We start from the raw sequence: 57,671 nt of genomic DNA on the forward strand, positions 1-57,671 counted from the left end.
GCAGTCTGAACCACACCGCCTTGCCGGAATCGGTGGGGCGGTGGCCGCAGGACGAACTCAGGGCGCGGATCAGCAGCAGGCCGCGGCCGTGCTCCTGCCAGGGGTCGGGCTCCCCGTCGGCGGGCCGGGTCAGATTGCCCGGCGGTGCCGGGTCCGGGTCGTGCACCTCGACCTGGCAGCCGGACGGCAGCAGCTCCAGCACCAGCTCTATCGGGCCGTTCCCCGCGGTGTGCTCCACCGCGTTCGCGACCAGTTCCGCCGTGAGCAGCTCCGCGGTATCGCTGTCGGCGGAATGCTCCAGCTCGGCCAGCGCCGTACGGACCAGTGCGCGGGCGACGGGCACAGCCGCGACGGTGTGCGGCAGTGCGATACGCCAGGAGGCGGAGGCTGCGGGGCGATCTTGCAAGGCGGGTCCGTTCATGAGCAGGCTGTCCTGCTTTCAACCTTATGAATGGTACGGCGCCACCCGGCGAGGGCGTCCGACGGGCACCGTTCGGGACCTTCGGCCCCGACTGCTGGGCGGCTTACCCCGGTGAACGGTCGGCCTCGCGCGGCTGATCCCGCCGTTACGGGGGCGTCGACGATCCGTGACGGATGTGACGGGGTCAGGTCACATCCGAGATCCATTTGCGAGATCCATGTGCGAGCTCCACGTGCGAGGTCACATTCACAGCGGTACCCGAATGGGTTATTGCGCAACCGTGACGACAGTCAAAGTTGGGTGATAACTTCGAAGGGTAGAGCTCGGAGGGTAGAGCTCCGTGAGTCAGTGCCCGCGCCGTCCGCCCGAGGAGGCCGCACGTCATGAGTCCCTTCACCGGCTCCGCCGCCCGCACCTCCGACTGGAAGCATCTGCGGGTCGAGCACGCCGACGGGGTGGCCACCGTCACCCTCGCCCGCCCCGAGAAACTCAACGCGCTCACTTTCGGCGCCTACGCCGACCTGCGCGACCTGCTCGCCGAGCTGTCCCGGGAGAAGGCGGTACGGGCCCTGGTGCTGGCCGGCGAGGGCCGTGGTTTCTGCTCCGGCGGCGACGTCGACGAGATCATCGGCGCCACCCTGTCCATGGACACCGCCCAGCTCCTCGACTTCAACCGGATGACCGGGCAGGTCGTGCGGGCCGTACGGGAGTGCCCGTTCCCGGTGATCGCGGCGGTGCACGGGGTGGCGGCGGGCGCCGGGGCGGTACTGGCGCTCGCGGCCGACTTCCGGATCGCCGACCCCACCGCCCGCTTCGCCTTCCTCTTCACCCGGGTCGGCCTGTCCGGCGGCGACATGGGCGCGGCCTATCTGCTGCCGAGGGTCGTCGGCCTCGGCCACGCGACCCGGCTGCTCATGCTGGGCGAACCGGTACGCGCCCCCGAGGCGGAGCGCATCGGCCTGATCAGCGAGCTGACGGAGGAAGGCCAGGTCGACGAGGCCGCCCAGACCCTGGCCCGCCGCCTGTCCGACGGCCCGGCACTGGCATACGCCCAGACGAAGGCACTGCTCACGGCCGAGCTGGACATGCCGCTGGCGGCGGCGGTGGAGATGGACGCGTCGACGCAGGCCCTGCTGATGAACGGCGAGGACTACGCGGAGTTCCACGCGGCGTTCACGGAGAAGCGCCCTCCCAAGTGGAGGGGGCGATGACTGTGCCAACCAAAGGGACGCGGGGCTGTGTTGAATTTGCGGCTACCGCCGCGTGGGCACGGCCGGCCCCCACCAACCCGCAGCCGCCGAACCGGACGAGCCACCCCCTACGAGTCGCGATCATCGGCGGCGGCCCCGGCGGCCTCTACGCCGCAGCCCTGCTGAAACGCCTCGACCCCGACCGCGAGGTCACCGTCTGGGAACGCAACGCCCCCGACGACACCTTCGGCTTCGGAGTGGTCCTCTCCGACGAAACCCTCGGCGGCATCGAACACGCCGACCCCGTGGTCTACGAGGCCCTCCAGAACCACTTCACCCGCTGGGACGACATCGACATCGTCCACCGAAGCACCCGCCAAACCTCCGGAGGACACGGCTTCGCGGCCCTGGGCAGAAAGCGCCTCCTGGAAATCCTGCACGCCCGCTGCCGCGAGCTCGGCGTAGAGCTCCGCTTCCGCACGGAGGCTCCGTACCCGGCCTTGCTCGCGGAGACGTACGACCTTGTGATCGCCGCCGACGGCGTGCACAGCACCACCCGCGAGGCCTACACCCATGTGTTCCGCCCCCATGTGGCCGAACACCACTGCCGATACATCTGGCTGGCCGCGGACTTCGCCTTCACGTCCTTCCGCTTCGAGATCGCCGAGACCGAGCACGGCGTGATGCAGCTGCACGGCTACCCGTACGCGGACGACGCCTCCACCGTGATCGTGGAGATGCGCGAAGAGGTGTGGGAGCGGGCAGGGTTCGCGGAACTCGACGAGCAGGAGTCCGTCGAGCGATGCGCGAAGATCTTCGCGGAAGCGCTGCGCGGACGGCCGCTGAAGTCCAACAAGTCGGCCTGGACGACCTTCCGCACCGTCGTCAACGAACGCTGGTCGCACGGCAACATCGTCCTGCTCGGCGACGCCGCCCACACCGCCCACTTCTCCATCGGTTCCGGCACCAAGCTCGCCGTCGAGGACGCCCTCGCGCTCGCCGCCTGCCTGGAGGAACAGCCGTCCCTGGAGCGGGCGTTGGCGGCGTACGAGGACGAGCGCAAGCCGGTCGTCGCGTCCACGCAGCGCGCCGCCCGGGCCAGCCTGGAGTGGTTCGAGAACCTCGGCCTCCACCTCGACCAACCGCCCCGCCAGTTCGCCTTCAACCTGCTCACCCGCAGCCGCCGCGTCACCCACGACAACCTGCGCCTGCGCGACGCCGGCTTCACCGAGGCCGTGGAGCGCGACTTCGGCTGCCCGCCCGGCACGCCCCCGATGTTCACCCCGTTCCGGCTGCGCGGCCTGACCCTGCGCAACCGGGTCGTCGTGTCCCCGATGGACATGTACTCGGCCACCGACGGCGTCCCCGGCGACTTCCACCTCGTCCACCTCGGCGCCCGCGCCCTCGGCGGCGCCGGCCTGGTGATGACGGAGATGGTGTGCGTCAGCCCGGAGGGGCGGATCACCCCCGGCTGCACCGGCCTCTACACCGGCAGGCAGGCCGACGCCTGGCGGCGGATCGTCCAGTTCGTGCACACCCAGGCACCCGGCACCGCGATCGGTGTGCAGCTCGGCCACAGCGGCCGCAAGGGCTCGACCAAACTGATGTGGGAGGGCATCGACGAACCGCTGGACGACGGCAACTGGCCGCTCGTCGCCCCGTCCCCGATCCCCTACAAGCCGTACAGCCAGACCCCGCGCGAACTCGGCCGCGCCCAACTCACCGACATCCGCGAGCAGTTCACGGCAGCTGCCTGGCGAGCCGCCCGTGCCGGCTTCGACCTCCTCGAACTGCACTGCGCACACGGCTATCTGCTCTCCGGCTTCCTTTCCCCGCTCACCAACCGGCGCACCGACGCCTATGGCGGCTCCCTGGAGAAACGGCTCCGCTTCCCGCTGGAGGTCTTCGACGCCGTACGAGCCGTATGGCCCGAGGAACGGCCGATGACCGTCCGTATCTCCGCCACCGACTGGGCCGAGGGCGGCACGACCGGCGAGGACGCCGTCGAGATCGCCCGTGCCTTCGCCGCGCACGGCGCCGACGCCATCGACGTGTCGACCGGGCAGGTCGTGGCCGACGAGCAGCCGGAGTTCGGGCGGTCGTACCAGACGCCGTACGCGGACCGGATCCGGCACACCGCCGGTCTCCCGGTGATCGCGGTCGGCGCGATCTCGTCCTGGGACGACGTCAACTCCCTGATCCTGGCGGGCCGCACGGACCTGTGCGCCCTCGCCCGCCCGCACCTCTACGACCCGCACTGGACACTGCACGCGGCGGCCGAGCAGGGCTACGACGGTCCGGGCGTCGCCTGGCCGGCCCCGTACCGGGCGGGCAGCCGCCGCCCGCAGACCGGACGCACGGACGCCCCCAAACCCCGCCTGACGCTCGGCGGTTGAGGTCCACCATCCCGGCGGTCAGCGTCGCGCCGTCCGCCGGGTCGATCAGGTCGGCCGTTGTACAGGTTCCACAGCTCGGGGCGCTGCCGACGCGGGTCCCACTGCGAGAACTCGTCGCGCAGGCTGAACAACCCGCTCCTGCAGCATGACGATGGAGTCCTTGCCGCCGGAGAACAGGATCACCGGCCGCTCGAACTCGCCCGCCACCTCACGGAAGATGTGCACCGCCTCGGACTCCAGCGCGTCCAGGTGCGAGAGGGCGAACTGCTTCACACCAGCCCCCGCTCCGCCAGCACGGCGTAGACGGCGGCGGCCGACTCCTGGGGCGTCTGGAGCTGGGTGCGCACTACGAGCGAGGGATCCACCGGCGGCTCGTACGGGTCGTCCACTCCCGTCAGCCCGGTCAGCCGGCCGGTCGCCTGCCGGGCGTACAGCCCCTTCACGTCCCGCGCGCTGCACACCTCCACCGGGGTGGCCACATGCACCTCGACGTAGGGCGTGGCGCTCGCCTCGTGGCGTTTGCGCACGGCCTCGCGGCTGTCGGCGTGCGGCGCGATGAGCGGGACGACGGACAGCACGCCGTTGCGCGCGAGCACCTCCGAGACCAGGCCGATGCGCTGCACGTTGGTGTTGCGGTCCGCCCGCGAGAAACCCAGGCCCGCGGAGAGGAAACGCCGGATCTCGTCGCCGTCCAGGACCTCCACGCGGTGTCCCTCGGTCTTCAGACGGTCACCGAGCAGACGGGCGATCGTGGTCTTGCCCGCGCTCGGCAACCCCGTCAGCCAGACCGTGGCTCCCTGGGCCCTTGGCGTGGTGGTCATGCGCAACAGTCCTCATCTCTGACCTGTGGACGACCCGACGGACGGTAGGTAAGAAACTTGAGAACGGGCGCAGAGGAACCTGAGGGTTCCGTTAGGGGCGCTTGGTGTGCCTGAGGTCACAGACCGACGTATACGGCTCCCGCGTCCCGCAGGCGCTCGTGCAGTCCCCGGAAGACGGCGGCCGAGCGCGCGCCCGGCCAGTCCCCGGGCAGCAGCCGGGCGGGCAGGCCGGGGTCGGTGTAGGGGAGGTGGCGCCAGGAGTCCAGGGCGAGGAGGTAGTCGCGGTAGGCCTCCTCGGGCGGGGTGTCCTGCCGCCGCTCCCAGTCGTGCAGCACGCGCGCGTGGCGGTCGAGGAACGCCTCGTGCTCCTTGGCGATCGCGGCCAGGTCCCACCAGCGGGCGACGGCCTCGGCGGTCGGCGTGAAGCCGAGGTGCTCGCCGCGGAAGAAGTCGACGTACTCCTCCAGGCGCAGTCGCTGCAGGGTGTGCCGGGCCTCCTCGTAGAGCCGTGCGGGCGCGATCCACACGCCCGGAGCCGCGGTTCCGAAGCCGAGTCCGGCCAGCCGGGAGCGCAGCACATGCCGCTTCTGCCGCTCCGACTCCGGCACCGAGAACACCGCGAGCACCCAGCCCTCGTCGTCGGGCGGCGCGGTGGTGTAGATGCGCCGGTCGCCGTCGTCGAGCAACTGGCGGGCGTCCGGTGAGAGTTCGTATCCGGCCGCGCCCTGTGCCGTGCGGGCCGGCAGCAGCAGCCCGCGCCGCTTCAGCCGCGACACCGACGAGCGTACGGAAGGGGCGTCCACGCCGACCGCGGCCAGCAGTCTGATCAGCTCGGCGACCGGCACCGGGCCGGGCATGTGGCGGCCGTAGGCGCCGTAGAGCGTGACGATGAGAGACCGTGGTGCATGCTGGTCGGACACGTTGATCATCTTAGTTCGTACGGATCACTGCTGGTCACCCCGCGGGTCAACACCGTCGCGCAGCCGGAACCGCTGCAGCTTGCCGGTCGCGGTGCGCGGCAGCGCGTCCAGGAAGACGATCTCGCGAGGACACTTGTACGGCGCCAGCTCGGCCTTGACGAACGCGCGCAGCGCCTCCGCATCCCGTCGCGCACCGTCCCTGAGCACCGCGTATGCCACCACGACCTGCCCCCGCGCCTCGTCGGGCCGCCCCACCACCGCCGTCTCCAGCACGTCCGGGTGGCGCAGCAGGGCCTCCTCGACCTCCGGGCCCGCGATGTTGTAGCCGGCCGAGATGATCATGTCGTCCGCGCGGGCGACATAGCGGAAATAGCCGTCACTCTCCCGGACGTAGGTGTCGCCGGTGATGTTCCAGCCGTGGCGCACGTACTCGTGCTGCCGGGGATCGGTCAGATAGCGGCAGCCGACGGGCCCGCGCACGGCGAGCAGCCCCGGCTCCCCGTCGGGCTTCTCCCGGCCGTCCTCGTCGACCACGCGCGCGTGCCACCCCGGTACCGGCATCCCCGTGGTCCCGGGCCTGATGTGCTCGTCGGCCGCCGAGATGAAGATGTGCAGCAGTTCGGTCGCGCCGATGCCGTTGATGATGCGCAGCCCGGTCCGCTCGTGCCAGGCCTGCCAGGTGGCGGCGGGCAGGTTCTCGCCCGCGGAGACGCAGCGGCGCAGCGAGGAGATGTCGTGCGAGTCGAGTTCGTCGAGCATGGCGCGGTACGCCGTCGGGGCGGTGAACAGCACGGACACCCGGTGCTCGGCGATCGCGGGCAACAGCTGTTTGGGGCCGGCCTGTTCGAGGAGCAGGGCGCTGGCGCCGGCCCGCATCGGGAAGATGACGAGACCGCCGAGGCCGAAGGTGAAGCCGAGTGGGGGACTGCCGGCGAAGACATCACCCACATGGGGGCGCAGCACATGCTCCGAGAAGGTGTCGGCTATCGCGAGCACATCCCGCTGGAAGTGCATACAGCCCTTGGGCCGTCCGGTGGTGCCGGAGGTGAAGGCGATGAGCGCGACGTCGTCGGCCGCGGTGTCGGCGGCGGGGTACGGAGCGTCGGGCGCCGGGCGGCGCAGCAGGTCGTCGGGGGCGTCGCCGCCGTATGTGGTGATGCGCAGGTCGGGTATCTCGGCCTTGGCGAGGTCGTCGACGGCGCGTATGTCGCACAGGGCGTGCCGCACCTCGGCCATCTCGCACATGGTCCGCAGCTCGTGCGGCCGCTGCTGGGCCAGCACGGTGACGGCGACCGCGCCCGCCTTCAGCACCGCCAGCCAGCAGGCGGCGAGCCACGGTGTGGTGGGGCCACGTAGGAGCACCCGGTTGCCCGGGACGACGCCGAGGTGGTCGGTGAGCACATGGGCGAGCCGGTCGACGCGGGCGCGCAGTGTGCCGTACGTCCATGTGTCGCCGGACGGTGTGTAGAACACGGGCCGTTCGTCGTCGGGGCCCTCGAGCAGCTCGGCGGCGGCGTTGAGCCGTTCGGGGTAACGCAGTCCCGGAAGGTCGAAGCGGAGCTCGGGCCACTGGTCGGGCGGTGGCAGGTGCTCGCGGGCGAAGCTGTCGACGTGGGCGGAGCGGTGCAGACCGGCCATGGCGGTTCGCCCCCTTGCCGTGTGGGCTGCCTTGTGGGCGTCGTGGTGGGCTCGCAGGGCGAGCGTATCGTGTTGGTGACGACAGTCAATGGTGCGCGATATCGTCGAGGTGTTCGTCGAGGAAGTCCGTCGCCAGGGCCCGTCGCGGACGGCTCCGCAGGGAGGTCGGCAATGCCCGCATTCTCACTCGATCCGACGCAAACCGCATGGTGTGCCGAGCTGCGTGCCCTGGCCGCCGAACGGCTGCGCCCGCTCGCGGAGAAGGGCGAGCCCGGACACGTCAACCGCGCGCTGGTCGCCGAACTCGGCCAACTTGGCTTGCTGGAGCGGCTGTTCAGCTCCGGCGCGGTCGACCTGTGCCTGATGCGGGAGTCCCTCGCGTACGCCTGCACGGAGGCCGAGACCGCGCTCGCCCTGCAGGGCCTGGGCGCGCATCCCGTCCACGCGTACGGCACCCCGGCCCAGCGGGAGCGCTGGCTGCCCAAGGTGGCCGAGGGGAGCGCGGTGGCCGCCTTCGCGCTGAGCGAGCCGGGGGCAGGGTCGGACGCGGCGGCGCTGGAGCTGCGGGCGGAACGGGACGGCTTGGCGCCGGGTGGTCCGGGTGGAGCGAGCGGTCCGGGCGGACCGCGAGGGCGGGGTGAGGCGGCGGGCGCCTCGCTCACCTCACTCGCCGCCGACCCCGACGGCCCCGCCCGCTGGCGGCTCACCGGCGAGAAGTGCTGGATCTCCAACGCCCCCGAGGCCGACTTCTACACCGTGTTCGCCCGCACCACCCCCGGCGCCGGGGCCCGGGGCGTCACCGCCTTCCTGGTCCCGGCCGACCGTCCCGGCCTCACCGGAGCGGGCCTCGACATGCTCTCCCCGCACCCCATCGGCGCTCTCGCCTTCGACGCCGTCCCCGTCACCGCAGACGACGTGCTCGGCGAGGCCGACCGAGGCTTCCGGGTCGCGATGGGCACCCTCAACCTCTTCCGGCCCAGCGTCGGCGCCTTCGCCGTCGGCATGGCCCAGGCGGCCTTGGACGCGACCCTCGCCCACACGGCCGAACGGGAGGCGTTCGACGGCAAATTGAAGGACCTTCAGACGGTCGCCCACCAGGTCGCAGAGATGGCCCTGCGCACGGAGGCGGCCCGCCTCATGGTGTACGCGGCGGCGACGGCGTACGACGAAGGGGCCGGAGACGTGCCGAAGCGCGCCGCGATGGCGAAACTGCTCGCCACCGAGACCGCGCAGTATGTCGTCGACGCGGCGGTCCAGTTGCACGGTGCGCGTGCCCTGCGCCGTGGCCACCTGCTCGAACACCTCTACCGCGAGGTGCGCGCCCCGCGTATCTACGAGGGGGCCAGCGAGGTCCAACGGGGCATCATCGCCAAGGAGTTGTACGCGAACATGGAGGGCGCCCAGTGAGTACCGAGCGCGTCAACCCGCCCGATCTGTCCCCGCCTACCGGCTTCTCCCACGCGGTCGTCGCCACCGGCTCACGGACCGTCTTCCTGGCCGGCCAGACCGCCCTCGACGCGGACGGCAAGGTCACGGGCGACAGTCTGCCCGAGCAGTTCGAGCGGGCCCTGGCCAATCTGCTGGCCGCGCTCACCGCCGCCGGTGGCACCCCGGCGGATCTCGCCCGGGTCACGGTCTACGCCACCGACGTCGCCGCGTATCGCGCTCAGGCCGCCGAACTCGGTCGTATCTGGCGGCAGTTGGCGGGCCGTGACTATCCGGCGATGGCGGTCGTCGAGGTCGTACGCCTCTGGGACGAGCAGGCGATGGTGGAGCTCGACGGGTTCGCGGTCCTGCCGTAGGCCGCGCTCACGCCGCCGTCGCGAGCCGCTCGGCCGGCACTCGGTGCGGTGCGACGACGCGGCCGTCGGGCAGCAGCTCGCCGCTGTCGTCGAACACGATCGCGCCGGTGCAGAGCAGGTTCCAGCCCTGCTCGGGGTGTGCGGCCACCACATGTGCGGTGAGGCCATCGGTGGACGGGCACGAGGACTGGTGGGAACACATGGCGCACCTCCACATTGGGCGGCCGGGCCGTGTGGGTCGTCCATATGGGTAGACCATGCTCCCGCCGCGTAGTGTCGACTATGCGGCTCCGCCGCTGGGCATCGGAACGGCGGGTCGTGAACCGTGACAACACGCGGACATCACTCTGACCGATCCACGAAGGTCGGGGCGGACTCGCCACCGAGTGGGTGACGATCACGTCCTTGAGCGCACCTGCCGGGTACCAGTGGAGGCCCCACTCCGCCCACCCGGGAGGTCATCCCATGCCCCTGCGCCCCGCGCTCGCCACCGCCGCCTGCGCCGCCCTGCTCCTGCTGGTCGCCGCTCCCTCGGCCCCCGCGGACTCCTCGGCGCCCGCGCCGGAAGAGACCGTGACCGTCGACTCCAAGGGCCTCATGGCCGCGGACGGCACCGTCACCCTGTCCGGCACCTACCGCTGCGTCGACAGTGTGGGACCGGTGTACGTGAGCTCGTCCATCGGCCAGCGGTCCGAGACCGTCCGGTACGCCATCGGCGGCACCGAAGCCGTGTGCGACGGCAAGCTGCACCGCTGGGAGAACGAGAGCAGGCCTTCCCCGACCACCCTCAAGCACGGCAGGGCGGACGTCGAGGCCGCCGTCGTGGAACTCCACCCCGTCGGCATCCTGCCCCTGCCCCGCTTCCACGCGCTGCTGAAGCAGGAGGTCACCCTGAAGAAGGCGTAAGCCGCAGCCCGCTGCGGCACGGCGCGCACCGCGCCCCTTCCGGTCGGGAGGGGCGCGGTGCCATGTGCGGGTCGGACGACGCGGTGTCAGGTGCGGTCGTACGCCCATGCGTTCACGTCGTTTCCGAGGCGGCCACCTCCGCCCGCGCCGCAGTGGGCCACACGCGCGGGAACGGCAGGCCACCGCCGAGCGCGCGGCGGAGACCCTGCGCAGGGCGCGCGGCCGGCGACACCTTGAACTGCTGCCAGTAGCGGCGGTGCGCGCGGCGTGCCCGGTCACTCGTCATGCCGCCGCGTCGCTCGATCGTCCAGCTCATGCGCGTTCCTCCTGTCGTACGGGCGCGGACGGTCGTATGGCTCCGGAAGGCCGCTCCTCGACGCGGCGGTGGGCGAGGGGCGACCGACCGGTCGCCCGGAGCTCGATCCCGGTGGTGCGCGGGCATGCATGACCGGTCGCCCCGCGCCCGATCCCGGCGCCGCCGCGTGTCACGCCGGGTACGCGTGGGTCTGTGTCGCCTTCACCGTCGCCCAGATCGGCGCGCCGGTGTGGAGGCCGAGTTCGGCCGCGGAGGCCGTGGTGAGGTCGGCGGTGAGGGGGAGCGTGCCGGTGAGGGCCACACGGATCTGGTCGCCGTGGGTCTCCAGGCCGGCCACCTCGCACTGCCAGAGGTTGCGGGCGCTGGCGCCGGTGGGGCGGTCGCGGTACAGGGTCACCGCGGCCGGGGGGAAGGTGACGAAGACCGGCCCGGTGAGGTCCTCCGTGGTGGTGATCTCCGGACCGGCGTCCAGTCGCACGGTGTGCCCCCCGGCCTCGCCCTTGTAGAGGTTCAGGCCGACGAGATGGGCGATGTAGTCCGTACGCGGATGACGGGCGATGTCGGCCGGGGTGCCCTCCTGCACCACATGACCGTCCTCGATGACGACCAGGCGGTCGGCCAGGACCATGGCGTCCAGCGGATCGTGCGTGACCAGCACCGCGACCGCCTCGAAGTCGGCCAGGTGGCGCCGGAGCTGGGCGCGGACGTCTAGGCGGGTGCGTGCGTCGAGCGCGGCCAGCGGTTCGTCGAGGAGCAGCAGCCGCGGACGGGTGGCCAGGGCGCGGGCGAGGGCCACGCGCTGGGCCTGGCCGCCGGAGAGCCGGCGGGGCTTGGCGTCGGCGTGCTCGGCGAGGTCCATCCGCTTCAGCCACCCGGCGGCCTGCGCCCGCGCCTCCGCCTTGCCGGCGCCGTGGCAGCGGGGGCCGAAGGCGACGTTGTCGAGGGCGGTGAGGTGGGGGAAGAGCAGGTAGTCCTGGAAGACGACGCCGACCGGGCGCAACTCCGGTGGCGTACGGTCCAACTCGGCGCCGTCCAGCCTCAGATGACCCTCCGTCAGTGGGGTGAGCCCGGCCAGCGCGCGCAGGGCCGTGGTCTTGCCGGCGCCGTTGGGGCCGAGCAGCGCGATGACGTCACCGGGGGCGGCCGTCAGGGACACGTCCAGGCGAAAGCGCCCCCGGTCGACCACGAGCCGGGCGTCCAGCCCCTCCCGGTCGGAACGCGCGGCGGTGTCCGCGGTGGAGCCAGCTCCGGACTCCGTGGTGGAGCCTGCTCCGAATTCCGCGGGGGAGCCTGCTCCGGATTCCGTGGCGGAGCGGGCTCCGGACTCCGCGCCGGTGTCGTGCGCGGTCTTGTCGATGTCGGTCATGAAGCGGTCATCCCACGTCGGTCATGATGCGGTCATCCAGCGGTCGCGCAGCCCCGCCAGGACCGCGATCGAGACGGTCAGCAGGACGAGGCTGAGGGCGATGGCCGCCTCCGGGTCGCTCTGCAGGGCCAGGTAGACGGACAGGGGCATGGTCTGGGTGCGGCCCGGGAAGTTGCCCGCGAAGGTGATCGTCGCGCCGAACTCGCCGAGTGCCCGTGCCCAGGCGAGCACCGCGCCCGCCGCGATGCCCGGCGCGATCAGCGGCAGCGTGACCCGCCGGAACGCCGTGAAGCGGGAGGCGCCCAGTGTGGTCGCGGCCTCCTCGTAGCGCGGGTCGGCGGCCCGCAGGGTGCCCTCGACGCTGATGACGAGGAACGGCATGGCGACGAACGCCTCCGCGACCACGACCCCGGCGGTGGTGAAGGGCAGGGTGATCCCGAACCACGCGTCCAGCCACTTCCCGACGACCCCGTTGCGGCCGAGCGCCATCAGCAGCGCCACGCCCCCGACCACCGGGGGCAGTACCAGCGGCAGCGTGACCAGGGCCCGAACCAGCCCGCGCCCGGGGAACTCGACACGGGCCAGCAGCCAGGCCAGGGGCACGCCGATCACCAGGCTCACCGCGGTGGCCGCCGTCGCGCACAGCAGGGACAGCTGCAGGGCCTGCCACACCTCGGGGCTGGTCAGCTGGTCCGGCAGGCTGTGCCAGGGGGTGCGGACCAGCAGGGCGATCAGCGGCACGACCAGGAACGCCAGGCCCAGCAGGGCGGGCAGCAGCAGAGGCAGGGGCGCGCCATTGAAGGCCTTGAAGGCCTTGAAGCCCGTCCGGCCACGCCGGCGCCGCGGTCCGCCCTTCAGGGCGTCGGCCGCGGCATCGGGCTTGTCGAGCGGGGTCACGGCTTGAGGAACCCGGCCTCGGTCAGGACCTGCTGACCCTCCGCGGACCGTACGAGCGCGATGAACGCCTTGGCGGCATCGGCGTTGGTCGCGTCCTTGAGCAGGGTGATCGGGTAGTCGTTGATGGCGTCGGCGGACTCGGGGAACTCCACGCCCGCCACCTTGTCACCCGCTGCCTGCACATCGGTCTTGTAGACGACCGCGGCGTCCGCCTCCTTCAGTTCGACCTTGGTCAGGGCGGCCTTGACGTCCTGCTCGTACGACACCGGCGTGAGCTTCAGCCTGCTCGCGTCGAGGGCCTTCTGGGCGGCGGCGCCGCACGGCACCTCCTTGTCGCACAGCACGACCTTCAGATCGGAGTTCGTGAGGTCCTTCAGGGAGTCGACCTTGTCGGGGTTGCCCGGCAGGGTGGCGATCTCCAGCTGGTTGCGGACGAAGGTGGCGGGCGTGGAGGCGTCCCCGGCGTCCGTGACGATCTTCATCGTCTTGGGGCTGGCCGAGGCGAACACGTCCGCCGGGGCCCCGCCGGTGATGCTCGCGGCCAGCGAGTCGCTGCCGCCGAAGCTGAAGGTCACCTTCGTGCCCGGGTGCTCCTGCTCGAACTGCTTGCCCAGCTTCTCGAAGCTCTCCTTCAGCGACGCGGCGGCGAAGACGGTCACCGTGCCGGACAGTTCGGGGGAGGCGGACGCCGAAGGGGAGGAGTCCGACCCCGCGGCGTCCGAGTCGGCGGAGGAGCAGGCGCTCAGGGCCAGCAGCGCGGCGGCGCTCGCGCCGGTCACCGGCAGCATCCGGCGGGTGCGGCGGGTCCGGCGGGTCCGGCGCACGGTACGGGTCATCACGGATCTGCTCCTTCTCAAGGACTCTTCCAGGGTCTTGCGGCGACGGTCGGCGCCGCGGCTACGGCCTCTCGACGACGACGTTCGTCGACTTGATCACCGCGATCGCCGGCACACCGGGCTCCAGCTCCAGGTCCTCGACCGACTCCCGGCTCACCAGGGACACCACCCGGTACGGCCCGGCCTGGATCTCCACCTGGGCCGAGACATCGCCGAGCCGCACCTCGGTGACGATGCCGGAGAGCCGGTTGCGCGCCGAGGAGCCGGGGTTCTCCCGCTCCGTGCGATGCGACTGCCGGGCGAAGGCCGCCAGGGCGGCTCCGGGGATGAGGCGGTGCCCTGACTCGTCGCGGTCGGCGTGCAGTCTGCCGCCGTCGACCAGGCGCCGCACGGTGTCCGCGCTGACGCCCAGTAAGGCGGCCGCCTCACCGATCCGGTAGGTGTGCATACGCCGAGCATACTGCCGCAGATGCAAGCTGTAAGTCCCTTGTCGCATCGCATGAGCCGGGCCCTGGCTTTGGGAGGTTGGTATATGCGTTTGTACAGAAGGTCCGCCCGGGTGCGGTCACCCGGGAGGTGGTAGCCCGTGAGTCAGTCCCTCGCGGCCGCCGGTACGGCCGCCGTTCCGATGGCGGAAGTCGTTCTCGCCGGTGATCTGGCCCGGCCGGCCATCACGCGCTGCTGTCCTGGGCGGAGATCGGCCAGGACTTCGGCCCACGCCCCCGTCCTCCTCGCCGCCGGCGTCGACGAGACCCCGCTCGACCGGGCCGGACCGCACCTCGTCCTGCCGCAGGACCGCTGCGGGGCCCGCTGCATCAGCGGGATCACCGCGATCCGGGTGGACGGCGGCTACCCCGCGCCGACGTGACCCACCCCGTCGGAATCCCGGTTGCCGGGAAACGATCCGGCGACCTACCGTCGGGCCCATGGCTGACGACGAACCCACGCGCGCGGCGCGGTTGTTGGACGCTCAGGGCAAAGCCGAGCGGCTCTTCGCGGAGATCGAGGAGCGCGGGCTCGTCGCGCCGGGGGAGGGGGAGCGGGCGGTCAGCGACCGGGTGCGGGATCTCGCGAACGAACTGTTCGGCACGACTCGGCACTGGCACAAGCGGATCGTGCGCTCGGGACCGAACACTTTGCTGCCGTACCGGGAGAACCCGCCGGACCGGGTGATCGGCGCGGACGACCTCGTGTTCGCCGACTTCGGGCCGATCTTCGAGGAGTACGAGGCCGACTTCGGGCGCACCTTCGTGCTGGGCGACGACCCGGTCAAACGGCGCCTCGCGGACGATCTGCCGAAGGTCTTCGCCGCCGGGAAGCGGTTCTTCGAGAGCGACCCCGACATCACCGGCAAGGGGCTGTACGCCGAGGTCGAGCGGCTGGCCGCCGAGGCCGGGTGGGAGCTGGGCGGCTGGCATGCCGGGCACCTGGTCGGGGAGTTCCCGCACGAGTGGATCGACGGCGCCGACGTGGAGTCGTACATCGCGCCCGGCAACGACACCCCGCTGCGGCGCACCGACAAGGCCGGGCGCCGCTGCCACTGGATCCTGGAGATCCATCTCGTCGACCGGGAGCGGGAGTTCGGCGGGTTCTACGAGGAGCTGCTCACCCTCGGCTGAGCGGATCCGCTTGCCTTCGGCCGGACCGGCACACCGGCCTTCGGCTGATCCGGCACGCCCGCCTCGTGCAGCGCGAGCCACACGCGGTCGCGGGTCGGCGCGAGTTCGGTGAGGCGGACGCCGGTCGCGTCGCGCAGGGCGGTGGCGAAGGCGGGGGCGACCGGGGTGAAGGGGCTCACGCTCATCGACTTGGCGCCCAGTGGGCCGATCGTGTCCGCCGTCTCCATGAAGTGCACCTCGAAGTGCACCTCGGTGCGCGGGATGTCGGCGTACTGGGGGAGCCGGTAGCGCCGGAACGCCGCCGTGGCCACCGCGCCGCGCTCGTCGATTCCCGGGCGGCTGGTCGAGGCGGCGCCGACGGTGGACGCGGTCGTCGACAATCCTCCCCGGCACCGCGGCGACCGAGCACCTCCTCGACAGGGGCTTCTTCGACGCCCTGAGGCCCATCGCGACCCTCGTCAACGTCGGCCGGGGAACCGCGGTCGACGAACCCGCCCTCGTCGACGTCCTCGACCTTCGGCGGCAGGGACCCGGCGAAGACCGCCGCGATCACCTAGTGTCGGCGCACCCGGCCGAGCCGCACCGAAGGACCCCGCATGACCAGCGCCCCCACCCCCTCGTCACCCGAGCGCACGAACTCGCCACCGAGGTGCTCGCACCGCGTGCGGAGCAGGTCGATCAGGAGGGGATGCCCGCGAGCCACATCGAGGCCGTCAAACGGTCCGGCCTGCTCGGGATCGGCGCCCCCGTGGCGTACGGCGGTTCGGCGGCGCCTGCGGATGTCGTCCGGGAGACCGCCGAGATCCTCGCGGGCGCGTGCTGCTCGACCTGGTTCGTGCAGACCCAGCACCACACACCGGTCAAGACCCTGGCCGCGAGCGAACTCCCCGTCAGGGAACGGCTGCTCGGCCCCCTCGCCGCCGGCGCACTGCTCTCCGGGATCGCCTTCTCCCACCTGCGCGCCCACCCCCGGGTCCTGGTGAGGGTCACCCGGGAGCGGGGCGGCCGGCGCTTCGACGGCACGGTCCCCTGGTACACGGGGTGGGGCCTCAACGACGTCATGCTGCTCGCCGGCGTCACCGAGGCCGGCGAGGCCCTCTTCGCCTTCACCGAGGCACGCGAACAGCCGGGCCTGAGGCCCTCACCCGAGATGCGGCTCGCCGCGCTCACCGCGTCCCGGACGGTGTCCCTGACACTGGACGGCCTGTGGCTGCCCGAGGAGTCCGTGGTGCTGCGCACGTCCTACGAGAAGTGGGCCACCACCGACCGCCCCCGGAACACCAACGCCTCCCCGGCCGTCTTCGGCGTCGCCCGAGCGGCGCTGGACCTGCTGGACGCGGCCGGCGACCCCGCGGCCGAGGAGGCGTCGCAGGCGCTGCGGGACCGCCTCGACGGCATCCGGCGCCAGGCCTACGCCCTCGCCGACCACCCCGTGCCGCACGAGCACATCGAGGAGCGGCTGGCGCTCAAGACACGGGCGTACGACGTCATGCGGGCGGCCACGACCGCGGCCGTGGTGTCCGGCGGCGGCCGCTCCATGGACCTGCGCGGGCGCGCCCAACGCCTCGCGCGGGAAGGGCTGTTCCTGCTGGTGCAGGGCCAGACGACGGACGTACGCACCGCTCATCTCGCCGCACTGGCCTCGGCGTAGCCGGGCGAACGGGCCGTGTGCTTCCCTCACTTCCGCGGCGTCGGCACCCGTTCGGGTGGCGATCAGGGGCGCGCGGGCGGCGACCAGGGGCGCACCGACGCGGTAACGGGCATCGATTCGCCCTCGTGAAGCAGGTGTCCGGACTGGCAAAGTGGATGGGTACGGCACACTGCGGCGGGGGAGACATGGCAGACATGACGGCGACCATCTCCGTGAAGGTCGAGGGGCCGGTCGGGCTGGACGACCCGCAGGAACTCCTCGAAGAGCTCGGGCAGGCGACCGGGCTGGCCTGGCGGCTGGAGCCCGCCGGGCGGGACGGCACCCTCGACGGGGGCCTCGCCGTGACGATGCTGCAGGCCGTGCTCGGCGGCGCGGTCGGGGCCGCGGTGCAGGCCGCCACGCAGCTGGCGGTCGACAACTGGCGGCGCCGCAGGCTCGACCCGCCGCCCGTCATCGTCGTCGTACGGCCCCCGGAGCCGCCGCAGGACCCACCGCCGCCGGCGCGCCCCGCCGGCCCCGACACCCCCGAGGGGAGCTGACGGGCATGGCATCACGGGCGGTGGTGGTGGGGGTCGGGACCTACGCCGACGACTCCGGCATACACGGATACCCGACGATCGAGGCCAGCGCCCGCGCGTACGGCGAGGCGCTGGACCGGGACCCGCGGTGGGGCACGGCGGCCCGGTCCCCGGTGCTGGACCGGGACGAGGTGCGCACCGCCGACGGCGTGATGCGGGCCCTGCACGAGGCGGCCGCGGCCGGGGAAGGGCCGGAGGACACCCTGCTCGTGGTGTACGTCGGGCACGGCGCGTACTGGCAGGACGTGCCCGGCGGCCAGGTCCACTTCGCGCTCGGCTCCTCCCGGGTCAACGAGCCCTGGACCTGGCTGTCCGCCTGGTACGTGTACCGGGCGATCAGGAAGAGCAAGGCCGGCCTCAAAGTGCTGATCGCGGACTGCTGTTACTCCAGCATGCTGCCGCACCTGGGCCCCGAGTCCGCCCTGCCGGGCATTCTCGGCACCCGCTACCAGGGCACCTGTGTGCTCACCGCGGTCGGCGGCAACGTCCACAACGCGTGGGCGGGCGCCTGCCCGAACCTCCCGGCTCCCCTCGACGGTTGCACGACCTTCAGCGGCCATCTGCTGAACGTGCTGGCCCAGGGCATGCCCGAGCACCCCGACGACCTCACGCTCGGCGCGCTGCGCGCCGGCATCGACGAGAGCATGCAGGAGTGCGGTGTCCACCACACCCCCCGGATGCTGCTGAACGACGCCTCGGAGGCGGCCCCGCTGTTCACCAACCACGCCAAGGGCCGCCGGCCCCGGACCCGCGCGCCGGTCACGGTGGACGAGTGGGTGCGCGAACTTCTCCTCAACGGCGAGCGAAACCTGCCCGAGCTGATGCGCGTCCCGGACCTCGCGGGCCGCGTGGTGGTGCGGCTGAAGGCAGGCGACGAGCAGAGCCGCGAGCTGGCCCGGCGGGTCGACGGAAGGGCCGGCGAACTGCTGCCCGACCCGGTCGACTTCGTCAGGTACTGGGGTGAGATCGAACCCGCGATGCTGGGCGGCGGATGACCGGCACCGGGGACGGCGACGAGGCCCGCCGCACGGACCATCTGTTCCAGCCGGACCTGAGCGAGTCGCTCAACGAGGCGTACGCCTGGGTGAGCCGGATCGAGGTCCCGCAGTTCGTGGGAATCCTGAGCAGGATGCGGCAGGAGCAGCGCGGGGCGATGGCCATGCGCGCCCTGCACGCCTTCGCGCTGCGCCGCCCCGTCGACGAACTGGTCGAGCTCGCCCACCACTTCGACCGGCGGGACGCGGTCATGCTGATGGCCACGGCCGCCCTGTCCCGGCCCGTCGGGGAGGCGGCCGAGCTCGCCGTGATGCAGCAGGAGGCGGAGTCCGGGAGCGAACGCGCCCCGATCACCGCGAGCATCGTGCACGACGTGGCCTGCCAGCGGACGGCGTTCGACGTGGCGGTGTTCGTACGTGTCCTGGAGCAGCGGCAGTCGGGGCTCGCGAAGCGCACCGTGAAGGTGTTCGCGGGTGCCGGCTCCGGCCGTACCAACCTCGACAAGGCGCTGCTGCACACCGCGCTGCGCGACGAGGGCTGCCACCGCGAGGCCGACCGGTTGCTCGGGCTGACCCTGCGGACGATCGCCGACGGACCGCCGGGCGCCTCCGGGGCGAGCGAGGACGGCGAGGAGATCGCCGACCTGGCGGGCGCGTTCCAGCACCTCAGCCCGGCCGTACGGGTCCTGGAGCGCTGGGTCGAGGAGCGGCTGAACGCCTCGGACGCGACCGAGGTGGAGCGGACCCGGCGACTGGTGGCGCGGCTGATCGCCCGCCGCGGCACCGGCCACGACGCCCTCGCCGAGCACATCGGCCGCACCACACAGCCCCGGCACCTGGTGAAGCTCTGCGCGATGCTGGCCAAGGACGAGGCGTCCCCCGCCAAGTGCGCCCTGGTGCGGCGTTACGCGGCCGGGCACAAGAACGTGCAGGAACTGGCCGTGCTCGTGGCGTCCTGGCACCGGGAACCGGTCCTGACCCGCAGCACCCGGGACCTGCTGGCCGACATCGTGGCGGGCCCGTCCGACTCCGGCTCCGCACCCCGCACGCTGGAAGAGCTGCGGCAGTTGGACGAGTGGCTGCCCCTGGAGGACGCCGCCCCGGAGTGCTCCCGGCTGCTGCGCCATGCCGCCGCCGTACGGGTCGAGGGCCGCTCCGGCGCCGACCTGGTGGCCCTGCTGAGCCGTGTCGAGCGCAGCCGGGACCGCACCCGGGCCGCGCTCGAGGCGGGGCGGCGGCTGGCCATGGCCGTCATGGACCCGGACGCGGACCGGGACCGGTTCGTGGACTGCCTGCGCGCGCTGCACGACACCCGGCACACGGTCGCCGTGCGCGCCGCCTGCCGTGAACTCTCCGACCCGTCCTCTCCCGGGGCGGTCGACGCCGCGCTGGTCGCCGACGTCGCGGGCCGGCTGCACCGGGCAGGCCTCGACCACGTGGCCTGGACGCTGCTCGAACGGTTCCTGGAGAACGAGCAGTTGGTGACCCGGGCCGATGTCGTGGAGGTCGTCGGTCAGGTGCTGGAGCTGCCGCTGCCGGACGCGGAGCTGCTGCTGCGGGCCACGGTGGGCCGCTGGTCGGACGTGGGACACCGCGACGACACGGTGGCCGCGCTGCGGGCGGCCGGGCGGCTCGAGGCGGCCGAGTGGGTCATCAAGTCCCTGCGGTGACGGACCGCTCCACCTCGAGCTCCTGGCGGGGAGCGGGCAGGGTGGGCGGAACCGCCTTCATGTAACGCCGGCACGACCGGACCAGCAGCGGGAACACCACAGCGGCGGCCAGAACGGTGATCGGCAGCGTCACCCGGGCAAGGCCGTACTCGTGCCCGAGCAGCGTGCACAGCACGAGCACCGCCAGATACGCGAGGAACAGCAGCACCGGCCGGACCGCGGGGTCGTAGGGGTCGGCCAGGCGGGAGACGTGTTCCCGTGCGTCGTAGCGCCGCAACAGGCGCCCCACGACGGGCAGGTCGAGCCCCGCCAGCCACGGCAGCCCGAGCAGCAGCGCCGAGCCGACCGCCACGGCGGCCATGCCCCGCCACACGTCGTCCCACCTCGCCTCGTGGATCACGACGGCGATCGCCACGAACGCGGTGTAGGAGAGGACCAGGTGCACCATTCGCCGCGGCCCCCGGAACCCCGCCGGTCTCAGCGCCACCAGGACGACGCCCGGCATGGCGTACACGACCAGCGCGGGCACGCTGTTGAGGGCGACCAGCTCCTCCCAGCTGCCCCGCGTCAAGGTGAGCATCACCAGCCCTATGGCGAAGTTGACCAGCAGGATCATCCAGTACGCGTCGATCGCGCCGCCCCGGAACCGGAACGAGGCCCGGCGGGCCGTCTGCAGTCCCCGGTGGGTGAGGTGGGCGCGGCTGAGGGCGGCGACCTCACGGGTCAGCGCGTGGGTGAAGACGATGCCGGAACCCATCGGGGACAGCAGCGCGTTCACGCGGATCAGCCAGCCCAGCCCGGTCATCTGCAGCCCGAAGGCGAGTTGGGCGTACGGCGATTCGAGCATGTTCCCGTCGAGCAGCCCGCAGTGCCGGCCGAACACCCACTGCAACGCCGCGTACAGCAGGAACGCGCCGACGAGGGTGCCGTACACCGCCCACCGCAGCCGTGCGGCCTCTCCCACGCCGCGCCGTTTGACGTTGCCGGCGAAGTCGAGCGGGGCCTGGAAGCCGATGTACGCGTAGATGATGCTTCCGCCCAGCACCGTGTACAGGAAGTGCGACGGATTCCCGGCCTGTTCCCGCAGCTTCCCGGCGGTCCCCTCCTGCCCGCTGAGATACCAGACCTCGTCCGGCGCGCACTTGTGCGAGGCGTCCAGCGCGGCGAGCCCCAGAAGGACGACGACGAGCAGCGGGATGACGATCTTCACCACGGTGATGAAGAGGTTCAGCCTGATCAGCCGACGCGGCGGCAGCAGGTTGAGCCCCACGATCAGCGCCATGAAGGCGACAGCGACCAGCAGACCCATGGTGGAGAGGTCGTAGGGCTGGTCCACGTTCCTCGCGAGGTCGCCCGCCTGCCGCAGTTCGTCCGAGTGCTTCAGCAGCGAGGGAAACTCGTACGCCAGCCCGCGGACCATGGCCGCCGCCTCGCTCGCCGGGTTCGCCGCGTACACGATCCACAGCCCGGCGGCCACCACCGAGGCCACGAGCGGCCCGGCCGCCTGCAGCGGGAGAAAGATCAGCCCGCCCGTCTTGGGGACGGCGATCCCGAGCTCCACCATCACGGCGGCGATCAGCAGCATCAACGCCGCGCCGGCCACCCACCCCCACACGGTGTACTTTCCGAGCCCCCAGAAGGCGGGACCGGCGGCCAGCAGCCAGCCGGAACCGAGGACCCCGCCGGCGGCGAGACCCACGAGATCCAGGGTGGACAGCCGCCGCCCCTCGTCCGCGTCCTCCGTCGAGCCCGCCGCTACCGTGCCCCGGCCGCCGCCCAACCACCCCAACTTCTCCCCCTTAACCGGAGTTGCGGAGGAGCTACGCTATCCGCGCCGGAGGGGCCCCGGCGGGCTTTCGGCCGAGGACCACCGTGATCCCTACGGACGGAGCACCACCTTGCCCACCGTGCGGCGCGCGAGCAGGTCCTCGTGGGCGCGCCGGGCCTCGGTCAGCGGATAGTCGCCGCCGACGACCGGCCTGAGCCGGCCGGTGGCCGTCAGACGGAACAGCTCCTTCAGCGGCCCCTCGAGCGCGCCGGGTGCCGCCAGCGTCGGCCGCAGCCAGAAGCCGACGACGGACGCGTTGAGCCGGCCGAGCCGGGCCGGGTCGACGGGCGTGAAGCCGCCGCGCGAGGCGTTGCCGTACGTCACGAGCCGCCCGAAGGAGGCCAGCGAGTCCAGCGCCTGGTCGAAGAGCTTTCCGCCGACCGCGTCCAGGACGACGTCGGCCGGCTCGCGCAGCGGATACTCGGCGATTTCGTCCGCGCCCAGGTCCAGAACCAACCGCTCCTTGGCCGGGGTGGACACCTGCGCGAGCACCCGTCCGGCACCGAACTCCTTGGCCAACTGCACGGCCAGGCTGCCCACTCCGCCCGCCGCGGAGTGCACGACGACGGTCTCGCCGACGCTCATCCGGGCCGCCGACCGCAGCAGGTGCCATGCGGTCAGGCCCTGCATGTTGAGGGCGAGCGCCTGCGCGGCGTCGAGGTCGTCCGGGATCTCCACGAGCCGGGACCCGGCGGCCACGACCTGCTCGGCATAGCCGTTCGAGACCCAGGCCAGAACCCGCCGGCCGTCGGACGTGCGGCCCACGACCTCGCTGCCGGGGATGTGCGGGAGCTGGTCCGCGTCGAGATAGGAACCGTCGGTCCGGTGGGTGTCCGCGAAGTTCACACCGGCGGCCTCGACGGTGATGAGCACCTCCCCCTCGCCGGGGGTGGGAGGGGGCAGCTCCACGGGCGTGAGAACCTCGGGGCCGCCGAAGCGGTCGAAGCGTATGGCGATCATGGTCAACGGTACCTCGCGGGGCCGAGCCCCCGCGGGTGGTTCCCACGCTTGGTGACCCCCGTATTGCGGACGGTCAACTTCCGGTCAATCGCCGGGCAAGTGCTCCTCGCCCGTCTTGCCCTGCGCCGATGCTGTGGCATCTTCTCGTGCCCACAACAAGTCGCGCGATGTCACCCATGGAGCGCCAACATGGCCCAGCAGCACCGTGCTCAGAGCACACGCCAGGAACTGATCCAGTCGGCCGCGGAGGTCTTCCACCGCTGCGGATACGCCGATTCCTCGATCACCACGATCAGTTCGCGGGCGGCGGTGAGCAACGGGGCGCTGCACTTCCACTTCAAGAGCAAGCGCGCCCTGGGCGAGGCGGTCGAGGCCGCCGCCGCGCACAAACTGCTGTGTCTCACGGGCCCCGTCTCGCTGCGCCACCCCGACCCGCTGCGCCACCTCGTCGACACCTCCGAGGCGCTGGCCCGGGAGATCAAGGGCGACGCGGTTCTGCGGGCCGGTTTCAGCCTCTGCGACGACGCGGGCTGGCACGGCGGCGTGGACCTGTGGGAGCAGTGGCACGACTGGGTGCACCTGATGCTGACCGTCGCGCGGGACCGGGGCGGTCTGGCCCCGGACGTCGACCTCGCCGACGCGGGCTCGGCCATCACGGCCGCCGTGGCCGGGTTCGCGGTCCTGTCCCGGAAGCAGTCGCGGGCGTCGTCGCCGCGTTCCGTCTCCGGCTTCTGGCGACTGATGCTGCCCCGGCTCGCGGGCGACGGGATGCGACGGCAGCCCGCCGCGGACCGCACCGCGCCGGTGGTCTGGCCCGCGGAGGGGAGCACGGAACGCTGCTGGGAACTCGAAGGGGCCTGCTGCGTGGCCTGACGACCCGTTTGTGCGCGGCTTGTGCGCCCTTTGAACACCCGCACGCACCATGGGGGCCAGTAGGCCACCACAGGTGGCGCGTTGCCGAGGACGACGAGGACGGGGAGTCGCAGTGGGAAACGAGTGGTTCCGCAGGTTCGGCCACCCCACCGGCCCGGCCCGGTCCGAGAGCCGTGCGCCGAGGCTGTTCTGCTTCCCGCACGCCGGAGGAGCGGCCAGTACGTTCCTGCCGCTGGCCCGGGCCCTGACGCCGGACTTCGACGTCCTGGCCGCGCAGTACCCCGGCCGCCAGGACCGCCGCCGTGAGCAGCCCCTCACCGACATCGTCCGGCTCGCCGAGGCGCTCGCGGACCATGTGCCGGACGGGGACGAGCGGCCCTTCGCCTTCTTCGGACACAGCATGGGAGCGGTCCTCGCCTACGAGGTCACCAGAGTCCTCCAGGAGCGGCGGATGCCCGGCCCCGAGGCACTCGTGCTGTCCGGCCGGCGCGCCCCCACCCCGCGGACGAGCCCCCACGACAGGCTGAGCACGGACGCGGACATCCTGCGCGCGGTCCGCGGACTGGGCGGTACCACCCCGCAGTTGCTCGACGACCCCGAGCTCCGCGACATGGTCATGCCCGCGCTGCGCGCCGACTACCGGGCGATCGGTTCGTACACGTGGCAACCCGGGCCGCCGCTGTCCATACCGCTCACCGTGCTCGTCGGCGACCGGGACCCGGTGGCGAGCGTCGCCGAGGCGCGGGCGTGGGAGAACCTCACCACCGCACCGGCCCGGACGTACGTCTTCGACGGTGGCCACTTCTTCCTGGACGCGAACCTCCCGCGCGTGGCCGAGACGGTCAGCGACGCCCTCGGCCACCTCACGGCCGTTCCCGCGACACGCTGACGCCGTAGCGAGCAGTGCCTTCGCGACGGATCCGGCACTCGGCTCCGCCACACATGGTTCCACCACACACGGCTCCACCACACACGGCTCCGCCACACATGGTTCCGCCACACGTGGTTTCGCCGGCATACCCGTCGTACCTCCGGCCTCCCTCGTCCTCGCCGCACTGGTCGTACCTGCGAAAGGAAACGAGTGACCCACTGGGACGACATGTTCGTCGCCGCCACCGGGCCGGAGTCCGTGAGGGACTCGACGGCCAGGGACGACATCGACCTGGTCGTCCATGCCTGGTGCGGCGGACGGCGCCGGGAGGGCCGTACGGCCGAGCGCCGGGCCCGCGCCACCGCGCTGCAGATCTTCCGGCCGGCCGACAGCGGCCTCGCCGCGCTGCACGTCGCGGCGCGATACCTGTCCGCCTCGGACGAGCTGCGCGCCGCCCTGGTCACCGGGGAACCCGCCGCCGCGCCTGCGCACGCGTTCTCCGGCCTGGCTCCCGAGGGGGGCGCGGCCGGAGCGGTCGTCGCCAGGGGTGAGGGGACGGCCCGCATACTGTCGACCGTGTTCCTCGGGGCGCCGCCCGACGAGGCGCTCTTCCGCGCGGACCTGCCGTGGCGGGAGCCGCCCCCCGCCCGACGCCGCTCAGGACTGCTGTCACGCCCGCGTCGCCGGCGCGGCGCGCCCCCGCCGGACCGCGGAGGCCTACACCTACTCGAAGGGCCGGAGCGCAAGGCCGTGGTCCAGGCGGTGGACGAGGCGGGCGGAACCCTGTCGGACGTCGCGCGGATCGTACGCTCCGCCGACCAACTCGCCGCGCTCGCCGCCCTGTTGCGGGGCGGGCCCGATGATGAGGCTCCCCTGGTGGTGCTGGCCGGAGCCGGCAGCGGGCCGGACTTCGGCTGCGCCGTACTGAAACCGGTGTGACGGGCGGCTGCGGCACCCGGGAAGCCATGGCGACGGGCACGTGACGGGTACGCAAGGACGGGCCGGGTACCGATGGCGGTACCCGGCCCGTCCGGCTCATGTCACGCCGAGCCGGCGCTCACCGGGGCGTCCGGGAAGTAGCCCCTGCTCACGAAGAAGGCGACGTACCGGGCGAACAGCTCCGGCGTCATCTCCGGGCACGCCACCCCCGTACCGTCGAGGGCCTCTTCGGTACCGGTGGTGTCGAAGCGCGGGTAGAACCGCCGGCTGTCGGTCGCCAGTACCTCGAAGGCGTCGAGGAGCGGGTTCATGGCGTTGTCGGTGTCGGAGGCCACCCGCGCGTACCACTCGTCCCAGCCCAGCTCGTCCAGCCCGTAGCCGGCCGAGCGGAAGTGCTCGACGCACGCGGCGAAGTCCAGGCTGCTCGGGTTGGACAGGTGGAACGTCCCGCCCGCCGCCTTCTCCTGCCGGGACATGGTGAGGATCGCCTCACTGACGTAGTCGACGGGAACGGGGTGCACCGCCGCGGACAGGCCCTCGGGGACGGCGCCCGCCTGGAGCAGACCCTTCAGGCTCAGCCACACGAAGTCCTGTGTCTGGCAGGCACCGTTGACCCGGTCCCCGGACACCACGTCGACGCGGTACACGCTGACCGGCAGGCCGCGCTCCCGGGCCAGGCCGATCATCTGCTCGGCCACCCACTTGCTCTGCACGTACCCGGTGGGCAGCTCCCGTGCCGGACCCGTCGGGTCGTCCTCACGCACCGGTACGCCCTCGGTCAGCGCCTTGGGGAAGACGCCCACGGTGGAGACGTGGTGGACGGGGACGGTGCGGTGACGGGCGGCCAGGCGCAGAATCTCCTCGGTGCCGCGGACGTTCGTTGCCTTGAGTTCCGTGTACGGGCGCAGCCAGTGGACGTGGGCACCCGCGTGGTACACCGCGTCGACCGTGCGCGCCAGGTCGTCGAACTCCGCCTCGCCGAGGCCGAGACACGGCTCGGAGAGGTCGCCCACCAGGACGGTGAGACGGGCGAAGTCCACTTCGTCCTGGAGCCCGTACCACTCCAGGTTCGCCCGCAGCCGCTGCCACGCCGCGGCCTCGTCGGCGGCGCGCACCAGGCAGTACACCCGTGCCCGGGTCCCGCGCACGAGGTCGCGCAGCAGGAACGCTCCGAGGAACCCGGTCGCCCCGGTCAGCAGCACCGTGTCGGGGTCTACGGCCACCCGGATGACCTCGGCCGCCGGACGCACGTCCTCGGCCAGCCGGACCTCGGCCTCCAGATCGACGGTCGGCCGGGCCGCGGCACCCTGGGCACCCGGCCCGTGCAACGCCGTCTCCAGCAGGTGGCCGGCGAGCTCACGCGGGCTCGGACGGTCGAAGACCAGCCCGCTCGGCAACGGGCTGCCCACTGCCGCCGAGAGACGGTTGCGCAGCTCCATGGAGGTCAGCGAGTCGAGACCGAGAGCGCTGAACTGCTGCTCGGGGTCGACGGCGCCCCCGGTGGCGTCGGGGTGGCCGAGGACCGCCGCCACCTGGGCCCGTACCAGCGCGAGCACATGCTCGTACCGTGCGGCGTCGTCGAGCCCGGCGATCTGGTCGGCCAGCGCCAGGGCGGCGGTCGCGGAGTTGACCGCCGTGCGCCGCGCGGGCGTCCGGACCAGGCCCGTCATCACCACCGGCGCCTGTGCCGCGTTCTCCCGCAGGGCCTCCCGGTCGACAGGCGTGGCCACGACCGCCGCGTCGCCGAGGGCGAGCGCGGCGTCCAGGAGCGCCGGGCCGGAGCTCTCCTCGATGGGAAGCAGTCCGGAACGGGCGATCCGCTTGAAGTCGGCCTCCTCCATGTGCCCGCTCATCCCGGTGGTCTGCGACCACAAACCCCACGCGACGGATGTGGCGGGCAGGCCCTGGGCGGCCCGGTGCTGGGCGAGGCCGTCCAGGAAGGCGTTGGCGGCCGCGTAGTTGGACTGGCCGGGACCACCGACCACGCCCGCGACGGACGAGAACAGCACGAACGCCGACAGGTCGAGATCACGGGTCAGCTCGTGCAGGTTCCAGGCCCCGTCCACCTTCGGACGCAGCACCGCGTCGAGCCGGTCGGCGGTCAGCGTCGACACCAGGCCGTCGTCCACCACACCCGCGGTGTGCACGACGCCGGTCAGCGGGTGTGCGGCGGGCAGATCCGCGAGGAGCGCCGCGAGCGCGTCCCGGTCGGCCGCGTCACCCGCGACGAACGTGACCTTCGCGCCCAACTCCGTGAGCTTTCGGCCGAGTTCACCGGCACCTGGGGCCTCGGGGCCGCGCCGGCTCAGGAGGACGAAGTGCGCGACACCGTGCTCGGCGGCCAGGTGCTGGGCGAACAGGCCGCCGAGGGCGCCCGTTCCGCCGGTGACGAGGACCGTACCCCGAGGGTTCCACGCGCCCGTCGCGGGCCGCGCGGCGTCGGTGTCGACCGGGTTCAGCCGGGGGACGAACACCCGCCCCTCCCGTAGGGAGGCCTGCGGTTCGGCGGAGGCCAGGACGCGCGACAGCGACTGCCGCCGGTCGGCCACGGCGTCCGCGTCCGCCGCGGCCACGTCGTCCGGGTCCCCGGCGGCGACGTCGACCAGCACCACGCGGCCCGGCGCCTCCGACTGGGCCGAACGCACCAGACCCCACAGCGCGGCCGCCGCCGGGTCCGGGGCCTCGGCCGGCGCGAGCGCCACCGCGCCCCGGGTGAGCACCACCAGGCGGACCCCGGCCAGTTCGTCGTCCGACAGCCATTCCCGCAGCAGCGCCAGCATGCCCCGGGTCATCTCGTGGGCCGTGCCGGCGACATCGCTGCGGTGGGACGCGCCGCACATCACGGCCACCGCGTCCAGGGGCCGCCCCGAACGAACGGCCCGGCGCACCGCCGCCACATCGGCGAGGAGCTCCGCTTCCGGGCCCTCCGGCCACGGACCGCCGACACCGGGCGCCACCTGGCCGAGTACGGCCCAACGCGGGGCGTCCGAAGGCTCCGTGAGCGTGATCGGCCGCCACGCCACGGAGAACAGGGAGCCGAGCCGGGCGGCGCGGGCGCCGGCCGGCCCGCCCGCGGGCGCCGGACCCGCCGCCAGCGAGTCGACCGAGGCGACCGGTTGCCCGGACGCGTCGGCCAGCCACAGCGACAGGCCGCCACCGGCGGACCTGCTCAGCCGCACCCGCAGCGACAGGGCCCCGGTGGCGTACAGCCGCACACCGCGCCACTCGGAGGAACGCCCGGTCGCCAGAGCGCCCGACGCGTCACCGAACCAGGCCGGGTGCAGGGCGGCGTCCAGCAGGGCGGGATGCAGCACGGACCCGGCCGGGACCGTGCCCGCCTCCTCCGGCAGGGTCACCTCCGCGTACAGGTCGTCGCCCCTCCGCCACGCCGCCCGCAGCCCGCGCAGCGCCGACGCGTGTGCCAGACCGGCGGTCTCCAGCGCCGCGTAGCCGTCGGCGACATCGATCGGTTCCGCGTCGGCGGGGGGCCACTGGGCGAGGTCGAAGGGCTCCGCGGGGCCGCCGAAGCTCAGCGTGCCGTGGGCGTGCGCGGTCCACGGGGTACCGGCGTCCGGCCGGGAGTGGATGGTGAAAGTCCGGCGGCCGTCGCCGTCCTCCGCGCCGACGGCGACCTGGAGTTGGAGCGCTCGGCGCTCCGGCACCGGCACCGGCGCGGTGACGGTCAGCTCGTCCAGTACGGTGCAGCCGGCCTCGTCGCCGGCGCGCACGGCGAGTTCGACCAGTGCGGCGGGGGGCAGGATCCGGGAGCCCTCGGCCGTGAGCCCCGACGACCAGGGCAGGTCCGCCGGGGAGAACCGGCCGCTGAAGAGCAGCCCGTCACCGGAGGCCGGTTCGATCGCCGTGCCGAGCAGCGGATGCCCGGTGGCTCCGGGCCCCGCTGCCGCCGCGGCGCTGCCGGAACGCCGGTCGTCGAGCCAGTACCTCCGCTGCTGGAAGGCGTACGTCGGCAGGTCCACCCGGCGGGCGCCCGTGCCCTCGAAGAAGGCCGTCCAGTCCACCGGGGCACCGTGCGCGTGCAGGGTGCCCAAGCCGCCGACCAGTGACTCGGCCTCCGCGTCGAGCCGTCGCAGCAGCGGCACCACGGTGTGGTCACCGCCGATGTCGGCGAGCACGTCGCGGGCGGGGGCGCTCAGCGCGCTGCCCGGCCCCAGCTCGGCGAAGGCCGTGACACCCAGGTCCGCGAGCGAGCCCACGGCGTCGGCGAACCGGACGGCCTCACGGACCTGGTCCGCCCAGTAGTCCGGTGCGCTCAGTTCGGCGGCGGTGACGAGCCGTCCCGTGAGGGTCGAGACGATGGGGATGGCGGGCGCGTGGAAGGTCAGCCGTCGGGCGACGTCCCGGAACGCGTCGAGCATGCCGTCCATGTGGGGGGAGTGGAAGGCGTGGGAGACGGTGAGTCGTTTGGTCTTGCGGCCTTGTTCGCGCAGTCGGGCGGCGACGGTTTCGGCGGCTGTCTCGTCTCCGGAGATGACTATGGAGGTGGGGCTGTTGATCGCGGCGATGGCGAGGAGGCCTTCGTGTTCGGCCACGAGTGGGTGGACTTCGTCCGCGGTGGCCTGTACGGCGATCATGGTGCCTGTGCCGGGCAGTGCCTGCATCAGGGAGGCGCGGGCGGCGACCAGTTTGGCCGCGTCCTCGAGGGGCAGGACGCCGGAGACGTGTGCGGCGCTGAGTTCGCCGATGGAGTGGCCGGCGAGGTAGTCGGGGATCAGGCCCCAGGACTCGGCCAGCTTGAACAGTGCTGTCTCCAGCGCGAACAGGGCCGGCTGGGTGTAGCCGGTCCGGTCGAGCAGCGCGGCCGTCTCGCTGCCCGGCTCCGCGAACACGACCTCCTTCAGCGGCCGCTCCAGTTCCTTGTCCAACTGGGCGCAGACCGCGTCGAAGGCCTCGGCGAAGACCGGGAACGACTCGTACAACTCACGCCCCATGCCCGGCCGTTGGGCACCCTGCCCGGTGAACAGGAAGGCGAGCTTGCCCCGCCTGGCGGCGGCGGTTGCGGTGATGGTGTCGGGGGTGGGGGTGTTGTGGGCGAGGGCGTGGAGGTGGTGGTGGGGGTGGGTGCGGGTGGGGGTGAGGAGGAGGGCGCGGTGGTGGTGGGTGGTGCGGGTGGTGGCGAGGGAGTGGGCGATGTCGAGGGGGGTGAGGTGGGGGTGTGTTTCGAGGTGGGTGAGGAGTCGTTGGGCCTGGGCGGTGAGTGCTTGGGGGGTCTTGGCGGAGAGCAGGTAGGGCAGTACGGGGATGTCGCGGTGTTCGGCGGGCTCGGTCTCCTCCTGCACCTCCGTCGGGTCCTCTGTGGGCGGCTGTTCCAGGATGACGTGCGCGTTGGTTCCGCTCACGCCGAAGGCGGAGACGGCGGCGCGTCGTGGGGTGTCGTTGTCGGGCCACTGCCGGGCCTCGGTGAGCAGGGAGACGTCGCCGGCGTCCCAGTCGACGAACGGGGTGGGTTCGTCGAGGTGGAGGGTCCTGGGCAGGATGCCGTGGTGCATGGCCTGCACCATCTTGATGACGCCGCCCACCCCGGCCGCGGCGACCGTGTGTCCGATGTTGGACTTCAGGGAGCCGAGGTGGAGGGGCCGGTCGCTGGGTCGGTTCTGTCCGTAGGTGGCGATGAGGGCTTGGGCTTCGATGGGGTCGCCGAGGCGGGTTCCGGTGCCGTGGGCTTCGACGGCGTCGATGTCGGTGGGGGAGAGGCCGGCGTTGGTGAGGGCCTGGCGTATGACGCGTTCCTGCGACGGCCCGTTGGGGGCGGTGAGGCCGTTGGAGGCGCCGTCCTGGTTGACGGCCGAGCCGCGGATGACGGCCAGCACCTGGTGACCGTTGCGGCGGGCGTCCGAGAGCCGCTCCACGAGCAGCAGGCCCACGCCCTCCGACCAGGCCGTACCGTCCGCAGCCGCCGCGAAGGACTTGATCCGTCCGTCGGGAGCCAGCCCGCGCTGCTGCGAGAAGTCCACATAGCCGCCGGGATCCCCGTTGACCGTGGCCCCGCCCGCCAGCGCGAGCGCCGACTCACCCGAACGCACCGACTGCACCGCGAGGTGGAGCGCCACCAGCGACGAGGAGCACGCCGTGTCGATCGAGACCGCCGGGCCCTCCAGACCGAGGGTGTACGCGACGCGACCCGATGCCACACTGGCCAACTTGCCCGTCATGAGGTAGCCCTGGAGTTCGCTGGGCGCCTCCAGCCCCAGATAGCTCTCCTCCACCACACCGACGAACACACCGGTACTGCTGCCCTTGAGCGAGTCCGGGGCGATGCCCGCGTGCTCGAACGTCTCCCACGCGGTCTCCAGCAGGACCCGCTGCTGCGGGTCCATGGCCACCGCCTCACGAGGAGAGATCCCGAAGAACTCCGCGTCGAACCGGGTGGCACCGTCCAGGAAGCCGCCCTCACGCGTGTACGACTTGCCCGGCTTCCCGGGCTCCGGGTCGTACAGCTCACCGACGTCCCAGCCACGGTCGGTCGGCCACGGCGAGATCGCGTCCACCTCGTCGGCGACCAGGCGCCACAGGTCGTCGGGCGAGGCCACGCCGCCCGGGTAGCGGCAGGCCATACCCACGATCGCCACCGGCTCGGCGGCGGCCGCCTCCAGCTCGGCGAGCTGTTGGCGCGTCTTCTGCAGATCAGCGGTCACCCATTTGAGGTAGTCGACGAGCTTCTCTTCCTTGCTTGTGTCAGACATGCGACACCCACATCTCCTCGGAACAATTGCTTTGGGGGCTGATCAGCCGGACGTGCGGCCGAGCTGGTTGTCGATGAAGTCGAAGATCTCGTCCGCCGACGCCGACTCGATCCCGTCCACCGCGTCGGCCCGCGCCGGGACTTCCGGGCCGGTCACCCGGGACAACAGGGACTGCAGCCGTGCGGCCAGGGCGGTACGCTCGCCGCCCTCCCTCGGCAGCGCACCGAGCACCGCCTCGAGCCGGTCGAGCTCGGCCAGCGCCGAACCGCCGCCCGCGCCCGCGCCGGTTCCGGTCTCGGCGCCGGTCTCCGGCTCGATCTCCGCCAGCACATACGCGGCGAGCGCCGCGGGCGAGGGAAAGTCGAAGACCAGCGTGGCGGGCAGCCTGAGGCCGACGGCCCGGCCGAGCCTGTTGCGCAGGTCGACCGCCGTGAGCGAGTCGAGCCCGAGCTCCTGGAAGGGACGGTCCTCGGCGACGGCGTCGGCGTCCGAGTGGCCCAGCACCGCCGCGAGCGTGGCGCGCACCAGCTCCGACACGGTGTCGTACCGCCGCTCGGCGGGGATCGCGCCGATCCGGTCCGCCAGCGGCACGGCCGGTTCCGCCCCGGCCCCGGCGTCGGACCGCACCGGTACCGTGACCAGGCCGCGCAGCGGCGCCGGCAGGACATCGCGGGCACGCAGCGCCGCGGTGTCCACCGGCAGCGCCGTCAGCGCGGGCCGCCCCACGGCGAGCGCCGCGTCGAAGAGTGCCGTCCCCTGCTCGTCCCCGACCGGCCGGAAGCCCTCGCGGGCGAAGCGGGCGCGTTCTGCGTCGGTGAACGAAGCACCCATCCCGGAGGCCCGTTCCCACCTGCCCCAGCCGATCGAGAGGGCGGGCAGGCCCTGGTCGGCGCGGTGCCGGGCGAGACCGTCGAGGAACGCGTTCGCGGCGGCGTGGTTGGCCTGGCCCGGGCTGCCCAGTACACCCGTGCTCGACGAGAACATGACGAAGGCGGACAGCGGGAGATCACGGGTCAGCTCGTGCAGATGCCATGCCCCGTCGGCCTTGGGCCGCAGCGCGGTGGCGAGCTGCTGCGGGCTCAGCGTTGCCAGGAGGGCGTTGTCCACCACTCCCGCGGTGTGCACGACGCCGGTCAGCGGGTGCTCCGCCGGGATCCGGCCGAGCAGCGCGGCCAGCTCCTCCCGGTCGCCGACGTCACCGGCGGCGAAGGTCACGCTCGTCGCCCCCAACTCGGCCAGCTCCGCGCGGAGTTCGGCCGCCCCGGGGGCGTCGGCGCCGCTGCGGCTGAGCAGCAGCAGGTGCCGGACGCCGTGGCGGGTCACCAGGTGGCGGGCGAAGAGTCCGCCGAGCGATCCGGTGCCTCCGGTGACGAGCACGGTGCCCTGCGGGTCCCAGGCCGGTGCGGCCTGATCCGTCGGCTCCGTCATCCGTCGCAGACGGGGCACGAAGGCGCGGTCGCCGCGTACGGCCGTCTCCGGCTCACCGGACGCGACGGCCGACGCCAGCACCGCGTACCCCTCGGGGGAGCCGTCGGTCTCCGTGAGGACCACCCGGCCCGGCGCCTCGGCCTGGGCCGACCGCACCAGTCCGCGCAGCGCGGCCGCCACGGGATCCGCCGACTCCCCGGGCGCCACGGCCGCGGTGGAACGCAGGGCGACCACGAGCGGGGTGTCCGCGAGCCGGTCGTCCGCCAGCCAGTCGCGCAGGACGGCCGACACCTGGCGTGTCAGCGCGTACGTCGCGCCGACCGGGTCGTCGGACTCAGGCGTCCCGGCCTCGAACAGCACGGCGGAGATTTCCGCACCGGACGCGACGGCCTCGCCGGCCGCACCCGCGTCGCGCAGCGGTGTGGCACCGGCCGGCTCGGCGGGCGTCCGCCCGGAGCCCAACACGCCCCAGTGGAAGGGGTCGTCGAGGACGGTCGTGCCCAAGGGCACCCAGTCGGTCGTGTACAGGGCCGCGTACGCCGAGTTGCGCGCCCCGCTGAACCGGGACTCGGGAAGCTCCACGAAGGAGACCGACGCGACGGTGGCGACGAGCCTGCCGTCCGCAGCGGTCAGCCGTATCGCGGCCGTGTCCTCGCCCGTCCCGGTCAGTTCGGCGCGTGCCTCGGTGATGCCGGTGGCGTACAGACGCACGCCGCGCCACCGGGTCGGGAAGGCGACGGTGCCCGGCGCGGCGGTCGGCCGGGCGTCCAGCGCCGCGTCCAACAGGGCCGGGTGCAGTGCGAACCGGTCGGCCTCGTCCCGGAGGCCTGCGTCCAGCGACACCTCGAAGGACGCCCCGGCCACCGCGGCCGTGTCGTCCCCGCCACCGGTGCCGAGCACGCCTTCGGCCAGCGACTGCCAGGCCGCGTCCGGGTCGTCCGGGCGCGCGAACACGCGCACCGTACGACGGTCGTCCGCACCGGGCGCCCCCACGGCCACCTGCAGCTGTACGGCGCCTTGGGACGGGATGACCAAGGGGGCCGGGACGGTGAGTTCGTGCAGAACGTCGCAGCCGAGTTCGGCACCCGCGCGCAGCACCGTCTCGACGAGCGCGGCGGCGGGGAGGACGGGCTCGTCCACGACGATGTTCCCGGCCAGCCAGGGGTGACGGCCGGCCGCCACCCGGCCGGTGAACACCGTGCCCTCGCCCCCGGCCAGCGGCACGGCCACCCCGAGGAACGGATGGCTGGTCGACCGCAGGCCCCACTCGGCGGCGTCGGCCCCGGCAGGGCCCGCGTCCAGCCAGTAGCGGCGGCGCTGGAACGCGTACGTGGGAAGCGCGACGTGCCGCGCACCGCTGCCGGCGAAGAACGCCTGCCAGTCGACCCGGACACCCGCGTCGTGCAGGGCCCCGACCGCGCCTACGAGCGTCGTGGGCTGCGGCCTGCCGCGGCGCTGCAACGGCCGCACCGCGACCGCGCTCTCCACGGCCTCCGCGACCAGCGCGCTGAGCACACCGTCCGGGCCGATCTCCACGAAGGCCGCGACGCCCTCCTTGGCGAGGATCTCGGCGGCGTCCGCGAAACGGACCGACCCCCGGACCTGCTCGACCCAGTACTCCGCCGTGATCAGGTCCCCTCCGGTGGCGACACGGCCGGTGAGCGTGGATACGACCGGGATCCGCGGCGCGTGGTACGTCACGGTGTCGGCGACGTCCCGGAACGCGTCGAGCATGCCGTCCATGTGGGGGGAGTGGAAGGCGTGGGAGACGGTGAGCCGTTTGGTCTTGCGGCCTAGTTCGCGCAGTCGGGCGGCGACGGCTTCGGCGGCTGCCTCGTCTCCGGAAATGACGACGGAGGAGGGGCTGTTGACCGCGGCGACGGCGAGGAGGCCTTCGTGTTCGGCCACGAGTGGGTGGACTTCGTCCGCGGTGGCCTGTACGGCGATCATCGCGCCTGTGCCGGGCAGTGCCTGCATCAGGGAGGCGCGGGCGGCGACCAGTTTGGCCGCGTCTTCGAGGGTCAGGACGCCGGAGACGTGTGCGGCGGTGAGTTCGCCGATGGAGTGGCCGGCGAGGTAGTCGGGGCGCAGGCCCCAGGACTCGGCCAGCTTGAACAGTGCTGTCTCCAGCGCGAACAGGGCCGGCTGGGTGTAGCCGGTCCGGTCGAGCAGCGCGGCCGTCTCGCTGCCCGGCTCCGCGAACACGACCTCCTTCAGCGGCAGTTCGAACGCCCCGTCCCACTGGGCGCAGACCGCGTCGAAGGCCTCGGCGAACACCGGGAACGACTCGTAGAGTTCCCGGCCCATGCCGACGTACTGGGCTCCCTGCCCGGTGAACAGGAACGCCGTGCGGCCCGACAGGTCCGCACGTGCCCGCACCGGCTCGACCGCACCGGCCCGTACCGAACGCAGCCCGGCGACGAGCTCGTCCCGATCCGCGCCGGTCACACTCGTGCGGTGGTCGAGCGCGGTGCGCGCGGTGGCCAGGGAGCGGGCCACGTCCAGCGGGGACAACTCCGGTCGGGCTTCGAGGTGTTCGAGCAGTCGGGCCGCCTGCCGGGACAGCGCCTCGGGGGTCTTGGCGGACAGCAGCCACGGCACGGCGGGCAGGGCCTGCGGCTCGGCCGCCCGGTCCTCCTCCGCCTCCTCCGACGACGGCTGCTCCAGGATCAGGTGCGCGTTGGTGCCGCTGATGCCGAAGGACGACACCCCGGCGCGCCGCGGCGCCCCGGACACGGCCCACTCCCGGGCCTCGGTGAGCAGGGAGACGTCACCGGCCTCCCAGTCGACATGGGGGCTGGGAGCCTCGACGTGCAGCGTCCTGGGCAGCACGCCGTGGCGCATGGCCTGCACCATCTTGATGACGCCCGCGACACCGGCGGCCGCCTGGGTGTGTCCGAGGTTGGACTTGAGGGAGCCGAGGTGGAGCGGCCGGTTGTCGGGTCGGTTCTGTCCGTAGGTGGCGATGAGGGCTTGGGCTTCGATGGGGTCGCCGAGGCGGGTTCCGGTGCCGTGGGCTTCGACGGCGTCGATGTCGGTGGGGGAGAGGCCGGCGTTGGTGAGGGCCTGGCGTATGACGCGTTCTTGCGACGGGCCGTTTGGGGCGGTGAGGCCGTTGGAGGCGCCGTCCTGGTTGACGGCCGAGCCGCGGATGACGGCCAGCACCTGGTGGCCGTTGCGGCGGGCGTCCGAGAGCCGCTCCACGAGCAGCAGGCCCACACCCTCCGACCACCCGGTGCCGTCCGCGGTCGCCGAGAACGACCGGCACCGGCCGTCCGCCGACAAGCCGCGCTGCTGCGAGAACTCGACGAACCCCTGCGGGGTCGACATCAGCGTCACACCACCGGCGAGCGCCAGGTCGCACTCGCCCGCGCGCAGCGCGTTCACCGCCTGGTGGATGGCCACCAGCGACGAGGAGCACGCCGTGTCCACGGTGACCGCGGGTCCCTCCAGACCGAGGGTGTACGACACCCGGCCCGAGGCGACACTGCCCGCGTTGCCGCTGAACAGATAGCCCTCCATGTCCTCGGGGACCTGCTTCACCCGCGACGCGTAGTCGTGGTACATCACGCCCGTGTACACGCCGGTACGGCTGCCGCGCAGCGTCGACGCGTCGATGCCGGCGTCCTCCAGCGCCTCCCAGGCGGTCTCCAGCAGGAGCCGCTGCTGCGGGTCGGTGGCGAGCGCCTCGCGCGGCGACATCCCGAAGAACTCGGGGTCGAAGTGGTCACCGTCGTACAGGAATCCGCCGTGGCGGGAGTACGTCCTGCCCGGCGTGCCCGGCTCCGGGTCGTAGAGCTCCTCGATGTTCCAGCCACGGTCGGCCGGCAGCTCCGAGATGGCGTCGACCTCGTCGGCGACCAGCCGCCACAGGTCGTCGGGCGAGGCCACGCCGCCCGGGTAGCGGCAGGCCATGCCCACGATCACGACCGGGTCCTCGGCGGAGGTGCCGGAGGGCACGACCACGTCGGACGCCCGCGACGCGGCGGGGGCGATCAGGGTCGACAGATACGCGGCGATGGCGGCCGGGGTGGGGTGGTCGAAGACCAGGGTGGTGGGCAGGCGCAGTCCGGTGGCCTCGCCGAGCCGGTTGCGCAGCTCGACCGCGAGCAGCGAGTCGAACCCCAGCTCCTTGAAGACACGGTCGGAGTCGACCGCCCCCTGGTCGGCATGGCCGAGCACCCCGGCCACATGTCCGCGCACGAGGTCGGTCAGCACCCGCTCCCGCTCGGTCCCGGAGACCGCGGCCAACTGCTCGACCAGCGAGGCCCCTCCGGCCGTCCCGGCCGCGGCGCGGCGGCGCACCGCCGGCACGAGTGCGCGCAGCATCGGCAGGGGCTCGGCGCCCTTGCGCCGCAGCGCCGCAAGATCCAGCCCGGTCGCCGCGAGGACCGCGTCCGAGGACGCGCCGGCGGCGTCGAACAGTGCCATGCCCTCGTCCGAGGACAGCGGGCGCAGCCCGAAGCGGGCCATCCGCTGCACGTCCACGTCCCCGAGGTGGCTGGTGCTGGCGCTGCTCTCCTCCCACAGGCCCCAGGCGAGGGAGGTGGCGGGCAGGCCGTGGGCGGTGCGGTGGTGGGCCAGGGCGTCCAGGAAGGTGTTGCCGGCCGCGTAGTTGGCCTGTCCTGCCGTACCGAGGAGTCCTGCCATGGACGAGTAGAGGACGAAGGCGGACAGGTCGAGATCGCGGGTGAGTTCGTGGAGGTTCCAGGCGGCGTCGACCTTGGGCCGGAGTACGGCCTCAAGGCGCTCGGTCGTCAGGCCGGTGAGGAGGCCGTCGTCGACGACGCCCGCGGTGTGGACGACCGCCGTGAGCGGGTGCTCGGCCGGGATGGATGCGAGGACGGTGGTGAGTGCGTCGCGGTCGGCGGCGTCGCAGGCGGCGAACGTCGCGGTGACTCCCGACTCGGCGAGTTCGTCGCGTAGTTCGTTCACGCCCGGTGCGTCGGCGCCACGTCGGCTGAGCAGCAGCAGGTGCCGGACACCGTGCCGTTCCGCCAGATGCCGGGCGAGAAGGCGGCCCAGCGCACCGGTGGCTCCGGTGATCAGTACGGTGCCCTCGTCCCAGCGCGGCGCCGTCGCCTCGGCGTCGTCCGCCTCCTGCCGCACCCGGACCAGACGGGGCACGAGCACGGTGTCACCCCGCACAGCGGCCTGCGTCTCGCCGGACGCCACCACTGCGGGCAGCAGGGAGCCCGTGGACGGGCCGCCGTCGAGGTCGACGAGGCCGAAGCGGCCGGGGTTCTCGCTGTCCGCGGAGCGGAGCAGGCCCCACAGGGTGGTGTGGGCGAGGTCGGTGACGTCCTCCTGTCCTGCGGCGACGGCGCCGTGGGTGACGACGACGAGGCGGGACTGGGCGAACCGTTCGTCGGCCAGCCAGGCCTGGGACAGTTCGAGGTGGTGACGGGTGGTCTCGTGGATGCGGGAGGGCAGGTTCCCGTCGGTCTCCCGGGGCGGTTCCGGCACGGTCAGCACGACGTCCGGTACCGCCGCCCCGTCCTCGACCGCCGCCACGAGCGCGGCGAGGTCGGTGAAGGACCGTGCGGCGTCGACCGGCAGGCCGAGGCCGCCGTCACCGCCCAGCAGGGCCCATGTGCCGGTGTCCGCAGGGGAGTTCGGAGTCGCCAGGCCGGTCCACTCCACCCGCAGCAGCCCGTCGCGGTGTGCCTCCGCGGCCGCCCGCAGCGCTTCCTCGGACAGCGGTCGCAGCGCCAGCGACCCGACGGAGGCCACGGGTGCGCCCAAGCCGTCGGCCACCAGGAGCGACGCCGACTCCGGCCCGGTGAGGGAGAGCCGCACCCGCAGGACCGACGCTCCCGCCGCGTACACCGTCGCGTCGGACCAGGCGAAGGGCAGCAGAGGCCGGCGGTCCTCGTCAACCACGCCCGGCAACAGGGTGTGCAGCGCCGCGTCGAGGAGCGCCGGGTGCAGGGTGAAGAGCCCCGCGTCCGACTGGAGTTCCTCCGGAAGCGCGACTTCGGCGAAGATCTCGTGCCCGGCCTCGCCCCGCCATGCCCTGCGCAGGCCACGGAACGCCGGGCCGTACTCGTAACCCTGCTCCCGCACCCGCTCGTACATGCCGTCCAGGTCGGCCTCGACCGCCCCGGCGGGCGGCCAGACGAGCAGACCCGGGGGCACCTCGTCGGGCGTCGTGGCGAGCAGGCCCTCCGCATGCAGCGTCCACGCCGCCGTGTCGTCCTGCGCACCGTCGTGGCGCGAGTAGATCTCCAGCTTGCGGCGGTCGCCGTCGTCGGCCTCCCCGACGACGAGCTGGAGCTGCACGCCGCCCTGCTCGGGCAGCAGCAGCGGTGCGGCCAGGGTGAGGTCCTCGACCCGCTCGCACCCCACGTACTCCCCGGCCCGCAGCGCGAGTTCGACCAGTCCGGTGCCGGGCAGCAGCACGGAGCCGTGGACGGCGTGGTCCGCCAGCCACGGGTGCGAGCGGCGCGAGAGCCTGCCGGTGAACAGGAAGGCGCGGCGGTCCGCGACCGCGACCGCGGCACCGAGGAACGGGTGGCCGTCGGTCGAGCCCAGCCCGAGACCGGCGGCGTCGCTCGGCGCGCCGACCGCCTCCAGCCAATGGCGGGTGCGCTGGAAGGCGTACGTCGGCAGCGGCACCCGGCGCGCCGATGTGCCGGCGAAGACCGCCTGCCAGTCGACGGCCACGCCGCGGCTGTGCGCCTCGCCGAGGGAGAGCAGGAACCGCTCCATGCCGCCCGCGTCGCGCCGCAGCGAGCCGAACGCGGCGGCGTCACGGCCGGCCGCCTCCGCCGTCTCCTGCACCGCGAGCGCGAGCACGGGGTGCGGGCTGGACTCGATGAACGTGCCGAACCCCTGCTCCAGCAGGGCGCGTACGGCGTTCTCCAGTTCCACGGTCTGCCGCAGGTTGCGGTACCAGTAGCCGCCGTCCAGCTCGGTGCCCACGACCCAGTCGCCGGTGACGGTGGAGAAGAACGGGACCGTGGCCGGGCGCGGGCTGACCGGCGCGAGGAGTGTGGCCAGCTCCTCCTCCAGCAGCTCCACGTACTTCGAGTGGGAGGCGTAGTCCACCGTGATGGTCCGGGCCCGTACGCCGTCCGCCTTGCAGGCCTCCACGAGGCTCCGCAGCGGCTCGACCTCACCGGAGACCACCACGGAGGCGGGGCCGTTGACGGCGGCGACCTGGATCCGGTCCCGCCAGGGGGTGATGCGCTCACGCACCTCGTCGGCGGGGAGCGCGACGGACACCATGCCGCCGAGGCCGGCCAGGACCCGGCCGATGGCCTGGCTGCGCAGGGTGACCACGCGGGCGGCGTCATCGAGGGTGAGGATGCCCGCCACGTACGCGGCGGCGATCTCGCCCTGGGAGTGCCCCACCACGGCGGACGGCCGGACCCCGTGGGCCTGCCAGAGTTCCGCGAGCGACACCATCACCGCGAACAGGACGGGCTGGACCACGTCCACGCGGTCGAGGGACGGAGCCCCTTCCGCCTGGCGCAGCACGTCCTCCAAGGACCAGTCCACATAGGCGGAGAACGCCTTCGCGCACTCGGCGATCCGGGCGGCGAACACCGGTGAGTCGGCCATCAGTTCCACGGCCATGCCCGCCCACTGGGACCCCTGCCCCGGAAAGACGAACGCCGTCTTGGAGGGCTCGGCGGCGGTTGCGGTGATGGTGTCGGGGGTGGGGGTGTTGTGGGCGAGGGCGTGGAGGTGGTGGTGGGGGTGGGTGTGGGTGGGGGTGAGGAGGAGGGCGCGGTGGTTGTGGGTGGTGCGGGTGGTGGCGAGGGAGTGGGCGATGTCGAGGGGGGTGAGGTGGGGGTGTGTTTCGAGGTGGGTGAGGAGTCGTTGGGCTTGGGCGGTGAGTGCTTGGGGGGTCTTGGCGGAGAGCAGGTAGGGCAGCACGGGAACACGGCGGCCTTCGACGGCCTCCGCAGCCGCGTCGGTCGCTCCGTCCGCCGCCGTTCCGGCCGGGTCCTCCGCCGGGTCCTCCGCGGTCGGCTGCTCCAGGATGACGTGCGCGTTCGTTCCGCCCATGCCGAAGGCGGAGACGGCGGCGCGTCGCGGCGCCCCGGACACGGCCCACTCCCGGGCCTCGGTGAGCAGGGAGACGTCGCCGGCGTCCCAGTCGACGAACGGGGTGGGTTCGTCGAGGTGGAGGGTCCTGGGCAGCACGCCGTGGTGCATGGCCTGCACCATCTTGATGACGCCGCCGACGCCGGCGGCCGCCTGGGTGTGTCCGATGTTGGACTTCAGCGAGCCGAGGTGGAGGGGCCGGTCGTCGGGTCGGTTCTGACCGTAGGTCGCCAGCACGGCTTGGGCTTCGATGGGGTCGCCGAGGCGGGTTCCGGTGCCGTGGGCTTCGACGGCGTCGATGTCGGTGGGGGAGAGGCCGGCGTTGGTGAGGGCCTGGCGTATGACGCGTTCCTGCGACGGGCCGTTGGGGGCGGTGAGGCCGTTGGAGGCGCCGTCCTGGTTGACGGCCGAGCCGCGGATGACGGCGAGGATGTGGTGGCCGTTGCGGCGGGCGTCCGAGAGGCGCTCCACGAGCAGCAGGCCCACGCCCTCCGACCAGGCCGTACCGTCCGCAGCCGCCGCGAACGGCTTGCACCGTCCGTCGGGAGCCAGCCCGCGCAGCCGGGAGAACTCGACGAATCCGGTGGGAGTCGACATCACGGCCGCCCCGCCGGCGAGCGCCAGGTCGCACTCGCCCGCACGCAGAGCGTTCACCGCCAGGTGGAGCGCCACCAGCGACGAGGAGCACGCCGTGTCGACGGCGACCGCGGGCCCCTCCAGGCCGAAGGTGTAGGCGAGGCGGCCCGAGGCGATGCTCCCCGCGCTGCCGCTGTAGAGGTAGCCCTCGAAACCCTCCGCCGGAAGGTGCGGACGGGAGCCGTAGTCCGTGTACATGAGGCCCGTGAAGACGCCGGTACGGCTGCCCCTGAGCGCCGCCGGGTCGATGCCCGAGCGCTCCAGGACCTCCCACGTCGTCTCCAGGAGCAGTCGCTGCTGCGGGTCGGCGGCGAGCGCCTCACGGGGCGAGAGGCCGAAGAACTCGGGATCGAACTGGTCGGCGTCGTGCAGGAAACCGCCGTGGCGGACGTATGACGTGCCCACCCGCTCCGGGTCCGGGTCGAACAGGTTCTCCAGGTCCCAGCCGCGGTTGGTGGGGAACTCGGAGACGGCGTCGACCTCGTCGGCGACCAGCCGCCACAGATCCTCGGGCGAGGCCACCCCGCCCGGGTAGCGGCAGGCCATGCCCACGATCGCTATGGGCTCCTGCGCCTTCTCCTCCACCTCGCGCAGTTTCCTGCGGGCGTCCCGCGCGTCGGCGATCGCCCGCTTGAGGTAGTCGCGGAGTTCCTTCTCGTCAGCCACCTGTCGTCAGCTCCCCAAGTGTGTTGCGCGGAATTGCGGGTGATGCGTGGTGCACGGGCTCGGGAGCCCGGTCAGTCGAGTTCGTCGACGAGGGCGAACAGGTCCTCGTCCGAGGCGGATTCGAGATCGTCATCACCCAGCTCCTCCCGTGTGGTGCGGTCCGTCTTCTCGATGAGTTGCAGCAGTTGGCGCAGGCGGGTACCGATCCGGTCCTGCGCGATGTCGTCGGACGTCCCGTCGGACGACGCCGACCGGATCAGCCCCTCGATCCGGTCCAGACCGGCGAGGGCTTCCTCGGCCGGACCGTCGTCCGCCACGACGAGTTGGTCGCGCAGATACGCGGCGATGGCGGCCGGGGTGGGGTGGTCGAAGACCAGGGTGGTGGGCAGGCGCAGTCCGGTGGCCTCGCCCAGCCGGTTGCGCAGCTCGACCGCGGTGAGCGAGTCGAAGCCCAGCTCCTGGAAGGCCCGGTCGGCGCCGACGGCACTCTGGTCGGCATGGCCGAGCACGTCGGCCACCCGGGCCCGCACCAGATCGACGAGCAGCCGGACCCGCTCGGCCTCCGCGAGACCGGCGAGGTGTTGCGCCAGCGACGGCCCGGACTGCTCCCCACCGCGTGCGGCGGTGCCGCGCGCCACGGGCCGGCGCACCAGGTCGCGGAACAGGACGGGCGGCTCCTCGCCGCTCGAGCGCAGCGCGTCCAGATCGAGGCCGCTGACGGCCAGTACCGCCCTGTCCGTGTACGGCGCCGCGTCGAACAGGTCCATCGCCTCGTCCGGCGCCAGCGCCTTCAGACCGCTGCGGGCCAGCCGCTTGAGGTCGGCGTCGGACAGGGAGCCACCCATACCGCCGTGCTCACCGCTCCACAGGCCCCAGGCGAGGGAGGTGGCGGGCAGGCCGTGGGCGGTGCGGTGGTGGGCCAGGGCGTCCAGGAAGGTGTTGCCGGCCGCGTAGTTGGCCTGTCCTGCTGTGCCGAGGAGGCCGGCGATGGACGAGTAGAGGACGAAGGCGGACAGGTCGAGATCGCGGGTGAGTTCGTGGAGGTTCCAGGCGGCGTCGACCTTGGGCCGGAGTACGGCCTCAAGGCGCTCGGTCGTCAGGCCGGTGAGGAGGCCGTCGTCGACGATGCCCGCGGTGTGGACGACCGCTGTGAGAGGGTGTTCGGCCGGGATGGATGCGAGGGCGGTGGTGAGTGCGTCGCGGTCGGCGGCGTCGCAGGCTGCGAACGTCGCGGTGACCCCCAACTCCGCCAGTTCGTCGCGTAGTTCGTTCGCGCCGGGTGCGTCGGCGCCGCGGCGGCTGAGCAGCAGCAGGTGTCGGACACCGTGCCGTTCCGCCAGCCGGCGGGCCAGGATCCGGCCCAGCGCACCCGTCGCACCGGTGATCAGTACGGTGCCCTCGTCCCAGCGCGGTGCGCGCTGCCCGGTGTCCGTGGGCCGGGACGACGCCCGGGCGAACCGCGGCACCAGGATCCGGCCCTTGCGCAGGGCAGCCTGCGGCTCGCTCGCCGCGGCCGCGATGACCAGCCCCGTGTCGGACTCGGTGTCCCCGTCGAGGTCGACGAGGCCGAAGCGGCCGGGGTTCTCGCTGTCCGCGGAGCGGAGCAGGCCCCACAGGGTGGTGTGGGCGAGGTCGGTGACGTCCTCGGCACCTGCGGCGACGGCGCCGTGGGTGACGACGACGAGGCGGGACTGGGCGAACCGTTCGTCGGCCAGCCAGGCCTGGGCCAGTTCGAGGTGGTGCCGGGTGGTCTCGTGGATGTGGGCGGGCAGGTCCGCGTCGGTCTCCCGGGGCGGTTCGGGCACGGTCAGCACGACGTCCGGTACCGCCGCCCCGTCCTCGACCGCCGCCACGAGCGCGGCGAGGTCCGCGTAGCGAGGCAGGGCGTCGAGCCCGCCGGCCGGGCCCGCGCCCAGCACCGCGCAGCGTCCGGCGTCCACGCCGCGCACCGTGCCGGCCTCGTTCCACCGCACCTCCAGCAGGCCCTCGCGGTGGGCGTCCGCGGCCGCCCGCAGCGCGTCCTCGGACAGCGGCCGCAGCGCCAGTTCGGCCACCGAGGCGACCGGCGCGCCAAGACCGTCGGCGACCGTCAGCGCGGCGGACTCCGTCCCGTTCAGGGACAGCCGGACCCGCAGCACGGTGGCGCCGGTGGCCCGCACGGTGACGCCGGACCAGGCGAAGGGCAGCACCGCGGGACGGTCGTCGCCGGTCACTCCGGGCAGCAGCGGGTGCAGCGCGGCGTCCAGGAGCGCCGGGTGCAGGACGAACCGTGCGGCGTCCGCGTGCCGGTCCTCCGCGAGCGCCACCTCGGCGAAGAGTTCCGTGTCCGTGTGCCAGACCCGGCGCAGGCCCTGGAAGGCGGGCCCGTACGCGTAACCGTGCTCGGCCAGCCGCTCGTACACGCCGTCCAGGTCGGCCTCCGTAGCCCCGGCGGGCGGCCAGGCGCCCAGGTCGGGCACCGCCTCCTCGGTGGACGCCGGAGCCACCCGGCCGGTCGCGTGCAGCAGCCACGGGGCGAGATCGTCCTCCCCCGCACGGGAGAAGACCTCCAGCGTGCGGCGCCCGGCGTCGTCCGCCTCGCCGAGCACCGCCTGGAGCCGTACGCCGCCCTGCTCGGGCAGCAACAGCGGCGCGGCGAGCGTGAGGTCCTCGACCTCGGCGCAGCCGACCTGTTCCCCGGCGCGCAGCGCGAGGTCCGCGAAGGCGGTGCCCGGCAGCAGGGCCGCACCGTGCACGGCGTGGTCCCACAGCCACGGGTGCGTGTGACGGGACACCCTTCCGGTGAACAGGAAGGCGTCCCGCCCGGCCATCGCCACCGCAGCGCCCAGCAGCGGGTGCCCGGTCGGGCCGAGCCCCAGTCCGGCGGCGTCACCGGGCACCGACGGGGCCTCCAGCCAGTGCCGCGCGTGCTGGAAGGCGTACGTCGGCAGCGCCACCCGGCGGGCGCCGGGGAACAGCGCGGACCAGTCCAGCGCCGCGCCCCGCAGGCCGAGCACCGCCAGCGCGGCGCCGACGGTACGGGACTCGGACCGGCCCGAGCGCAGGACCGGCGCCAGTACGGCCGCCTCCCGCGTGAGGCAGTCCTGGGCGAGGGCCGTGAGCACACCGTCCGGGCCGACCTCCACGAAGTCGGTCACGCCCTCGGCCTCCAGGAAGCGGACCCCGTCGAGGAACCGGACGGCGGCGCGGATGTGCCCCGCCCAGTAGTCCGGTGACCGCAGCTGCTCCTCCGTGGCGAGTGCCCCGGTGACGTTGGAGACGACGGGGATCGTCGGGGAGTGGAAGGTGATGCCCGAGGCGACCGAGGCGAACTCCTCGACCACCTCGTCCATGTGGGGGGAGTGGAAGGCGTGGCTGACGGTCAGCCGCTTCGTCTTGCGGCCACGCTCCCGCCAGACCGCGGCGATCCGCTCCACCGCGCTCTCGTCGCCGGAGACGACGACGGACCGGGGCCCGTTGATCCCGGCGACGGCGACCGCGCCACCGAACTCCTCGAGCGAGGGGAGGATCTCCTCCTCGCTCGCCTGCACCGCGGTCATCGCACCGCCCGTACGGGCGGCCTGCATGAGCCGGCCGCGGGCGGCCACCAGGGCGCAGGCGTCCTCCAGACCGAACACCCCGGCGACATGCGCCGCGGTGACCTCGCCGATGGAGTGCCCCAACAGGTAGTCGGGTGCCGCCCCGTGGTGGGCCAGCAGCCGGAACAGCGCCACCTCGACGGCGAACAGCGCGGCCTGGGTGAAGACGGTACGGTCCAGCAGCTCCGCGTCCCCGGAGTCCGGCGCGGCGAACAGCACGTCCTTGAGCGGCCGGGGCAGCTCGCGGTCGAGGTGCTCGCACACCGCGTCCAGCGCCTCGGCGAACACCGGTCGGGTCTCGTACAGTTCACGGCCCATGCCCAGGCGCTGACTGCCCTGCCCGGTGAACAGGAACGCGGTCCCGCCCCGCCGGGTCCCCGCGGCACGCACCACCGAGGGCGCCGATTCACCGCGTGCGAGCGCCTCCAGGCCGGTGCGCAGCTCCTCCCGGTCGCCGACGACGGCGGCCCGGTGCTCGTGCAGGGAACGCGTGGTCACCAGCGACAGACCCACGTCGGCGGGGCCCAGCCCGGGGTTCTCGACGAGGTGGCGGTGCAGTCGCTCGGCCTGGGCGCGCAGTGCGGTCTCGCCGCGGCCGGAGACGATCAGGGGTACGACCTCGTCGTCCCGCAGGCCGGCCGCGGCGGGTTCCGCGTCGCCGGGAGCCGCGGGTTCCGGGTCGCCCGGCCCGCTGTCCTCCGGTGCCTCCTCCAGGATGACGTGTGCGTTGGTGCCGCTGATGCCGAACGACGACACACCGGCGCGGCGGGGCCGCTCCCCGTCCCGTGTCCACTCCCGCTCCTCGACGAGCAGCGCGACCGCCCCGGACTCCCAGTCCACGTGCGGCGAGGGCTCGTCGACGTGCAGCGTCCTCGGCAGCGTGCCGTGCCGCATGGCCTCGATCATCTTGATGACACCGCCGACACCGGCGGCGGCCTGCGCGTGGCCGATGTTGGACTTCAGCGAGCCCAGGTACAGCGGCCTGTCGCCGGGCCGGTCCTGGCCGTACGTCGCCAGCAGGGCCTGCGCCTCGATCGGGTCACCGAGGGTGGTACCGGTGCCGTGTGCCTCCACGGCGTCCACGTCGGAAGGGGCGAGCCCCGCGTTGGCGAGGGCCTGGCGGATCACCTGCTCCTGGGACGGCCCGTTGGGGGCGGTGAGGCCGTTGGAGGCGCCGTCCTGGTTGACCGCCGAGCCGCGCAGCACCGCGAGCACCTGGTGGCCGTTGCGCCGCGCGTCGGAGAGCCGCTCCACCAGGAGCAGTCCGACGCCCTCCGACCAGCCCGTGCCGGCCGCGCCGGCGGCGAACGAACGGCACCGGCCGTCGGGCGAGAGCCCCCGCTGGCGGGAGAACTCGATGAACGTGTTCGGCCCCGACATGACCGTGACGCCACCGGCCAGGGCCAGGTCGCACTCCCCCTGGCGCAGGGCGTTCGCCGCGAGGTGCAGCGCCACCAGCGACGACGAGCACGCGGTGTCGACGGTGAGCGCCGGCCCCTCCAGGCCGTACGTGTAGGCGAGGCGGCCGGAGACGACGCTGGACAGGTTGCCGGCGAGCAGGAAGCCCTCGAACTCCTCCGGAGTGGCCGCGAGCCGCGATGCGTAGTCGTCGTACATCACGCCCGTGAACACACCGGCGTTGCTGCCGCGCAGCGAGTCCGGGGTGATGCCGGCGCTCTCGAAGGTCTCCCACGCGGTCTCCAGCAGCAGCCGTTGCTGCGGATCGGTCGCCGTCGCCTCACGCGGGGACATGCCGAAGAAGGCGGGGTCGAACCGGTCCGCTTCGTGCAGGAACCCGCCGTGGCGCACGTACGACGTACCGGGAACCTCCGGGTCGGGGTGGTACAGCGCCTCCAGGTCCCAGCCGCGGTTGACGGGGAACTCGCTGATCGCGTCGGTGCCTTCGGCCACGAGCCGCCACAGCTCCTCGGGCGAGCGCACACCGCCGGGGAAGCGGCAGGCCATGCCGATGACGGCGATGGGCTCGTCGGCCGATCGTGCGGCGCGTACCGCGACCGTCGCGGCCGGGCGGGTGCCCGAGATCCGGTCGTACAGGTACGTCGCGAGGGCGGTCGGCGAGGGGTGGTCGAACACCGCGGTGGCGGGCAGCCGCAGGCCGGTCGCGGTGCCCAGCCGGTTGCGCAGCTCCACTCCGGCCAGGGAGTCGAAGCCCGCCTCCTTGAACGCCCGGTCCGGATCGACGGCCTCGCTGTCCGCGTGCCCGAGCACGCCGGCCACCGTCGAGCGGACCAGCGCGAGGACGGCGGTGCGCCGCTCCGTGTCGCCGAGCGCGGCGGTCCGCCGGACCCAGGACGACGCGTCGGCACCCGCGCCGCCGGCCGCCGTCGCGGCGGTACGCGGACGGGGCTTGACCAGGCCGCGCAGCAGCGCCGTCGGCACGGAACCGGTGGCGCGCAGCCGCGCCAGATCGAACGCCGCGGGGACGGCGAGGACGTCCGTGCCCGCGAGGGCGGCGTCGAACAGCTCCAGCCCCTGCTCCGGAGCCAGCGGGGAGATGCCCGCCCGGGTCCAGCGCGCGAGGTCCGCGTCGCCCAGGGTGCCGCCCATGCCGCGCTCCCCGCCCCACAGGCCCCAGGCCATCGAGGTGGCGGGCAGCTCCAGGGCGCGTCGCCGGGCGGCGAGCGCGTCCAGATAGACGTTGGCGGCGGCGTAGTTGGCCTGTCCCGCGGTGCCGGTGACACCGGAGACGGAGGAGAAGAGGACGAACGCGGCGAGGTCCTTGTCCAGCGTCAGCTCGTGCAGGTTCCACGCGGCGTCGACCTTGGGCCGCAGCACCGCGTCGAGCTGCTCCTCGGTGAGCGACTCCACGGTGGCGTCGTCGAGGACGCCCGCGGTGTGCACCACCGCGACCAGCGGATGCCCGGCCGGGACGCAGCCCAGCACGTCGGCGAGCGCCGCGCGGTCGGCCGCGTCCGCGGCCACGACGGTCACCTGGGCGCCCAGCTCGACGAGTTCGGCGCACAGGGCCTCCACACCCGGCGTGTCCGGGCCGCGCCGGCTGGTCAGCAGCAGATGCCGCACCCCGTGCCGGGCCACCAGATGGCGGGCCAGCAGCCCGCCGAGGCCACCGGTGCCGCCGGTGACCAGCACCGTGCCGTCCGGGTCGAGGGCGCGCCGCGGTGCCGCGTCCGTACGCGTCGCCCGCGCCAGCCGCGGCACGTGCAGCGCCCCGTCGCGGACGGCCACCTGCGGCTCCCCGGCGGCGAGGGCGGCGGGCAGCAGCGGCTCGCCCGAGTCGTCGAGGTCGACGAGGACCACCCGGTCGGGGTGCTCGGACTGCAGGGACCGGACCAGGCCCCACACCGGCGCGGCGTCCAGGTCCTCGACCCGCTCGCCGGGGCGTACCGCGACGGCGCCGTGCGTCACGAACACCAGCCGGGTGTCGGCGTACCGGGGGTCCGACAGCCAGCCGCGGGCGATGCGCAGAGCCCGCCGTGCGGCCTCGTGCGCCGCCTCGGCGGTGTGGTCGCCCCCAGTCGCGGGCGCGAACCTGACGACGACGGCGTCGGCGCCCGCGGGGTCGGGCAGTTCGGCACCGGCCGCCTCGACCGGCCTCGGCCCGGCTTCGGCGGGGGTGCCGACGACAGGCCATGCGACGGTGAACAGCGCGTCGCCGAGGGAGCCCCCGGCGGGGACGAGCCGGTCCCTGGGGACGGGCCGCAGCGACAGCCGTTCGACCGCGGCGACGGGCGCCCCCGTGCCGTCGGCGAGCGTCAGCGTGTAACCGTCGGGTCCGGACGGAGCGATGCGGGCCCGCAGCTCGGTCGCGCCCACGGCGTACACGGTCGTCCCGTCCCAGGCGAAGGGCAGGCGGATCTCCCGCGCGTCGCCGGCGCCGCGGGCCGCGTCGAGCACCAGCGGGTGCAGTGCCGCGTCCAGCAGCGCGGGGTGGATCGCGAACCGGCCGGCGAAGTCCCGCTGCTCGTCGGGCAGCCGCAGCTCCGCGTAGATCTCGTCGCCCCGGCGCCACAGACCCCGCAGCCCCTGGAAAGCGGGGCCGTACGCATAGCCCAGTTCGGCCAGCCGCTCGTACACGTCCGTCAGGGGCTCGGCGACGGCGTCCGCCGGCGGCCAGGCGGCCAGACCCTCGGGGTCGGGAGCGGACGCCGGTTCGGCCAGGGTGCCGGACGCGTGCCGGGTCCACGGGGCCGGCTCGTCGTCGCCCTCCGGACGGGAGTGCACGGCGAACGCCCGCAGGCCCGAGGCGTCGGGAGCGCCCAGGGTGACCTGGACGCGGGTGCCCCGGCGCTCGCCCAGGAACAGCGGGGTCTCCAGCGCCAGTTCCTCGACCCGCCCGAACCCCACCTCTTCGCCGGCGGCCACGGCCAGTTCGAGGAAGGCGGTGGCGGGCACCAGGACACTGCCGCCGACGGCGTGGTCGGCCAGCCACGGGTGCCGCCCCGGGGAGAGCACGCCGGTGAGGATCCGCTCGTCCCGGTCGGCGAGTTCGACCGACGTGGCGAGCAACGGGTGCTCGGAGACCGTCAGGCCGAGCCCGCGCCCGTCGGTGCGCTCCTCGGGCACGAACCAGTAGCGCTCGTGCTGGAAGGCGTACGTGGGCAGGGCGGTCCGGGAGGCGTCGGGGAAGAACGACGCGATGTCCGCCGCGGCTCCCGCCACATGGGCCTGGGCGATCCCCGAGGTGAGGACCTCCGCCTCGGGACGCCCGGAACGCAGCAGCGGGACGGCCGTGGCGCGCTCCGTGGTGAAGGAGGCCTGCGCCATGGCGGCGAGCACGGCGTCGGGCCCGACCTCGACGAACGTGGTGACCCCGTCGGCCTCCAGCGTGCGTACCGCGTCGAGGAAGCGCACGGTGCCGCGGATCTGGCCCGCCCAGTAGTCGGGGGAGCGCAGCTCGTCGTCGGAGGCGAGGGCGCCGGTCACGGTCGAGACGATCGGGATCGCGGGCGACCGGAACTCCAGCCCCGCGGCGACCGCGCGGAACTCCTCGAGGACACCGTCCATGTGCGGTGAGTGGAAGGCGTGGCTGACGCGCAGCCGGCGCGTCCTGCGCCCCTGCTCCCGCCAGTGGGCCGCGACCTGCTCCGCGGCCTCCTCGTCGCCGGACACCACGACCGCGGCGGGCCCGTTGACCGCCGCGACGGCGAGGGCGCCGCCGTGCTCGGCCAGCGACCGGGCCACCTCGGCCTCGTCGGCCTGCACCGCGATCATGGCGCCGCCGGGCCGCGCGGACTGCATCAGCCGGCCACGCGCGGCGACGAGCGCGGCGGCGTCCGGAAGGGACAGCACACCGGCCACGTGCGCGGCGGCCAGCTCGCCGACCGAGTGGCCCGCCAACCGGTCGGGGGCGAACCCGTGGTGCTCCAGCAACCGGAACAGCGCCACCTCGACGGCGAACAGCGCCGGCTGCGTGTACGACGTCAGGTGCAGCAGCTCGGCGTCGGCCGAGCCGTCCGCGGCGAACATCACCTTCAGCAGGGGCCGCTCCAGATGCCCGTCCAGGGCGCCGGCCACCTCGTCCAGGGCCCGCGCGAACACCGGGTGGGAGGCGTACAACTCCCTTCCCATGCCGGGGTACTGGGCGCCCTGACCGGTGAACAGGAAGGCCGTCCGGCCGGCTCGCCCGGCGTCGCCCCGCACCACGTTCGGCGCCTGCTCGCCGCGGGCCAGCGCGTCGAGGCCCGCCAGGAACCCGGCGGTGTCCGTGCCCGTCACCGCCGCACGCCGGTCGAAGGCGGTACGGGCGGCCAGTGAGCGGCCGACGTCGGAGACCGGCAGACCCGGGTGGCCGGCGACGTGGTCGCGCAGCCGGGCGGCCTGTGCGCGCAGCGCCGTGTCGTCGTGGGCGGAGATCACCCACGGCACCGCCGTCGTCGGCGCGGCCGTGACGGCGGGCGCCGAAACCTCGGCGTCCGCGGCCTGTTCGAGCACGACGTGCGCGTTGGTACCGCTGATCCCGAACGACGAGACCGCGGCACGGCGAGGCCGGCCGGTACGCGGCCACTCCCGCTCCTCGGCGAGCAGCTTCACCGCCCCGGAGGACCAGTCGACGTGCGGCGTGGGCTCGTCCACGTGCAGCGTCCTGGGCAGGACTCCGTGCCGCATCGCCTGGACCATCTTGACGATGCCGCCGACGCCCGCCGCGGCCTGCGTGTGGCCGATGTTGGACTTGAGCGAGCCGAGGTACAGGGGCTGCGGACCGCCACGGTCCCGCCCGTACGTGGCGAGCAGCGCCTCGGCCTCGATCGGGTCGCCGAGCCGGGTGCCGGTGCCGTGGGCCTCCACCGCGTCGACGGCGTCGGCGCGCAGGCCCGCGTCGTCGAGGGCCTCGCGGATCACCCGCTGCTGGGAGAGACCGCTCGGCGCGGTCAGCCCGTTGGAGGCACCGTCCTGGTTGACGGCGGTGCCGCGGATGACCGCGAGCACCTCGTGACCGTTGCGGCGCGCGTCCGACAGCCGCTCGACGAGCAGCAGGCCGACACCCTCGGCCCACGACGTGCCGTCCGCCGACGCGGCGAAGGACTTGCTCCGGCCGTCCGGGGCCAGCCCGTGCTGCCGGGAGAACTCGACGAACATGCCGGGGGTCGACATCACGGTGACGCCGCCCGCCAGGGCCAGGTTGGTCTCGCCGGAGCGCAGCGACCGTACCGCCATGTGCAGGGCCACCAGGGACGAGGAGCATGCCGTGTCGACGGTCACCGCCGGGCCGATCAGCCCCAGTTGGTAGGCGACCCGGCCGGACATCACGCTCGCGGTGGTGCCGGTCAGGACGTGCCCCTGGACGTTCGCCGGCGCGGAGTGCATGCGCGGGCCGTACTCGAGGGCCGTTCCGCCGACGAACACGCCGGTACGGCTGCCCTGCAAGGAGACCGGGTCGATGCCCGCGCCCTCGACGGCCTCCCAGGCGGTCTCCAGCAGCAGACGCTGCTGCGGGTCCATGGCCAGGGCCTCGCGCGGTGCGATGCCGAAGAACCCCGCGTCGAAGCCGCCGGCGTCGCGCAGGAAACCACCCGCGTCGACCGCGCTCCGGCCCGGCTCGCGCAGCTCGGGGTCGAACAGGTCCTCGGCCCAGCCGCGGTCCTCGGGGAACCCCGAGATCGCGTCGCCCGCCTCGGACACGAGCTTCCACAGGGCCTCGGGGGAGTCGACGCCACCGGGGTAGCGGCAGGCCATGCCCACGATGGCGATCGGCTCCCCGGCCGTCGCCGGTGCCGAACGCTCGTCGCCGGTCTCGCCCGCGCCGGTCAGCTCCGCCAGCAGGTGCCCGGCCAGCGCGGCTGGTGTCGGGTGGGCGAACAGCAGACCGCTGGGCAGCGTCAGACCGGTGGCCGTCGCCAGGGCGTTGCGCAGTTCCACGGCCATCAGCGAGTCGAAGCCGAGGTCCTTGAACGCGGCCCGGAGGTCGACGTCGTCCTCCGGCCCGTACTCCAGGACGGCCGCCGTGTGCGCCGAGACCAGCTCGGTCACCGTGCGCAGCCGCTCGGCCGCCGGCAGGGCGGCGATCCGTTCACCGAGCCCATCGGCTGCGACGGCGGGGTGCCGCGCGGGTGGTTCCGGGGCGGAGGAGGCGGGGGCCGCCGCGCCCGAACGGGCCTGTGGGGCTCGCCGGGTGCCGTCGATCCAGTACGTCTCCCGCTGGAAGGCGTACGTGGGCAGCTCGGTGCGGCGGGCGCCGGTGCCCGCGTACGCCGACGCCCAGTCGACCTCCGTACCGCGTACGAAGACCGAGGCGAGCGCGGTCAGCAGCGACTGCGGCTCGGACCGGCCGCCGCGCAGCGCCGGGACCGCCGCGACCGCCTCCGGGTCGAGCACGGACTCGGCGGCCATGGCCGCGCAGACCCCGTCCGGCCCCAGCTCCAGGAACGTGCCCACGCCCGCGTCCTCGAGAGCGCGCACCGCCTCCATGAACCGGACCGGACGGCGTACCTGGTCCACCCAGTAGTCGGGCGAGCACCACTCATGGCTCTCCGCGACCTGGCCGGTCACGGTGGACACCACCGGGACGCGCGGGACCTCGAACGCGAGCGTCTCCACCACCCGGCGGAAGTCGTCCAGCATCGGTTCCATGAGCGGCGAGTGGAAGGCGTGACTGACCGTCAGCCGCTTGGTGCGCCATCCCCGTTCGGACGCCTGCCCGGCCACCGCCAGGACGGCGTCCTCGGCTCCCGAGACCACGGTCGCCCGCGGACCGTTGACCGCGGCGATCCCGGCACGGTCCTCGTACGGAGCCAGCAGCTCCAGGACTTCGGCCTCCGGGGCCTGGACGGCGACCATCGCGCCGCCTTCCGGGAGCGCCTCCATCAGCCGGCCCCTGGCCGCGACCAGGCGCGCCGCGTCCCGCGCCGACAGCGTCCCGGCCACATGGGCCGCGGCCACCTCGCCGACCGAGTGCCCGGCCACGAAGTCCGGGCGCACGCCCCACGACTCCACCAGCCGGTACAGCGCCACCTCCAGCGCGAACAGCGCGGGCTGGGTCCACCCGGTGCGGTCCAGGCCGTCGCCGGAGCGGATCACCTCGGCCAGGGGGCGCTCCAACAGCGGGTCCAGCAGTTCGCACATGTCGTCGAAGGCGCGCGCGAAGACGGGGAATGCCTCGTACAGTTCCCGGCCCATGCCGGCCCGTTGCGAGCCCTGCCCCGTGAACAGCACGCCGAGCCCGCCCGGCTGGACGGAGCCGGTGACGACACCGGCGGCGGGCATCCCGCCGGCCAGGGCCTGCAGCCCGGCCCGCTGCTCCCCGTCGTCGCCGAGCAGGACGGCCCGGTGCGGGAACAGCGTTCGGGACGACAGCAGGGACCAGCCCACGTCGGCGGAGGTCAGCGAGGCATCGGAGGCGGAGGTCGGCGAGCCCTCGGACAGGAACGTGTGCAGCCGCCCGGCCTGGGCGCGCAGCGCCTGCGGGCCGCGGCCCGAGAGCACCCACGGCAGTACGCCGGCCGCGGCCGACGTGCCCGACGGGGCGGCGGTCGCCTCCCGTCCGCCCGCGGTGCGGGGAGCCTCCGACAGCACGACGTGGCAGTTGGTGCCACCCATGCCGAAGGAGCTCACGCCCGCCACCAGCTCGCGGTCCTCGTGCGGCCACGGCGTCAGCTCCCGCTGGACGGACAGACCCAGCTCGCCCAGCGGAATACGGGGGTTGGGGGTCTCGAAGTTCAGGCTGGCCGGCAGGGCACGGTGACGCAGGCTCAGCAGCACCTTGAGCATGCCGACGATGCCCGCTGCGCCCTCCAGGTGACCGACGTTGGTCTTCGCCGAGCCGACCAGCAACGCGTCCTGCGGGCCGCGCCCGGTGCCGAGCGCCGCTCCGAGCGCCGCGGCCTCGATGGGGTCGCCGACCGGAGTGCCGGTCCCGTGCAGTTCCACGTACTGCGTCGTCGACGGGTCGACCGACGCCTTGCGGTAGGCGGACCGCAGCACCTGTTCCTGCGCGTCCTGGCTGGGGACGGTCAGGCCGGCGGTCGAGCCGTCGTTGTTCACCGCGCTGCCGCGGATCACGCCGTGGACGCGGTCGCCGTCGGCGAGGGCCGCCGCCAGCGGCTTGAGGATCAGCACACCCCCGCCCTCACCCGGCACGAAGCCGTTCGCCCGGGCATCGAACGTGTAGCTGAGGCCGTCGGGCGACAGGCCGCCGAAGCGCTCCTCGGTGACCGCGTTCTCGGCGAGGACGTTCAGGTTCACACCGGCGGCGACGGCCATCGAGGACTCACCCGACCGCAGGCTCTCGCAGGCGAGGTGGACGGCGACGAGGGAGGACGACTGGGCGGAGTCCACGGTCAGGCTCGGCCCGTGCAGGCCCAGGTAGTACGAGACACGGTTGGCGATGACGCCCCGGTTCACCCCGGCCATCGTGTGCTGGGTGATCGCGTCCGTACCGTGCTGGTAGACCAGGTTCGTGTAGTCGTCCCGCAAGGTGCCCACGAAGACCGCCGTACGGCTGCCCCGCAGCGTCGCCGGCACGATCCCCGCGTCCTCCAGCGCCTCCCAGGCGAGCTCCAGCACGAGCCGCTGCTGGGGGTCCATGGAGACCGCCTCGCGGGGCGAGACGCCGAAGAAGGCCGCGTCGAAGTCGCCGACCCCGTCGATGAATCCGCCGCGCGACGGCAATCGGGGCGCGTCGGCCGCGGCCTCTGCCGAGTGCGCGTCCCAGCGGCCGGCCGGCACGTCCGTGACGGCGCTGCGGCCCTCACGGAGCAGTTCCCAGAATTCCTCGGGAGTCGCGGCCATCGGCAGTCGGCACGACATTCCGACGACCGCGACCGCCCCGTCGTTCTCCGCGTAGGAATCCGCCGCCACCGACCGGTGCTCACTCGCCATCTGCTTGTCCGCCCTTTCGTCGCCGCCGGACCCGCGGCGTTGTCCAAGACGTGTGCGCTTGTTCAACACGCGCCTGAAAACGTGGAATTGGTGACCGTGTCAACGAACGTAGCAACAGGCCGAATACCGGCGATCAGTGAGCGGTAACGTGCCGATAACCCAGCACGTGAGGCGGCCTTGTGGACGCTTTGTTACCCACTGATGGAAGGCCCCGGCTACGTTGGTCGCGGATTTGCTCGGCCACCTGCCGAGATGTCCTGGAAAACCACAGCAGGCCTGTGCCGTAGGAGGTTTCAGTCATGGCAGGGAAGACCGATGCCGTCGTGCACGCGGGCGGTGTGGAAGAGCATCTCGCCTTCTACGTCCGCACCTTCAACTCGGGTGACGCCGACGCCATCAACCAGCTCTACACGGAGGAAGCGGTGTCCGTGTGGGAGCCCGGAAAGCCGCTGCAGGGGGAGGAGCGCAGGACGAATCTCGCGGAATTCCTCAAGCTGCACCCCCGATTGAGCGCGAAAATCCGTGAGTCGCACGTCACGGGCGACACCGCTCTGCTGTCCGTCGACTGGAACATGGAGATAGACGGCGAGGAAGGAAAGCGGGAGTCCTTCGGCGGACTCGCGACCGACGTTCTGCGTCGCGGTGCCGACGGTAATTGGCGCTATGCCATCGACGATCCGTACGGTGATCCGCGGAACGATATTGCCGGGTGACTCGGTGGTGAAAGCCGCCGATTCCCCACCCTCGTCAACGCGGTCCTCGTCGGCCCCGCACGCGTCGCCCCCGCCCACGGGCGGGCCGCGGCAGCGACGGGCGGC

General features: G+C 73.3%; 29 protein-coding genes and 3 pseudogenes (1 of these 32 cut by a window edge). 15 read left to right on the plus strand and 17 right to left on the minus strand.

Translation table 11 applies throughout. From position 1 onward, the window contains the following. Positions 1 to 421, minus strand: partial view of an ATP-binding protein gene (locus tag ABD932_RS03495; RefSeq protein ID WP_345008572.1) — the 5' portion only. Its footprint begins 32 nt before the window's first position; 421 of the gene's 453 nt are visible here — the first part of the coding sequence; the start codon lies at positions 419 to 421; the stop codon falls past the left edge of the window. Positions 422 to 804: 383 nt separating this feature from the next. Between ABD932_RS03495 and ABD932_RS03500 the strand changes: the two genes are divergently transcribed. Then, positions 805 to 1,632 (plus strand): enoyl-CoA hydratase family protein, encoded by an 828-nt coding sequence (locus ABD932_RS03500; RefSeq protein ID WP_345008573.1) that lies wholly within the window; start codon positions 805 to 807, stop codon positions 1,630 to 1,632. Beyond that, positions 1,629 to 4,007 (plus strand): bifunctional salicylyl-CoA 5-hydroxylase/oxidoreductase, encoded by a 2,379-nt coding sequence (locus tag ABD932_RS03505; RefSeq protein WP_345008574.1) that lies wholly within the window; start codon positions 1,629 to 1,631, stop codon positions 4,005 to 4,007. Before ABD932_RS03500 ends, ABD932_RS03505 begins: the two co-directional genes overlap by 4 nt. Before the next feature lie 50 nt (positions 4,008 to 4,057). Here the strand turns inward: ABD932_RS03505 and ABD932_RS03510 are convergent. From ABD932_RS03510 to ABD932_RS03525, 4 genes and pseudogenes are all read right to left on the minus strand, one after another. Next, positions 4,058 to 4,280: pseudogene (locus ABD932_RS03510) on the minus strand (hypothetical protein); the annotation flags it as partial. Further along, on the minus strand, positions 4,277 to 4,828 hold the full coding sequence (cysC, locus tag ABD932_RS03515; RefSeq protein WP_345008575.1) for an adenylyl-sulfate kinase: 552 nt from the start codon (positions 4,826 to 4,828) through the stop codon (positions 4,277 to 4,279). The pseudogene ABD932_RS03510 and the gene cysC, both read right to left, overlap by 4 nt. Before the next feature lie 116 nt (positions 4,829 to 4,944). Next, positions 4,945 to 5,757 carry a PaaX family transcriptional regulator gene (locus ABD932_RS03520; protein WP_345008576.1) on the minus strand — a complete coding sequence of 271 codons (813 nt, stop codon included), beginning with the start codon at positions 5,755 to 5,757 and terminating at the stop codon, positions 4,945 to 4,947. Positions 5,758 to 5,772: 15 nt separating this feature from the next. Further along, positions 5,773 to 7,386: an AMP-binding protein gene (locus ABD932_RS03525; RefSeq protein WP_345008577.1), complete on the minus strand. Its 1,614-nt coding sequence runs from the start codon at positions 7,384 to 7,386 to the stop codon at positions 5,773 to 5,775. Between the two features lie 171 nt (positions 7,387 to 7,557). Between ABD932_RS03525 and ABD932_RS03530 the strand changes: the two genes are divergently transcribed. Then, complete coding sequence (locus tag ABD932_RS03530) at positions 7,558 to 8,793, plus strand: acyl-CoA dehydrogenase family protein (protein ID WP_345008578.1); 1,236 nt, start codon at positions 7,558 to 7,560, stop codon at positions 8,791 to 8,793. Continuing rightward, positions 8,790 to 9,188, plus strand: a complete 399-nt coding sequence (locus tag ABD932_RS03535) for a RidA family protein (RefSeq protein WP_345008579.1) — start codon at positions 8,790 to 8,792, stop codon at positions 9,186 to 9,188. The genes ABD932_RS03530 and ABD932_RS03535 overlap by 4 nt, the downstream gene beginning before the upstream one ends. 7 nt (positions 9,189 to 9,195) lie before the next feature. Here the strand turns inward: ABD932_RS03535 and ABD932_RS03540 are convergent, their stop codons facing one another. Then, on the minus strand, positions 9,196 to 9,390 hold the full coding sequence (locus ABD932_RS03540) for a DUF5999 family protein (protein WP_345008580.1): 195 nt from the start codon (positions 9,388 to 9,390) through the stop codon (positions 9,196 to 9,198). A gap of 263 nt (positions 9,391 to 9,653) precedes the next feature. On the opposite strand from ABD932_RS03540, the gene ABD932_RS03545 reads away from it, so the two are divergent. After that, positions 9,654 to 10,094: a DUF6299 family protein gene (locus ABD932_RS03545; RefSeq protein WP_345008581.1), complete on the plus strand. Its 441-nt coding sequence runs from the start codon at positions 9,654 to 9,656 to the stop codon at positions 10,092 to 10,094. 112 nt (positions 10,095 to 10,206) lie between these two features. On the opposite strand, the gene ABD932_RS03550 is transcribed toward ABD932_RS03545, so the two are convergent. The 5 genes from ABD932_RS03550 to ABD932_RS03570 form a co-directional block, all read right to left on the minus strand. After that, complete coding sequence (locus ABD932_RS03550; RefSeq protein ID WP_345008582.1) at positions 10,207 to 10,410, minus strand: hypothetical protein; 204 nt, start codon at positions 10,408 to 10,410, stop codon at positions 10,207 to 10,209. 169 nt (positions 10,411 to 10,579) lie between these two features. Next, positions 10,580 to 11,776 carry an ABC transporter ATP-binding protein gene (locus tag ABD932_RS03555; protein WP_345008583.1) on the minus strand — a complete coding sequence of 399 codons (1,197 nt, stop codon included), beginning with the start codon at positions 11,774 to 11,776 and terminating at the stop codon, positions 10,580 to 10,582. A 21-nt stretch (positions 11,777 to 11,797) separates the two neighbouring features. After that, positions 11,798 to 12,673 carry an ABC transporter permease gene (locus tag ABD932_RS03560; protein ID WP_345008584.1) on the minus strand — a complete coding sequence of 292 codons (876 nt, stop codon included), beginning with the start codon at positions 12,671 to 12,673 and terminating at the stop codon, positions 11,798 to 11,800. Continuing rightward, complete coding sequence (gene modA, locus ABD932_RS03565; RefSeq protein WP_345008585.1) at positions 12,670 to 13,509, minus strand: molybdate ABC transporter substrate-binding protein; 840 nt, start codon at positions 13,507 to 13,509, stop codon at positions 12,670 to 12,672. Before modA ends, ABD932_RS03560 begins: the two co-directional genes overlap by 4 nt. A 61-nt stretch (positions 13,510 to 13,570) precedes the next feature. Next, positions 13,571 to 13,957 carry a TOBE domain-containing protein gene (locus tag ABD932_RS03570; protein WP_345008586.1) on the minus strand — a complete coding sequence of 129 codons (387 nt, stop codon included), beginning with the start codon at positions 13,955 to 13,957 and terminating at the stop codon, positions 13,571 to 13,573. 206 nt (positions 13,958 to 14,163) lie between these two features. Here ABD932_RS03570 and ABD932_RS03575 point away from each other — a divergent pair. Both ABD932_RS03575 and ABD932_RS03580 read left to right on the plus strand, forming a co-directional pair. Further along, a pseudogene (locus ABD932_RS03575) lies at positions 14,164 to 14,377 on the plus strand (hypothetical protein); the annotation flags it as partial. Between the two features lie 58 nt (positions 14,378 to 14,435). Continuing rightward, the gene (locus ABD932_RS03580; RefSeq protein WP_345008588.1) at positions 14,436 to 15,128 is read left to right on the plus strand and encodes a M24 family metallopeptidase; all 693 of its coding nucleotides are present in this window, start codon (positions 14,436 to 14,438) and stop codon (positions 15,126 to 15,128) included. On the opposite strand, the pseudogene ABD932_RS03585 reads toward ABD932_RS03580, so the two are convergent. Next, positions 15,101 to 15,457 (minus strand): annotated as a pseudogene (locus tag ABD932_RS03585) (hypothetical protein); the annotation flags it as partial. The gene ABD932_RS03580 and the pseudogene ABD932_RS03585 overlap by 28 nt on opposite strands. A 227-nt stretch (positions 15,458 to 15,684) precedes the next feature. Between ABD932_RS03585 and ABD932_RS03590 the strand changes: the two are divergent. The 4 genes from ABD932_RS03590 to ABD932_RS03605 all read left to right on the plus strand — a co-directional run bounded on the left by ABD932_RS03590 (position 15,685) and on the right by ABD932_RS03605 (position 20,022). Further along, positions 15,685 to 16,779, plus strand: coding sequence for an acyl-CoA dehydrogenase family protein (locus tag ABD932_RS03590; protein ID WP_345008589.1), 1,095 nt, complete (start codon positions 15,685 to 15,687; stop codon positions 16,777 to 16,779). Positions 16,780 to 16,964: 185 nt separating this feature from the next. Continuing rightward, complete coding sequence (locus ABD932_RS03595) at positions 16,965 to 17,318, plus strand: hypothetical protein (protein WP_250086027.1); 354 nt, start codon at positions 16,965 to 16,967, stop codon at positions 17,316 to 17,318. 5 nt (positions 17,319 to 17,323) lie between these two features. After that, positions 17,324 to 18,352, plus strand: a complete 1,029-nt coding sequence (locus ABD932_RS03600) for a hypothetical protein (protein ID WP_345008590.1) — start codon at positions 17,324 to 17,326, stop codon at positions 18,350 to 18,352. Beyond that, the gene (locus ABD932_RS03605) at positions 18,349 to 20,022 is read left to right on the plus strand and encodes a hypothetical protein (RefSeq protein WP_345008591.1); all 1,674 of its coding nucleotides are present in this window, start codon (positions 18,349 to 18,351) and stop codon (positions 20,020 to 20,022) included. The genes ABD932_RS03600 and ABD932_RS03605 overlap by 4 nt, the downstream gene beginning before the upstream one ends. On the opposite strand, the gene ABD932_RS03610 is transcribed toward ABD932_RS03605, so the two are convergent. Together ABD932_RS03610 and ABD932_RS03615 are read right to left on the minus strand one after the other, a co-directional pair. Continuing rightward, positions 20,006 to 21,811 (minus strand): APC family permease, encoded by a 1,806-nt coding sequence (locus ABD932_RS03610; RefSeq protein WP_345008592.1) that lies wholly within the window; start codon positions 21,809 to 21,811, stop codon positions 20,006 to 20,008. The genes ABD932_RS03605 and ABD932_RS03610 overlap by 17 nt on opposite strands. A gap of 90 nt (positions 21,812 to 21,901) precedes the next feature. Beyond that, positions 21,902 to 22,810 carry a quinone oxidoreductase family protein gene (locus tag ABD932_RS03615; RefSeq protein ID WP_345008593.1) on the minus strand — a complete coding sequence of 303 codons (909 nt, stop codon included), beginning with the start codon at positions 22,808 to 22,810 and terminating at the stop codon, positions 21,902 to 21,904. A gap of 189 nt (positions 22,811 to 22,999) precedes the next feature. On the opposite strand from ABD932_RS03615, the gene ABD932_RS03620 reads away from it, so the two are divergent. From ABD932_RS03620 to ABD932_RS03630, 3 genes are all read left to right on the plus strand, one after another. After that, a complete protein-coding gene (locus ABD932_RS03620; RefSeq protein WP_345008594.1) occupies positions 23,000 to 23,683 on the plus strand; it encodes a ScbR family autoregulator-binding transcription factor in 684 nt (227 codons plus the stop codon). Between the two features lie 112 nt (positions 23,684 to 23,795). Beyond that, entirely contained in the window at positions 23,796 to 24,572 is a 777-nt protein-coding gene (locus ABD932_RS03625; protein ID WP_345008595.1) for a thioesterase II family protein, read from the plus strand. Between the two features lie 192 nt (positions 24,573 to 24,764). Then, on the plus strand, positions 24,765 to 25,493 hold the full coding sequence (locus tag ABD932_RS03630) for a hypothetical protein (protein WP_345008596.1): 729 nt from the start codon (positions 24,765 to 24,767) through the stop codon (positions 25,491 to 25,493). A gap of 101 nt (positions 25,494 to 25,594) precedes the next feature. Here ABD932_RS03630 and ABD932_RS03635 read toward each other — a convergent pair whose 3' ends face one another. The 3 genes from ABD932_RS03635 to ABD932_RS03645 all read right to left on the minus strand — a co-directional run bounded on the left by ABD932_RS03635 (position 25,595) and on the right by ABD932_RS03645 (position 56,853). Then, positions 25,595 to 32,194 (minus strand): type I polyketide synthase, encoded by a 6,600-nt coding sequence (locus tag ABD932_RS03635; protein WP_345008597.1) that lies wholly within the window; start codon positions 32,192 to 32,194, stop codon positions 25,595 to 25,597. 42 nt (positions 32,195 to 32,236) lie between these two features. Then, positions 32,237 to 42,979, minus strand: a complete 10,743-nt coding sequence (locus ABD932_RS03640; protein ID WP_345008598.1) for an SDR family NAD(P)-dependent oxidoreductase — start codon at positions 42,977 to 42,979, stop codon at positions 32,237 to 32,239. A 71-nt stretch (positions 42,980 to 43,050) separates the two neighbouring features. Further along, entirely contained in the window at positions 43,051 to 56,853 is a 13,803-nt protein-coding gene (locus ABD932_RS03645; protein WP_345008599.1) for an SDR family NAD(P)-dependent oxidoreductase, read from the minus strand. A 299-nt stretch (positions 56,854 to 57,152) separates the two neighbouring features. Between ABD932_RS03645 and ABD932_RS03650 the strand changes: the two genes are divergently transcribed. Continuing rightward, complete coding sequence (locus tag ABD932_RS03650; protein WP_345008600.1) at positions 57,153 to 57,566, plus strand: YybH family protein; 414 nt, start codon at positions 57,153 to 57,155, stop codon at positions 57,564 to 57,566. The last annotated feature ends 105 nt before the right edge of the window (positions 57,567 to 57,671 follow it).

Origin of the sequence: Streptomyces shaanxiensis (assembly GCF_039537145.1) — a bacterium.
Lineage (GTDB): Bacteria > Actinomycetota > Actinomycetes > Streptomycetales > Streptomycetaceae > Streptomyces > Streptomyces shaanxiensis.

Coding starts and splice junctions, on each gene's coding strand:
- ABD932_RS03650 (WP_345008600.1), top strand. CDS start 57,153: ATGGCAGGGAAGACCGATGCCGTCGTGCACGCGGGCGGTGTGGAAGAG.
- ABD932_RS03605 (WP_345008591.1), top strand. CDS start 18,349: ATGACCGGCACCGGGGACGGCGACGAGGCCCGCCGCACGGACCATCTG.
- ABD932_RS03505 (WP_345008574.1), top strand. CDS start 1,629: ATGACTGTGCCAACCAAAGGGACGCGGGGCTGTGTTGAATTTGCGGCT.
- ABD932_RS03540 (WP_345008580.1), bottom strand. CDS start 9,390: ATGTGTTCCCACCAGTCCTCGTGCCCGTCCACCGATGGCCTCACCGCA.
- ABD932_RS03500 (WP_345008573.1), top strand. CDS start 805: ATGAGTCCCTTCACCGGCTCCGCCGCCCGCACCTCCGACTGGAAGCAT.
- modA (WP_345008585.1), bottom strand. CDS start 13,509: ATGACCCGTACCGTGCGCCGGACCCGCCGGACCCGCCGCACCCGCCGG.
- ABD932_RS03570 (WP_345008586.1), bottom strand. CDS start 13,957: ATGCACACCTACCGGATCGGTGAGGCGGCCGCCTTACTGGGCGTCAGC.
- ABD932_RS03520 (WP_345008576.1), bottom strand. CDS start 5,757: ATGATCAACGTGTCCGACCAGCATGCACCACGGTCTCTCATCGTCACG.
- ABD932_RS03545 (WP_345008581.1), top strand. CDS start 9,654: ATGCCCCTGCGCCCCGCGCTCGCCACCGCCGCCTGCGCCGCCCTGCTC.
- ABD932_RS03555 (WP_345008583.1), bottom strand. CDS start 11,776: ATGACCGACATCGACAAGACCGCGCACGACACCGGCGCGGAGTCCGGA.
- ABD932_RS03580 (WP_345008588.1), top strand. CDS start 14,436: ATGGCTGACGACGAACCCACGCGCGCGGCGCGGTTGTTGGACGCTCAG.
- cysC (WP_345008575.1), bottom strand. CDS start 4,828: ATGACCACCACGCCAAGGGCCCAGGGAGCCACGGTCTGGCTGACGGGG.
- ABD932_RS03525 (WP_345008577.1), bottom strand. CDS start 7,386: ATGGCCGGTCTGCACCGCTCCGCCCACGTCGACAGCTTCGCCCGCGAG.
- ABD932_RS03615 (WP_345008593.1), bottom strand. CDS start 22,810: ATGATCGCCATACGCTTCGACCGCTTCGGCGGCCCCGAGGTTCTCACG.
- ABD932_RS03645 (WP_345008599.1), bottom strand. CDS start 56,853: ATGGCGAGTGAGCACCGGTCGGTGGCGGCGGATTCCTACGCGGAGAAC.
- ABD932_RS03595 (WP_250086027.1), top strand. CDS start 16,965: ATGGCAGACATGACGGCGACCATCTCCGTGAAGGTCGAGGGGCCGGTC.
- ABD932_RS03530 (WP_345008578.1), top strand. CDS start 7,558: ATGCCCGCATTCTCACTCGATCCGACGCAAACCGCATGGTGTGCCGAG.
- ABD932_RS03635 (WP_345008597.1), bottom strand. CDS start 32,194: ATGTCTGACACAAGCAAGGAAGAGAAGCTCGTCGACTACCTCAAATGG.
- ABD932_RS03600 (WP_345008590.1), top strand. CDS start 17,324: ATGGCATCACGGGCGGTGGTGGTGGGGGTCGGGACCTACGCCGACGAC.
- ABD932_RS03550 (WP_345008582.1), bottom strand. CDS start 10,410: ATGAGCTGGACGATCGAGCGACGCGGCGGCATGACGAGTGACCGGGCA.
- ABD932_RS03620 (WP_345008594.1), top strand. CDS start 23,000: ATGGCCCAGCAGCACCGTGCTCAGAGCACACGCCAGGAACTGATCCAG.